We start from the raw sequence: 56508 nt of genomic DNA, 5'->3' as shown, positions 1-56508 counted from the left end.
ACGGCTCGAGTTCCGCCGCCAGCTCGTCATGGACGCGGGCCTTGAGCAGTGTGCCGTCGCCGGTGTGCTCCTCGGAGAGCACCTCGCCGTCGGAGTGCACCCGGGCGACGAGCGCACCGCGGGTGTACGGCACCAGGGCCTCGATCTCGACGGCGGGCCGCGGGAGCTCGTCGTCGATCATCGTCAGCAGCTCCTGGATGCCGCGCCCGGTGCGGGCGGACACCGCGATGGAGTGCTTCTCGCGGCGCAGCAGGGACTGCAGCACCACGGGGTCGGCCGCGTCGGCCTTGTTGATCACCACGATCTCGGGCACGTCCAGCGCGCCGACGTCGCGGAAGACCTCGCGGACCGCGGCGAGCTGCTCGTCCGGGTTCGGGTGCGAGCCGTCCACCACGTGCACGATGAGGTCGGCGTCGGCGACCTCCTCCATGGTGGAGCGGAAGGCCTCGACCAGGTGGTGCGGGAGGTGCCGCACAAAACCGACGGTGTCGGCCAGCGTGTAGAGCCGGCCGCTCGGGGTCTCCGCCCGGCGCACGGTCGGGTCCAGGGTGGCGAACAGCGCGTTCTCCACCAGGACGCCCGCACCGGTGAGCCGGTTGAGCAGCGAGGACTTGCCGGCGTTGGTGTAACCGGCGATCGCCACCGAGGGCACCTTGTGGCGCTTGCGCTCCTGGCGCTTGAGGTCGCGGCTGGTCTTCATCTCCGCGATCTCCCGGCGCATCTTGGCCATCTTCTCGCGGATGCGCCGCCGGTCGGTCTCGATCTTGGTCTCACCGGGACCACGGGTGGCCATACCGCCGCCCGAGGAGCCGGAGCCACCGCCACCCATCTGCCGGGACAGCGACTGACCCCAGCCGCGCAGGCGCGGCAGCATGTACTGCATCTGCGCGAGCGAGACCTGGGCCTTGCCCTCACGGCTCTTGGCGTGCTGGGCGAAGATGTCGAGGATCAGCGCGGTCCGGTCGACCACCTTGACCTTGACGACGTCTTCCAGGTGGATGAGCTGGCCGGGGCTGAGCTCACCGTCGCAGACCACGGTGTCGGCGCCGCTCTCCATCACGATGTCGCGCAGCTCCTGCGCCTTGCCGGAGCCGATGTAGGTGGCCGGGTCCGGCTTGTCGCGGCGCTGGATGACACCGTCGAGGACGAGGGCGCCCGCGGTCTCGGCGAGGGCGGCGAGCTCCGCGAGGGAGTTCTCCGCGTCGCGGACGGTGCCGTCCGTCCAGACACCGACGAGCACGACGCGCTCCAGGCGGAGCTGTCGGTACTCGACCTCGGTGATGTCCTCCAGCTCGGTGGACAGACCCGCCACACGGCGCAGAGAGGCTCGTTCGGAACGGTCGAACTGCTCGCCGTCACGCTCCCCGTCGATCTCGTGACTCCAGGCGACGTCCTCTTCCATCAGGGCGTCGGCCCGAAGGCTCTCGGGGAGGCGCTGGCGGCTGCTTGCAGAGCTCGAAGAGGAGGAAGAGGAGGTCATTGGATCCTTTGCTCGGAGAGGAATCGATGTGCGCGGCGCTCACGCCCCGCACACAGGCCACAACGTTCGGCGGGGCCGGGAGATTCCCCGGGCCGGGCCGCGGCGTCGTCGCCGTACGTAGATGGTCGCACGCCGGTCGCCGCCCGGTCACGCGACTTTCGCGGGCCCGGGTGCGGGCCCGGAGCGGTGTGCGCTGTGCGGGGCGGCTTGTTCGTTGCCGTGGGACGGACCGTGGGAGTGGCCGTGGGACGGACCGTGGGAGTGGCCGTGGGACTGACCGTGCGGGCCGGCCTGGGGTCCCGGCCTGGCGGGCGCCGGCTTCCAGTCGGGGTGGCCCGGCATGGGCGGGGTGGTGGGCCCGTACAGCCAGGCCCGCAGGAAGGGACCGAGGTCGCGGCCCGCGGTGTCGGAAGCCAGCTCGATGAAGTCGGCGGTCGAGGCGACGCCGTCGCGGTGCCGGGTGACCCAGGCGCGCTCCAGTTCCTGGAACACCTCGGCGCCGATCTCCTGGCGGAGCGCGTAGAGCGCCAGCGCCCCGCTGAAGTAGACGTTGCCGCGGAAGATGCTGAGCTTGGCCTGCGCTCCGGGGTTGCCGGGCACGAGCGGGTGGGCGGGCGGACCGCCGGCACGGCGCAGCTCGCCGTCGAGCTCGTAGGCGGCTCTGGCGAGCTTGTCCAGGGTGTACTCGTGGTACTTCTCGGCGCCGTAGCGCCACTGGTACCAGGTGGCGTGACCCTCGTTCAGCCACAGGTCGGACCAGGTCGCGGGGCTCACGCTGTCGCCGAACCACTGATGCGCCAGCTCGTGCACCATCACCGGCGTGGCGTCCGCCTCGCGGGCCAGCAGGACCCGGCGCTCGAAGAGCGAGAGGGTCTGCGTCTCCAGCTCGAACCCGGTGATCGTGTTGGCGCTGAGGATGCCGTACGTCTCGAAGGGGAACGGGCCGACCTGCTGCTCCATCCACGCGATCTGGTCGGCGGTCAGGGCCAGCCGCTTCTCCAGCACCGCCCGTTCAGGATCGGCGGCGTCCAGGACGTCGCGCAGCGGCAGGCCGCCGGGCCCCGTGCGGTGCAGGACGGCGCTGTGCCCGATGGAGACCTGGGCGAGCTCGGTGGCCATGGGGTGGGCCGTGCGGTAGGTCCACGTGGTGGTGGCCCCCCGGGTGAGGGAGGGCTCGGGCAGGCCGTTGGCGACGACCGTGAGGTCCTTGGGGGCGGTGACGTGGAAGGCGAACCGCGCCTTGTCCGAGGGGTGGTCGTTGCACGGGAAGACCGTGTGGGCGGCACTGGCCTGGTTGGCCATGACCAGCCCGTCCTTGGTGGGGATCCAGCCGCTGTCGTCCTTGGTGGTGGGATCACTGGTGTGGACGACGGTGATCTGCATGCGTCCGCCCACGGGGACCGGGACGGCCGGGGTGACGACCAGTTCCTCGCGCTCGGTGGTGAACCGGGCGGGCTGGTCGTTGACCTCGACCGAGCTCACGGTGCCGCGGGCGAAGTCGAGGTGGAAGCTCTCCAGGGTGTCGGTGGCGAGCGCGTCGATCCGGGTGACGGCACTCAGCGGCCGGTTGTTGCCGTGGTAGGTGAACGAGATGTCGTAGTCGTGGACGTCGTACCCGGGGTTGCCGAGCTCGGGGTAGAGCCGGTCGCCGATACCGGCGGGGGTCGTGTCGCCGCCGGGCAGTCCCGCCGCAGTGAGCGCGATCACCGCGGCCGCGGTGAGGGCGCCGCGGCGCGCAAAGGATCCGATCATGGGACATCGGTATCAGCGCACCGTGGCCCGCAGGCGGCGGCGCGTCAGCACCCCACCCGATCGGGTACTCCTCAGACCTGTGGAGTGGCCACCGCGCCCTGGGCGCGGTACACGTCGTAGACCCCGGGCACGGCGCGCATCGCGCGCATCAGGACGGACAGCGACCCGGGGTCGGGCAGTTCCACGGTGTACGTGTGGCGCACCCTGTGCTCCTGCGGGGGCTCCACCGCGGCGTAGACGATGGCGACGCCCTGCCCGGCGATGACCTCGGTCAGGTCGGCGAGCAGTCGCGGACGGCCCAGTGCCTCGGCGTACAGCGTGGCCCGGTGGCCGGCGCCGGGGGCGTCGTGGCGCCAGCGGACGGCGACCGGGGCGCGGCCGGAGGCCGCCATGCGGGCGCTGACCGGGCACCCGGCGCGGTGAACGGCCACCGTGCCGCCGCGGATGACGAAGCCGGTGATCCCGTCGGGCGGCACGGGTGTGCAGCAGCGGGCCATGCGCACGGTGCCGCCGGGCGGATCGGTGTCGACGGCCTCCGCGAGAGGGTCGGCCGTACGGCGCGTGGCGGTTCCGGCGGCGCGGACGGCGGGTGTGGCCGGCTGCTCCTCGGCGCCGGCCGCCGGGTGGGCCTCCAGCCACCGGCTGATGGCGATGCGGGCGGCGGGGGTGCGGGCGTGCTCCAGCCAGTCCGGCGACGGCCCCGAGACTTCACCACCGGTGCTGTGGGCCATGAGCAGTTGCAGGGAGTCACCGTCCTTGAGGGCGGTGCGCAGCGGCGCGAGGCGGCCGTTGACCCGCGCGCCGACGACGGCGTGGGCGGCCTCACCGTGCAGGGCGTAGGCCGCGTCGGTGCACGTGGCGCCGTCCGGCAGGCCGACCGTGCCGCCGTCGGCGGAGAAGACGGTGATCTCCCGGTCCTGGGCGAGCTCGTCGCGCAGGGTGCTCCAGAAGAAGTCCGGGTCGGGGGCGTCGCGTTGCCAGTCGAGCAGCCGGGCGAGCCAGCCCGGCCTGGTCGGGTCGACGCGCTCGCCGTCGGCACCCTCGGCGGTCTCGCCGGCCGTGTACGGATTGCCGAGCGCGATGACACCGGCCTCGGCCGCCAGGTGCATCTGCCGGGTGCGGATGAGGACTTCGGCGATGCGGCCGTCGGTGTCCCGGACGGCGGTGTGCAGTGACTGGTAGAGGTTGAACTTCGGGGCCGCGATGAAGTCCTTGAACTCCGCGACGACCGGGGTGAAGCAGGTGTGCAGCTCACCGAGGACGGCGTAGCAGTCGGCGTCCTCGGCGACCTGGATCAGCACGCGGCCGAAGTCGCTGCCGCCGGGCTGCGCGCCGCCCCGCTTGCGCGCCACGCGGTGCACCGACACCACGTGCCGCGGCCTGACGTCGACCTCGGCGCCGATGCCCGCGTCCCGCAGCACCCGGCGCACGTCCTCGGCGACGGCGGACAACGGGTCGGGCAGGGCGGCGTGTTCGACGATCAGATCGGTGGTGCGGCTGTACTCCTCGGGGTGCAGGATGGCGAAGACCAGGTCCTCCAGCTCGGTCTTCAGCGCTTGGACGCCGAGGCGTTCGGCGAGCGGGATGAGCACGTCCCGGGTGACCTTGGCGATGCGCGCCTGCTTCTCGGGGCGCATGACGCCGAGGGTGCGCATGTTGTGCAGTCGGTCGGCGAGCTTGATCGACATCACACGGACGTCGTTGCCGGTGGCGACCAGCATCTTGCGGAAGGTCTCGGGCTCGGCCGCGGCCCCGTAGTCGACCTTCTCCAGCTTGGTGACCCCGTCGACCAGGAAGCGCACCTCCGCGCCGAACTCCTCGCCCACCTGGTCCAGCGTCACATCGGTGTCCTCGACCGTGTCGTGGAGCAGGGAGGCCGTCAAGGTCGTGGTCTCCGCGCCGAGTTCGGCCAGGATGAGGGTCACCGCGAGCGGGTGCGTGATGTACGGCTCACCGCTCTTGCGCGTTTGGCCGCGGTGCGAGGACTCGGCGAGCTCGTACGCCTTGCGCAGGATGGCGAGGTCCGCACGGGGATGTCGCAGGCGGTGCACCTTGGCGATGTGCTCGATCGCGTCCGGCACGCGCCCCCGGCCGCCGGGACCGAGCAGGGCCGCACGCCCCAGCCGGCGCAGGTCCGCCGTCCGCGGGATGCGCCTGCGCCCCTCGGAGTTCGGGACGGCTTCCACTGCGTTGTCTGGGCTCATACGGGCACCTCCGGCAGCGTCGACCGGCGGCGGGATGGCTTCCGTGCCGGTGCTTGATGCTACCGAGCCCATCACGTGCCGCTGCCACGCTCTCGCCCAGCGTGATCGGCATCACCCGTTCGAGCGAATGAACACCCCGGAGGACGGGTAGGCTTATGCGCTTTCGCGCAGCCAGGCCGGGTCGATCACGCCCGTGGCGACGATGACGGCCGGTCCGGTCATCTCGACCGTGCCGTCCGGGTGTTCGGTGACGGACAGTCGCCCGCCGGGCACGTCCACGGTGTAGGTCTGCGGACGGCCCGTCACGGCCGGGTCGAGCCCGTCGCGGCGGGCCGCGGCGACCATGACGGCGCAGGCGCCCGTGCCGCAGGACCGGGTCTCGCCCGAGCCGCGCTCATGGACCCGCATGGCGACGTGCCCGGGGCCGCGGTCGACCACGAACTCGACGTTCACGCCGTCCGGGTAGGCCGCGGCGGGCTCCCAGACCGGGGACGTCAGCAGGTCGCCGGCCTCGGCGAGGTCGTCGACAAACGCGACGGCGTGCGGATTGCCCATGTTCACGTTGCGGGCCGGCCAGCGGCGCTCGCCGACGGAGACCTCGACCTCGCCCTCGGGCAGCACGACACGTCCCATGTCCACGGTGACGTCGCCGTTCTTGGCGAGGTGCGCCTGCCGCACACCGGCGCGGGTGGCGATCGCGAGGTCACCGGCCTCGGCGAGACCGGCGCGCTCCAGGTAGCGGGCGAAGACCCGGACGCCGTTGCCGCACATCTCGGCGACGGTGCCGTCGCCGTTGCGGTAGTCCATGAACCACTCGGCCTCCGCGGCCATCGCCGCGGCCTCGGGGTGCTTCGCGGAGCGGACCACCCGCAGCACGCCGTCCGCGCCGATCCCGGCCCGGCGGTCGCAGAGCCGGGCGACCATCGCGGCGGTCAGGTCCAGTTCCCCGTCGTGGTCGGGGATGATCACGAAGTCGTTCTCCGTGCCGTGCCCCTTGAGGAACGGCAGGCCCTGCGGTGCGGCGGTGGTCATGCCCCGATCCTACGGGTCAGCGCAGGCGGGCGACGCGCCAGAAGGCCAGCAGCGCCAGCACGATGATCACGGCCGCGTACAGGGCGAGGTAGCGCCAGTCGGGACGCCGTTCCGAGCCGCGGGCGGGCAGGCCCGGCCACGTGTAACCGACCTTGCGGGCGGCCATCAGGCCCCAGCCGGCCGCGCAGCAGCCCAGCAGGAAGCCGAGCATGGCGACGACGGCGCCGCCGTCCCCGGTCTCGAAGGCGAGCGGGAAGGCGAACATCAGCGAGCCGAGCGCGCCCAGAGCGACGATCGGGGCGATCTGCCACACGCGCAGACGGCGCTCGGGGCGCAGCTCGCGGAAGGACTGCTCCTCCTCCGCGAGGGTCTGCGCGTCGAGCGGGTCCTCCAGGGGTCCGTCGACCACGAGGCGGTCGTGTTCCGCGTCCGCGGCACCCTCCGCCTGCTCCGGTTGCGGTCCGTTGCGAGGGCCGGCTTCCATCGCCACGCGCCCTCCAAAGAGTCCGACATCGTAGCCCGATGCTCGATGATGGCACGCTCGAAGTGGCGTCAAGTGCCGCTGGGGCGTCCCGATGCCATCACGTGATCAGGCTGTGACCGCTGGGCCGGGCCGGGCCGAACAGGGCGAGGGCCTGGCCCACCAGTTCCTCTCCGCGACCGCCGAGCCAGTGCACCCGGCGGTCGCGGCGGAACCACGAATCCTGACGGCGCGCGAAGCGTTTGGTGGCGCGCACGGTCTCGTCGCGCGCCTCCTGCTCGGTGCAGGCGCCCAGGAAAGCGGCGAGGATCTGCTGGTAGCCGAGCGCCCGGGAGGCGGTCCGCCCCTCACGCAGGCCTGCCGCCTCCAACGCCCGCACCTCGCCGACCAGCCCGGCGTCCCACATCCGGTCGACGCGCAGCGCGATCCGCTCGTCGAGCTCGGGGCGCGGCACGTCCACTCCGATCTGGACCGTGTCGTAGACCGACCCCTTGGAGTGCGCGTCGGGCAGGTTCGCCGTGAAGGGGCGGCCGGTGATCTCCACGACCTCCAGGGCGCGCACCACACGCCGCCCGTTGCTGGGCAGGATCGCCCGCGCCGCCTCGGGGTCGACGGCGGCCAGACGCGCGTGCAGCGGACCGGAGCCCTGCTCCTCCAGCTCGGCCTCCAGGCGGGCCCGCACGTCGGGGTCGGTGCCGGGGAAGTCCAGGGCGTCGATCGCGGCGCGCACGTAGAGACCGGAACCGCCGACGAGGACCGCGCTGCGCCCGGCGGCCAGCAGGCGGTCGATCTCGGCCCGGGCCAGGCGCTGGTACTCGGCGACGCTGGCGGCCTGGGTGACGTCCCAGATGTCCAGGAGGTGGTGCGGGACGCCGTGCCGCTCCTCCTCGGCGAGCTTGGCGGTGCCGATGTCCATGCCGCGGTACAACTGCATGGAGTCGGCGTTGATCACCTCACCGTCCAGGGCCCGGGCCAGGGCGACACCGAGGTCGGACTTGCCGGCGGCCGTGGGGCCGACGACGGCGATCACGTGGGGGGCGTCGTTCTTCACGTGCACAGTTTCGCAAATCCCGGCGGGGCGGATTCACCCCCGGACGAGTAGCATCATCAAACAGAAAAGGTCATTTCGGGCCATTCCACGCAGGGGACGGTGAGCCATGAGCCTCATGGACACGTTGAAGGCCAAGGCCGAACAGGCCAAGGCCAAGGCCGGGGATTTCGTGGAACGCCACGGCGACGCGATCGAGTCGAAGCTCGACAAGGTCGCGCACACGGTCGACGAGAAGACCAAGCACAAGTACAGCAGCAAGATCGACTCGGGCGTGGACAAGACCAAGGGCGCCCTGGGTCAGATGAAGGACAAGCGGGACTAGCCCTGTCGTCACGTGGGCTCCGGCCGCCCGGAGGGCGGGCTCCGCGGGTCCCCCGGCTCCCGGCTGCAGCTGGGGGAGGGAATGCGACGACAGGCCTAGGACCAGACCGACACGAAGTAGCCCACGCCGTAGGGCGCCTCGTCGTACAGCAGGGCGCCGCCCAGTGCGGCCTGCTCTGCCGCGCCGGCCAGCACCTGCCACGGGGCCCGTCCCGCGGCCCGCAGCTCACCCGCCAGCCCGGCGTCCAGCCCGGCCAGCGCGGCCGTGTCCGCGGTGCCCAGCGCCCGTGCGACGGAGGCGTCGAAGGCCTCCGCGCGGTCGTCCAGGTAGCCGGGGGCCTTGAGGGTGCGGCAGTTGCTGCCGTCGCCCATGACCAGCAGCGCCACCCGGTCCGCCAGCTCCGCCAGACCTCGGCCCAGCTCCAGCATGCGCCCGGCCGGCGCGTCCTCGGGCACCGCGCAGCCGTGCAGGGGCGCGGCCAGGCGCGCGTCCTCCAGCAGCGCGGCGGCGACCGTCAGCGCCGGGGCCAGCGGCTCGGGGTCCGAGCCGTCGCCCAGGCGCACCGCGCGGTTCACCCCGTACGGGCGCAGCGACCCGGTGCCACCGCCCTCCCAGACGTGGGAGCTCTCCCCCGTACCGACCGCGCCGACCACGACCAGCAGGTCGGGGCGGGCGGCCGAGACCACGGCCAGCGCGTCGGCACAGGCCGCGCGCAGGGTGTCCAGCTCGGCGGACGCGCCCGAGGCGACCTCGGGCACGAGCAGCGGCGGGCAGGGGCATACGGCGGCGGCGACCAGCATGATCGGAAGCCTAACGCGCGCCGGCTCAGTACCCCTCGGGCACACGGTCGCGGGGCGTGGGCGCCACCGAGGCGTCCTTGCTGTCGGCGATGAGCTCGGCCACCGTGAAACGGCAGATGTAGGTCGTGGTCATGCCCTCGTTGACCTGCAGCAGGCCGTCCCCGGTGCGGTACGTCCAGGTGCGCCGCACGCTCAGCGGCTTCCTGGGCCGGAAGGCCTGCGCCGTGCGCTCCAGGGCGCGCAGCGCGTCCTCACGGCTCCCGTCGGCGTGGCCGAGCAGGTCGAACTCCCAGCGCCTGTTGTCGCCGCTGCCGACGGTCTCCTCGACGAACAGACCCCAACGGCTCATGCCGTCCCCCCTCGGATCGCTGTGGTGTGCTCCCGCCGGGCCCCCGCCCGGTCAGTGGGTGGCGCAGCCCGGTGCGGCCGCGGGCATCGGCGCCGGGACGCCGATCGTCGGCAGCCCGAGCAGGACGCCCGCGGGCTTGGCGGCCGCGGCCGCGCTGCGCCGCTCCCAGGCGTCGCCCGCCGGGGTGCGGCGGACGGCGAGGGCGGGGCGCTCCGCGAGCAGGTGGTGCGGCGCGGCGTAGGTGATCTCCGCGGTCACCATGTCGCCGGGGCGCACGGGCTCGGCCGGCGGCGCGAAGTGCACCAGGCGGTTGTCGCCGGCGCGGCCGGACAGACGGTGCGTGGCGTCGTCCTTGCGGCCCTCGCCCTCGGCGACCAGGATCTCCAGGGTCCGGCCGACCTGCTTCTTGTTCTCCTCCCAGGAGATCTCCTCCTGGAGCGCGACCAGGCGCTCGTACCGCTCCTGCACCACGGCCTTGGGCACCTGGCCGTCCATCTCGGCGGCGGGCGTGCCGGGGCGCTTGGAGTACTGGAAGGTGAAGGCCTGGGCGAACCGGGCCTCGCGCACCACGTGCAGCGTCTGCTCGAAGTCCTCGTCGGTCTCGCCGGGGAAGCCCACGATGATGTCGGTGGAGATGGCGGCGTCCGGCATGGCGGCGCGCACCTTCTCGATGATGCCGAGGTAGCGGTCCTGCCGGTACGAGCGGCGCATGGCGCGCAGCACGGTGTCGGAGCCGGACTGCAGCGGCATGTGCAACTGGTGCATCACGTTCGGGGTCTCGGCCATGGCCGCGATCACGTCGTCGGTGAAGTCGCGCGGGTGCGGCGAGGTGAAGCGGACCCGCTCCAGCCCGTCGATCCCGCCGGTGGCGCGCAGCAGCTTGCTGAAGGCCTCGCGGTCGCCGATGTCGGAGCCGTACGCGTTGACGTTCTGGCCGAGCAGCGTCACCTCGACGACGCCCTCGGCGACCAGCGCCTCGACCTCGGCAAGGATGTCGCCGGGGCGGCGGTCCTTCTCCTTGCCGCGCAGCGCGGGGACGATGCAGAAGGTGCAGGTGTTGTTGCAGCCCACCGAGATGGACACCCAGGCCGCGTACGCGGACTCCCGCCGGGTCGGCAGGGTGGAGGGGAAGGTCTCCAGCGACTCGGCGATCTCGACCTGGGCCTCCTCGGCGACCCGGGCGCGCTCCAGCAGCACCGGCAGGCTGCCGATGTTGTGGGTGCCGAAGACGACGTCGACCCAGGGGGCCTTCTTCACGATCGTGTCGCGGTCCTTCTGCGCCAGGCAGCCGCCGACGGCGATCTGCATGCCCGGGCGGGCCGCCTTCTGCGGGGCGAGGCGGCCGAGGTTGCCGTACAACCGGTTGTCGGCGTTCTCGCGCACCGCGCAGGTGTTGAAGACCACGACGTCCGCGGACACCGTGCCGTCGGCGTCCTTGGGCGCGCGAACGTAGCCGGCCGCCTCCAGGAGGCCGGCCAGCCGTTCGGAGTCGTGGACGTTCATCTGGCACCCGTAGGTGCGGATCTCGTAGCTCTTCACACCCTGCTCTTCACGCTGCACCCATCCAGGGTAAGGGGGCGCCGGAACCGCTCGTGCTCACGTTCCCCCCCGGGACGGGCACGAGCCGGTGGGTGTTCCCGTCCGGGACGACCGTGCCGGCGGTCGGCGGCGGGAAGTGCGTGCCCAGGAGCAGCGTGTCCGTGCCGGCCAGCCGGCCGAGCAGTGCGCGGCGGCTGCGGACGGACAGCGCGGGGTCGGTGTCGGTGGGGCTGGTGAGGTCCGGCCGCGCGACCTGGACGGGGTGGTGCACACTGTCGGCGCCGATCACGGCGGTCCGGTCGGCGCCGCGCACCTCGACGGCCACCTGTCCCGGGGTGTGGCCCGGCACCGGCAGCAGCCGGATCCCCGGGGCGGGCTCGGCGGGGCCGTCGCCCACGTCCACCAGGTCGAGCAGCCCGGCGTCGCGCACCGGGAGCACCGAGTCGCGGAGGACCTGCCGGTGGGCCGCGTCCGTGGCCGGGCCGGCCCAGTGGTCCCACTCGGCGCGCGGGACGACGTGGCGGGCGTGGGGGAAGGTGGGGACCCATCTGCCGCCGTCGTCGCGGGTGTTCCAGCCGACGTGGTCGGTGTGCAGGTGGGTGAGGATCACCAGGTCCACCTCCTCGGGCGGGAACCCCGCGCCGGCCAGGCGCAGCAGGTAGTCGGTGTCCAGCCGGTCCCAGGCCGGGTCGTCGCGCGGTTTCCCGTTGCCGATGCCCGTGTCCACCAGGACGCTCAGCCCGTCCGCCCGCCAGGCGAACGTGTGGCTGTGCAGCCGCAGCGTGCCGTCCTGCCGGACGAAGTCGGGTAGCAGCCAGGCCACGGCGGCCATGACGGCCGGAGTGGCCCCCGGCAGGAGCACCGCGCCGGTCCGCGGCGGCAGGGCGGTCTCGTCGACCCGGCGGACGACGAGGCCGCCGAGGTCCCAGGCGGCCGAGGGGTGCATCCGGTGCCTCCGGTACGACGTGCGGGACGCGGTCGTCCTTCCGAGCGTAGCGACGCCCCGGGCACCGCGCGCCCGGCGGCGGGCGCTGGCCAGGGCGGGAGGGGGCTGGCAGTATCGCCCGGATGGAGGTCCCCCGTATCGGCAGGCGCCGGGTCGTGCAGGCGGTGCTGGCGGCTGCCGCGGCGACGGCGCTGCTGGTGTGGTGGCTGCTGCCCGCGGAGGGCCCGTCGTACCCGACCGGGGCCGTGTCCTTCTCGACCGGGTCGCGCAGCGGCGTCTACGAGACCTACGGCAAGCGGCTCCAGCCCTACCTGCGCACCGACCTGCCGGGCGTGCGGGTACGCCTCGTGCCCTCCGAGGGGTCGGTGGACAACGTGCGGCGGGTGGCCACCGGGAAGGCGGACTTCGCGATAGCGGCGGCCGACGCGGTCGCGGACTACCGGGGCGAGGGGGCCGGACGCCTGCGGGCGTGCGCACGGCTGTACGACGACTACATGCAGCTCGTGGTGCCCGCCGACTCCAAGGTGCGGTCGGCGAAGGACCTGCGGGGGCTGCGCGTCGGGGTGGGGCAGCCCAGTTCCGGGGTGAACCTCATAGCGCGGCGGCTGCTCACCGCGGCGGGCCTGGGGCACGAGGGGGACGTGCGCCGGAAGGCGGTCGGCATCGACACGGCGCCCCAGCTGCTGCGCGAGGGCAAGCTGGACGCGTTCTTCTGGTCGGGCGGCCTGCCGACGAAGGCCGTGACGGATCTGGCGGAGAGGTCCGACGTCAAGCTGGTCCAGCTCGGCGACCTCGTGACCGCCCTGCACTCCGGGGACGACGAGTCCGGCTACTACCGGCAGGCCGTGATGCCCGCGGACGCCTATCCGATGATCCAGGGCGGGCGGGCGGTGCAGACCATCGCCGTGGCCAATCTGCTCATCACCACGGACCGGCAGGACACCGGGCTGGTGGAACGGCTCACCAGGACGGTCATCGACAGCCGCGACCGGATCGGCCAGGAGGTGCACGCCGCACAGCTGGTGGATCTGCGGACAGCCGTCTTCACCGACCCGCTGCCGCTGCACGCGGGAGCCGAGCGCTACTACCGCTCCGTGAAGCCATAGGCCCGGTTGGCGGCGTTCCGTCCGACATGTGATCATCTCCCTTCCCCGGGGCCGATGTTCATCCCTGTCGCCGCCCCATAACCTGTAGCCGACCACGGACCGATGGGGGCACAGGCATGAGCACTGAGGGTATTCCGGAGACCCTCATCGACGGCCGCTACGAACTGCGCCGGCAGCTCGGGCGCGGCGGCATGGGCGTGGTCTGGGAGGCGTACGACAACCGGCTCGGCCGTCAGGTCGCCGTCAAGGAGCTGCTGTTCCGCGGGGCGCTGGACCCGGAGACGCAGGCGCAGTGGGTGGAGCGGGCGCGCCGGGAGGCGCAGGCGATCGCCCGGATCGGGCACGAGCACGTGGTCGCCGTGCACGATGTGATCGAGGCCGAGGGCCAGGTCTGGATCGTCATGGAGCAGGTCAATCCGCACTCCCTGGCCGACCAGTTGCGCGAGCGGGGCCGGCTGCCGGCCCTGCAGGCGGCACGGATCGGGCTGGAGGTGCTGCGCGGTCTGCGCGCGGTGCACGCGGCCGGTGTGCTGCACCGGGACGTGAAGCCGCACAACATCCTCTTCCGGCGCGACGGCCGGGCCGTCCTGATGGACTTCGGCATCGCCACCTTCGAGGGCGCGGCGCAGGTGACGCGGCTGCACGAGACCGTGGGCACCCCGCAGTACCTCGCCCCGGAGGTCGCCAACCGGCAGCCCCCGACGCCCGCTTCCGACCTGTGGTCGCTGGGCGTCACGCTGTACGAGATGGTGGAGGGCCGGCCGCCGTTCCGGGGGCCGACGCCGTACGAGGTGCTGGAGGCCGTGCGCACCTCGGAGCCGCCGCCGATGGCGCACGGCGGGCCGCTGCGCCCGCTGGTCGACGGGCTGCTGGTGAAGGACCCCGACGCGCGGATGACGGCGCAGCGCGCCGAGCAGTTGCTGCAGCACGTGGCGCAGGAGACCCCGCAGTTCCCCCTGCCCGTCCATGCCGACTACGACCCGCAGGCCACCGAGTCGGCGGTACACGTCCCGGAGCAGCTCACGGACCCGTCCGCGGCGGAGAGCGCCGCGCCGGCGCCGCGGCCCGGCGGCGGGCGCCTCGCGTGGCGGCGCTGGCGCGCGCTGCTGGCGGGCGGCGTGGGACTGGTGGTGCTCGCGGCCGCCGGCTGGTTCGCCACCGACGGGCTGCGGGACGACAACGGGCTGCGGCTGGCCGGTTCCCCGACGTACCAGGCGGCCCGTGAGCGCGGCTATCTGCTCGTCGGCGTCAAGAAGGACCAGCCGGGGCTGAGCCAGGTCTCGTCGACCGCCAAGGCCGGCTACGAGGGCTTCGACATCGACCTGGCCTGGGCGATCGCCCGTCATCTGGGTTTCCAGCGGGTCCAGTTCACCGTCGTGGACACGCAGTCCCGCGAGTACCGCCTGAAGGCGGGCCAGGTCGACCTGATAGTGGCGAGCTATTCGATCACGGCCGCGCGCAAGGAGCAGGTCGACTTCGCGGGCCCGTACTACCAGGCGGCACAGGACTTCCTGGTGCGCACCGACTCGCCCATCCACGGCGCGCAGGACCTGTTCGGCCACACAGTGTGCACGGTCACGGACTCCACTCCCGCCGAGCGCCTGGGGAAGCAGTTCCCGCTGATAAAGACCGACCAGCAGGCCTCGTACGGTATCTGCGTCGACGAGTTGCTGAAGGGGCAGGTCGACGCCGTCTCCACCGACGACATCATCCTGGCCGGCTACCGGGCCCAGCACCCCACGCGGCTGCGGCTGCTGGGCGTGCCCTTCGGGATCGAGGAATACGGTGTGGGCATCCAGAAGAACGAGCCCGCGCTGAAGCACGCCATATGCGACGCGATACGGGACGAGATCACCTCGGGCGCCTGGCGGGCGTCGTACATCAAGCACCTCAAGCCGCTCACCCCGCAGCAGCTCGCGGACCAGCGGCCGCCCGAGGAGATGGAGGAGTGCGCCTGACGGCGCCGGTGCCCCCCGGGCGGCCCCGCGGGCCTCAGCGCAGCGCGAAGGTCGTGACGACGGCGGCGTGGTCGGAGGGCCACGCGTTGGACGCGACGTCGGGCTCGGGACGGGGGTCGCCGGTGACGAGCGTCGTGGAGTCCAGGACCTCCAGCCCGCTGCCCGCGTAGAGCACGAAGTCGATCCGGTCCTGCGGTTCGGGCGCGGGGTTCACCGGCGACCAGGTGGTGCCCGGGTCGCGCACCGGGTCGGGGTGGGCGTCGCGGTAGGAGTCGCGCAGTCCGGCCGCCTCGGCCTCCAGGGTGACCGGCCAGGGCACCTCGCGACCGCCGTGGAGCGGGGCCGCCTCGGCGGTCCAGTCCAGGTGGGAGGGGACGTTGAAGTCCCCGATCAGCAGCACCGGCGTGGTGTCGCGGGCGGCGAGGTCGCCGGCCATGTCGCTCAGGATGCGCCGGATCTCGCCGAGGCGGCCCGAGGACTCCTCGCGCTCGGCCAGCGCCTCGACCGGCAGCCGGTCGTTCAGGGCGTCGTACGGGCCGTAGGGCGTGTAGTTCAGGTGCGCGCTCCACACCGTGACCTCGCGGTCCGCGTCGAGGCGCACGGTCGCGCCGAGACCGCCGTAGAACGGGGTCGCGGGCAGGCCGTGGCGGGAGACGATCGGGTAGCGGCTGATCACGCCGAGGTTGTCGCCGGCCTGGTGGTAGTCCCAGCCGAGTGCCTCCGCCAGCTCCTTGGCGGAGTGGGTGAGGGTCTCCTGGAGGCCGACGACGTCGGCGTCCGCGTCCAGCAGGACGCGCAGTTGCCTGTCGCGGCGGTCGTCGACCATGGTGCCGCCGCGCCACAGGTTCCACGTCATGACGCGCACCCGGCGCACCAGGGGCTCGCCGGCCGCGACGACCGGGACCCGGGCGGTGACGACGGCGGTGCGCCCGATGTCGTCGGTGGCGGTGACGCTGACCGCGGCCTCGCCGGGCGCGTCGGGTGTGCCGGTGACCGTGCCGTCGGCGCGGACCTCGGCCCACTCCGGGCCGGCGCTCTTCGCGTACGTCACGGGGGCGCCGCGCAGCAGCCCGGCCACGGTGGCCCGGAAGGGCTCGCCGACCCGGGCGGCGCGGGTGGTGAAGGCGGGTACCAGGAAGGACGGTTCGCGGCGCACCAGGTCCCGCAGCACCGTGATGCCGACCTGCTCCAGGCTGCCCAGCACCAGGCGTCCGGGGCCGGGCGCGATCGGCGCCAGCGAGGGCACGGCGAGCACCCGGCAGCCGGCGGCCTCCGCGGAGGCGACGCCGGTCGGGGTGTCCTCGACGGCGACGCAGGAGGCCGGGTCGGCGCCCAGGGCGCGGGCCGCGGCGAGGTAGGGGTCGGGGGCGGGCTTGGTGCGCTCGGTGTCGTCGGCGGTGAAGGAGACCGCGAAGCGGTCCCGGCCGAGAACGTCGAGGACGATGTCGACGACCTCACGGGGGGAGGCCGACACGAGAGCGATGGGGACGGCGTGCCGGGCCAGTTCGTCGAGCAGTTCGATCGCGCCGGGGCGCGGGACGGTACGGTCCCGGACCCGGGTCGCGAACTCGCGGTGCAGGACGGCGGCCAGCTCCTCGGCGCGGGTCGCCGTCCCGGTCGTGCTCACCAGATGTGCGGCGGTGTGCTCGACGGCGCGGCCGAGGACCTCGGTCACGTCGGCGTCGCCGAGCACGTGCCCCAACCCGGCGGCCACTTGCTCGACCGCCTGCCACCACAGCTCCTCGGTGTCGACGAGCGTGCCGTCCATGTCGAACAGAACGGCGTTGAGCGGGTGGGTCGGTGGGTGGGTCACGGAACTCTCTTTCAACGGGGTGTGGGGGGATGGGCGGTGCTGTCGGCGGTGCGGTCGGGGTCAGGCGGCCCGCGCGGCCACCAGGACGGGGCGGTCGGGCAGGGACAGGGAGACGGGCGCGCCGGGCGGCAGCACGGCGGCCTCGGTGCTGGGCAGGTCGGCCTTGACGTCGGTGCCGTCGGGCAGCCGGACGGTCACCCGGGTCACCGCGCCGAGGAAGGCGGTCGCCACGACGTGCGCGTCGCCGGTGGGGTCGGCGGACACGGTCACCGCCTCGGGACGCACCAGCACGTCGACCTCGCGGCCGCCGGAACCGTGGGAACCGTCGGCGGTGCCGCTCTCGGCGGGCAGACGGCGGCCCAGGACCTCGACGTACCCGTCGTCGGCCAGGTGGCCCGGAATCCGGCTGTTGGTGCCGACGAACTCGGCGACGAAGGCGGTCGCCGGGCGGTCGTACAGCTCGGCGGGGGCGGCGCACTGCTCCAGGCGGCCGGCGTTCATGACGGCGACGCGGTCGGCCATGGACAGCGCCTCCTCCTGGTCGTGCGTCACGAACAGCGTGGTGATGCCGAGTTCCAGCTGCAGGCGGCGGATCTCCTCCCGGAGGTTGGTGCGCACCTTGGCGTCCAGGGCGCTCAGCGGCTCGTCCAGCAGCAGCACGCGCGGCCGCAGCGCCAGGGCGCGGGCGAGCGCCACGCGCTGCTGCTGGCCGCCGGAGAGCTGGTGCGGGAAGCGGTCGGCGTGGCTCGGCAGGCCGACGAGCTCCAGCAGTTCGGCGGCGCGCCTGCGGCGCTCGGCGGTGCCGACCTTGCGCATGCGCAGCCCGAAGGCGACGTTGTCGACGGCGCTCAGGTGCGGGAAGAGGCTGTAGGACTGGAAGACCATGCCGGCGTCGCGGCGGTGCGCCGGGGTCGAGGTGACGTCCTTGCCGTCGACGAGGACCTGGCCGGAGTCGGGGTGCTCGAAGCCCGCGAGCATGCGCAGCGCGGTGGTCTTGCCGCAACCGGACGGGCCCAGCAGGGCGAGCAGTTCGCCGGGCTGCACGGTCAGGTCCAGCCCGTCCAGCGCGGTGGTCGCGCCGAAGGACCGGCGCAGCGCCCGGAACTCGACGGTGGCGCCGCCCGCGGTGCGCGGGGCGGCGTCGGTGGGCGGGGCGGGGACGGTGTCGGTCATGGTGTCGGTCACTCCTGGGAGGCGGTACGTGTCGAGGAACGGCGTCCGCTGAACGCGGTCAGTGCCAGCAGCAGCGCCCAGGTGACGAGCAGGCTGAGCACCGATACGGCGACGGACAACTGGGCCTGCGAACCGCTGGCGGTGACGATCCACACGGCGAAGGGCTGGAAGCCGAGCAGCGAGGCGACGGTGAACTCGCCGAGCACGAGGGCGAGGGTCAGGAACGAGGCGTTCAGCAGCGCCCCGCGCAGGTTCGGGAGCACCGCGTTGACCAGGGCGCGCGGCCAGCTCGCTCCGCAGGAACGGGCGGCCTCCACCAGGGTGCGGACGTCGACCGCCCGCAGGCCGGCGTCGAGTGCCCGGTAGACGAAGGGCAGCGCCATCACGACGTCCGTGAGGACCAGCACCACGGGGAAGTCCGGGTTCTGGACGGCCACGAACGTCTGGAACAGGGGCGTGCTGGACAGGTACTCCGGGCCCCAACCCAGCACGGTGCGGACACCGGCCACCAGGGCGATCGGCGGCACGACCAGCGGCAGCGAGCAGACCACCTCGACCACTGGGCGCAACCGCGGCGCCGACAGCCGCAGCGCCACCATGGCGGGGACCATGAGCAGCAGCACGACCAGGACGGTGGCGGCGGCCAGCTCCAGGGAGAGCAGCAGGCTGGTGGTGAAGCCCTCGGCCGCGAAGATCTGCCCGTAGGCGTCGAGGGTGAAGCCCTGGCCGGGGACGTCCACGGTGAAGATCGCCGAGGCGGCCAGCGGCATCAGGAAGTAGATCGCGGCGAAGGCGAGGACGACTCCCCGCCAGGGCCGCAGTCGTGCGGTGGTCACACGAGCCATCGCGCGCTCCGTCGTTGCAGGGGCAGGTAGATCGCCATGACCAGGCCGGCGACGACGACCATGTCGAGACTGAGCGCCAGGCCGACGTTCTCCTGGCCGACCAGTACGTTTCCGGAGATGGCGTCGGCGATCTGCAGGGGAACCAGCGGCACCGAGCTGCCGACCATGGCGGCCGCGGTGGCGTACGCGGCGAAGGCGCTGCCGAAGAGCAGCACGAAACCGCCGAGGAGCGAGGGGGCCAGCACCGGCAGCGCCACGTGCCGCCAGTACTGCACGCCGGTGGCGCCGTTGTTCTGGGCCGCCTCACGCCACTGGACCCGCAGACCGTCCAGCGCGGGGGTCACGGTGAGCACCATCAGCGGGATGAGGAAGTACAGGTAGACGATCACCAGGCCCCAGAAGCTGTAGAGGTTCCAGCCCTTGTCGGCGAGGCCCAGCCGGCGGGTGAGGATGCCCGAGTTGCCGAGGGTGGCGACGAAGGCGAAGGCGAGCGGCACGCCGCCGAAGTTGGCGAGCACGCCGGAGGCGGTCAGAACGGCCTCGCGCAGCGCGCGGAAGCGCGAGGTGACCACGGCCTGCGCGAGCAGCAGCCCGCACACGGTACCGATCGCCGCGGAGAGCGCGGACAGCTTGACGCTGCCCCACAGGGCGGTCAGGTAGGCACCCTGCAGCGAGTGCGTCAGGTTCGCCGTGGTGTACGAGGAGGCCCCGGTGGCGGGGTCCTTGACCGTGAAGGCGCCGTTCAGCATGGCCAGGGCGGGGGCCCCGAAACTGATCGCCACGAAGACGAGCAGCGGGGCCACCGCGAGCCAGCCGGCGGGGCGCCGCCGCGCCGGGGTCTTCTCCCCGGCGTCGGCGGGCGCGACGGTGGCTGTCATGAGGTCGGTCATCCGGTGACGGCCTTGGCCCAGCCCTGGGCGAGGACGTCCTTGGCCTTGGCCTGCTGGTCCTCGGTCGGGAAGGACGGGGTGCCGGTGACCGGGGGGAGCGCGGCGGCGGCGGCCTTGTCGAGGGTGCCGGCCGTCTCCATGGCGGACATCAGGACGGGGCGGGCGAAGCCCTTGAGCCACAGGTTCTGGCCCTCGGCGCTGTAGAGGTACTCCTGCCACAGGCGTGCGGCCGCGGGGTGCGGGGCGTCCTTGTTGATCGCCTGGGAGTAGTACTGGGCGTACTTGCCGTCCTCGGGGACGGAGACCTTCCAGTCCAGGCCCTTGCTGGCGAACTCCTTGGCGTAGCCGGCGTTCAGGTAGTCCCAGTCGATGGAGATGGGCGTCTCGCCCTTCTCGACGGTGGCCGGGGTGGACTCGACCGGCGTGTAGTTGCCGTTCTTCTTCAGCTTGGCGAAGAAGTCCAGGCCGGCCTGGATGTCGTCGAAGGAGCCGCCGTTGGCCAGGGCCGCCGCGTACACGCCGCCGAAGGCGGAGCCGGACTTGGTCGGGTTGCCGTTCAGGGCCACCTGGCCCTTGTACTCGGGCTTGAGCAGGTCGGCGAAGGTCGTCGGGCAGGCCTTGACCCGCTTGGCGTCGCAGCCGATGGAGACGTAGCCGCCGTAGTCGTTGTACCAGCGGGCCTGCGCGTCCTTCTGGGCGGCCGGGATGTCGTCGAAGGAGGCGACCTTGTAGGAGGCGAACAGGCCCTGCTGCGCGCCGCTGACCGCGAAGGAGCTGCCGAGGTCCAGGACGTCGGGGGCGCGGTCCTGGCCCTTGCGGGAGGTGACGGCGTTGATCTCGTCCTGGCTGGCCGCGTCCGGGGTCTCGTCGTTGATCTTGATCCCGTACTTCTTGGTGAAGCCGTCGATCAGCTCGCCGTAGTTGGCCCAGTCGCGGGGCAGGGCGATCGCGTTGAGGGTGCCCTCCTTCTTGGCGGCGGCCACAAGGGCGTCCATGCCGCCGAACTCCTCGGCGGAGGTCGCGGTGGCGGCGCTCTTGCCGTCGGCGGAGGTCTGGGTGGAGGGGGCGGAGCCACAGGCGCTGAGGGCCAGCGCGGTCAGAGCAAGACCGGCGGCGACGGACGCCGCCTTCGGGAGGGACGCGGGCACGGATGTCTCCTGGGTAGGGGTGTCGGGTCCTGGGCGACCAGGACCGGCATCACTTGTTTGAACAAGTTGCCCCCAGTAGGCCCGGCATCCATGTCCTTTCCGTGAACGGGGCGAGAACCCCGGACAGCGGCCGGAGAACAGTACGCCGCTGATGACAACGGATCTGCGCTGCCGGCAAGTTGACCCATACCCCTGCGACGGCCCCGGTCCGGCTCGTCTACGCTGACCCATGTTGTGCGCAGACAACGAATGAACGGAAGGGGACGCGGTGACGGCGCGGCACGAAGAGATCGCCGAGGAACTGCGGCGGGCCATCGACGACGAGCAGTACACAGTCGGTGCCCTGTTGCCCCCGGAGACCGAACTGGCCGCCCGCTACGGCGTCTCGCGCGGCACGGTGCGGCAGGCGATCGCGGCGCTCACCACCGAGGGCCTGATCGGCTCCCGGCAGGGGGCCCGCCGGGTCGTCCTGGCCAGCCGGCGCAGCCAGAGCTTCGCGGAACTGCGCAGCTTCGCCCAGTGGGCCCGCGCCATGGGCCGCGCGGCCTCCGGCGAGGTGGTCTCCTCCGAGACCCGGCCGGCCGACACCGAGGACGCCGCGCGGCTGCACCTGCGCCCGGGCACCGAGGTGCTGTACGTGCTGCGCGTGCGCGGTCTGGACGGCGAGCGCGTCCTGGTCGAGCGCACGGTGTACGCGGACTGGATCGCCCCCGCGGTGCGGCGCATCGAGCCGGGCTGCGAGTCGGTGACCCAGCGGCTGTACGACGACACCGGCCTGGTCTTCGCCTACGGCGAGCACCTGATCGACGCCGTCGCGGCGGGCACCAGGGACGCGGAACTGCTCGGCCTGCGGCGCGGCAGCCCGCTGCTGCGGGTTCGGCGGGTCACGACGACGCAGAAGGGCCGCCCGGTCGAGTGGTCGGACGACCGCTACCGCTCGGACGCCGTCAACTTCAGCATCCACAACTCCATAGGCTCCAATCCGCTGGCCCGGCAGGCCGGTCCGGGCCTCAGGGAGCCGTTCGCGGCACGGTGAGCGTCACGCGCAGTCCGTGCGGCTCGTTCGGGGCGTAGGAGATGCCGCCGCCGCCCTGGGTCAGCAGGACCCGCGCGATGGACAGGCCCAGACCCGAGCCGTCCACGTTCTGGTGGAGCGGACTGCGCCAGAACCGGTCGCCGATGCGGGCGAGTTCGTCCGCGCTCAGGCCCGGGCCGCCGTCGGCGACGGTGACCTCGACCCGGCCGGGCCGGACGGCGACGGCGGTGCCGACGCGGACCCGTTCACCGCGTGGGGTGAACTTCAGGGCGTTGTCGATGACGGCGTCCAGGGCGCTGGACAGCGCGATCCGGTCCGCCCACCCGGTGGCCGCCGCGACGCCGTCGTAGGACAGCTCCACGCCCTCGCGGTCGGCGACCGGCCGCCAGGCCTCCACGCGTTCGGCGGTGAGGGCGGCGACGTCGGCGAGGGCGAGGTGGGCCTCGGCGTGCTCGGCGGTGGCCAGCCCGAGCAGGTCGTCCAGCACCGAGGCCAGGCGCTTGCCCTCCTCCTGGACCGAGGCGATCTCCTCGTGGCCCTCGGGGAGTTCCAGCCCCAGCAGCTCGATCCGCAGCAGCAGCGCCGACAGCGGGTTGCGCAACTGGTGCGAGGCGTCGGCGACGAAGGCCCGCTGCTGGTCCAGCACTTCCTCGACGTTGTCGGCCATCTCGTTGAAGGAGCGGGCCAGCCGGCGCAGTTCGGGCGGCCCGCCGGCGGCCGCGACACGGGACTTCATGCGCCCGGTGGCGATGTCGTGGGTAACCCGGTCCAGCACCCGGACCGGGCGCAGCACCCAGCCGGTGAGCCGGAAGGCGGCCATCACGGCGACCGCCATGGCGGCGAGTTCCCCGGCCGCCAGCAGCAGCCAGCCGCGCAGGATGCGCGAGCGCATCGCGCCGGTCGGCGAGTCGGTGAGCACCACCGCGACGACGTCGCCGTCCCGCACCACCGGGGAGGCGACCGGCAGCCGGCGGTGCTGCCAGGGCCAGATCTGCCGCGGGTCGTGGCTGCGGCGCCCGGCCAGCGCCTCGCGGTACGCGGTCCTGGCCTCGCCGCCCTCCGGCAGCCGCCAGCCGGCCGGCGCCGAGGCGATCGGCCGTCCGTCGCGGCCGAAGACGCCGGCCCGGATGCCGTAGACCTGCTGGTACTGCAGCAGGTCGGCCTTGAGGGTGCCCTCCCGCTCGCCGCCGGTGTCGGTGTTGACGTACTGGGCGAGCGCGGCGAAGCGCGCGGTGTCGTCGATGCGGTCGACGACGACCCGCTGCTGCTGGGCGGCGGCCAGGCTCGCGGCGAGCGGGAAGCCGAGCGCCAGCAGCACACCCGCCATGAGGACGATGAGCAGGGGGAGCAGCCGGGTGCGCACCGCGCGCGCCCCTAGGAGGACGGCACGACGAGCCGGTAGCCGACCCCGCGCACGGTCTCGATCAGGGAGGGCAGGCGCAGCTTGGAGCGCAGCGACGCCACGTGCACCTCGAGGGTGCGCCCGGTCCCCTCCCAGCTCGTCCGCCACACCTCGCTGATGATCTGCTCGCGGCGGAACACCACACCGGGCCGCTGCGCGAGCAGCGCCAGCAGGTCGAACTCCTTGCGGGTGAGCGCCACCGGCTCCTCGTCGACGGTCACCTTGCGGGTGGCCGGCTCCAGGCAGACCGGCCCGAGCCGGATCGGCCCTCCGTCCGCGACGGCCTCGCCGCCCTCGCCCTCGACACCGGGCCCCTCCTGCGCCTTGCGGCGGCAGACGGCGTGGATGCGGGCGAGCAGCTCTCCGGTGTCGTACGGCTTCACCACGTAGTCGTCGGCGCCGAGGTTGAGCCCGTGGATGCGGGAGCGCACGTCGGCGCGGGCCGTGACCATGATCACGGGTATGGCGGTGCGCAGCCGGATCCTGCTGCACACCTCGAAGCCGTCCTGGTCGGGCAGGCCGAGGTCGAGCAGCACCACGTCGTAGGCCGGACCGTGGTCCGGCAGGAGCGCGTGCAGCGCCTCCTCGCCGCTGCGGGCGTGGGTGACCTGCAGCCCGTGCTTGGCCAGCACGGCGGACAGCGCGGCGGCGACCCGGTGGTCGTCCTCCACGAGCAGCAGCCTCATCCGTTCACCTCCCGCCGTCGGGCCTTCGCGTTCCGGCCATGATGACCCATCCCCCCGCATCCACGCGGATCGGCGACGCGCGCGTCAAGCCGCTCCGGGCGCCGCGGCCCGACTGTTACGGAGCCGGTACGCTCCACCGGCCGGCGCGCTCACCCAGAGTGCAGGAATTGTGCCCTTCGGTAATCGGATCGTGATGCTCAAGTTCCCCTCAGATCGGGTGACTCGGTTCCCCCGATGTCAATAGGGTCGATCTTCAAGGTCTGGTCAACCGATGAGTCAACCGACGAGGATGGAGCACACGCCGATGACGGAGGTTCCGGTGACCGAGGACGCCAGGCCCACGGCCGACGCCCTGGTCGTGCTGGAGGGCGTGAACAAGCACTTCGGCGCTCTGCACGTGCTCCAGGACATCAACCTGACCATCGGACGCGGTGAGGTGGTGGTGGTCATCGGCCCGTCCGGGTCGGGCAAGTCGACCCTGTGCCGCGCCGTCAACCGGCTGGAGACCATCGACGCGGGCCGCATCACGATCGACGGCCGGCCACTGCCCGCGGAGGGCAAGGAACTCGCCCGGCTGCGCGCCGACGTCGGCATGGTGTTCCAGTCCTTCAACCTCTTCGCCCACAAGACCGTGCTCGAGAACGTGACACTCGGGCAGATCAAGGTCCGCAAGGCCGACAAGAAGGCCGCCGAGGAACGCGCCCGCACCCTGCTGGACCGGGTGGGCGTGGCCAGCCAGGCGGACAAGTACCCGGCCCAGCTCTCCGGCGGCCAGCAGCAGCGCGTCGCCATCGCCCGCGCGCTGGCGATGGAGCCGAAGGTGATGCTCTTCGACGAGCCGACCTCCGCGCTCGACCCGGAGATGATCAACGAGGTGCTGGAGGTCATGCAGCAGCTCGCGCGCGACGGCATGACGATGGTCGTCGTCACCCACGAGATGGGCTTCGCGCGGTCCGCCGCCAACCGGGTGGTCTTCATGGCCGACGGCCGGATCGTCGAAGAGGCGACGCCGGACCAGTTCTTCAGCAATCCCCGGAGCGACCGGGCCAAGGACTTCCTTTCGAAGATCCTCCACCACTGAGGTTTGCCGACCTAAGGATGATGACGATGAGGTTCCGTACCACTGCCGCCGCCGGACTCGCCGTCCTGGCGCTGACCGCGACCGCCACCGCGTGCGGCAAGGAGGGCTCGCCCTCCTCCAGCGCGCCCACGGGCGGCTCCAGCAGCGCCGCCGCCGCCGAACTGCCCTCGTACACCGTCAAGTCCGGTGTGGACCTGGCCGGCTCCAAGACCTGGGACCGGATCAAGAAGGACGGCAAGCTCGTCATCGGCGTCAAGGCCGACCAGCCGAACCTGGGTTACCAGGACCCGGGCAGCAAGAAGTACTCCGGCTTCGACATCGAGATCGCCAAGATGGTCGCCGCCGACCTCGGCTTCGACGAAAACAAGATCGAGTTCAAGACGATCCAGTCGGCCAACCGCGAGACCGCCATCTCCGGCGGCCAGGTCGACTACTACGTCGGCACCTACACGATCAACGACGAGCGCAAGAAGCAGATCTCCTTCGCCGGCCCGTACTTCGTCGCGGGCCAGGACCTCCTGGTCAAGAAGGGCGGCGGCATCAAGAGCACCGACGACCTCAAGGGCAAGAAGGTCTGCTCGGCCACCGGCTCCACCTCCATCCAGCGCATCAAGGACGGCGGCTACGGCGCCAAGACCGTCGAGTACGACTCGTACTCGCTGTGCGTGCAGAACCTCGCCTCCGGCCAGGTCGACGCGGTCACCACCGACGACGCCATCCTCAAGGGCTACGCCGCGCAGGACCCGGCCAACCTGGAGGTCATCGGCAAGCCGTTCTCCGAGGAGCCCTACGGCGTCGGCCTGCTCAAGGACGACACCGTCCTGCAGAAGGCGATCACCGAGGCCCTGAAGAACCACGAGGACAACGGCGACTGGAAGAAGGCCTACGACGCCACGCTCGGCAAGTCCGGCGTGAGTGCCGAGATCCCGCAGCTCCAGTCCTGACCCTCCCCCCTGCGGACGGGACCCGGCCCTGACACGGGTCCCGTCCATCCCCCGGCACAGCCCGAGCGTGATGCGCCGGCGGCCCGGTGCGGCCGCCGGCGCACCCCTTTTCGGAGAATCGGTTTCGGAGAATCGATGAACGTACTGCTGGACAACTTCGCGCTCTTCCGCGAGGGGTTCCTCGGCACGGTCGAGCTGACCGCGCTCAGCGGGGCGATCGCCCTGGTGCTCGGGGTGATCATGGCCGCGTTCCGGGTGTCCCCCGTGCCGCCGCTGCGCTACTTCGGCGCCGTGTGGGTCACGCTGCTGCGGAACACCCCCCTGACCCTGCTCTTCTTCGTCGCGGCACTGGTGCTGCCCCGGCTGGGGCTGAACACCTGGAGCTTCTTCCAGCTCGCCGTGCTCGCCCTGAGCTGCTACACCTCGGCCTTCATCTGCGAGGCGGTGCGCTCGGGCATGAACACGGTGCCGCTGGGCCAGGCCGAGGCCGCCCGCAGCCTCGGGATGACCTTCACGCAGACCCTGCGGCTGATCATCCTGCCGCAGGCCACCCGCACGGTCCTGCCGCCGCTGGGCAGCCTGCTCATCGCGCTGGCCAAGAACTCCGCGATCGCCGGCGGCTTCAGCGTCTTCGAGCTGTTCAGCGTCCAGAAGACGCTCGGCGAGAAGGGCTACAACATCTTCGTCATCTTCATCTGGGTGGCGATCGCGTACCTGATCATCACCTTCTTCATCAGCGCCGTCTTCCGGCTGCTCGAGACCCGGCTGGCGGTGGCCCGATGAGCGCGAACGTCCTCTTCGACGCCCCCGGCCCGCGGGCCAGGATCCGCAACCGTGCCATCGGCGCGGTCGCCGCGCTGGCCATCCTCGCGCTGCTGTGGTTCGTCTACCGGCGGCTCGACGACTCGGGGCAGTTCGCCTCGTACCTGTGGGAGCCGTTCCAGTACGCCGACATCCAGCAGCGGATCCTCGACGGCCTGCTCGCCACCTTGAAGGCCTTCGCGCTGGCCGTGGTGCTCTCCCTGCTGCTGGGCGCGCTGCTGGCCACCGGCCGGCTCTCCGACCACGCGCCCGTGCGCTGGGTGGCCACCGTCGTCGTGGAGTTCTTCCGCGCGATGCCGCTGCTCATCATGATCTTCGCGCTGTACGTGGGCGTCTTCACCTCCGCCCCGCTGTGGGCCCTGGTGATCGGCCTGACCCTCTACAACGGCTCCGTGCAGGCCGAGATCTTCCGGGCCGGCATCAACGCCGTGCCCAAGGGGCAGCGCGAGGCGGCGTACGCCATCGGCCTGCGCAAGACGCAGGTCATGGTCTCCGTGCTGATCCCGCAGGCGGTGCGGGCGATGCTGCCCTCGATCATCAGCCAGGTGGTGGTCACCCTCAAGGACACCTCGCTGGGCTACATCATCACCTACGAGGAACTGCTCTACACCGGCAACCTCATCGCCAAGAACAGCGCCGGCTTCCCCTTCATCCCGATGATCATCGTGATCGGGCCGATCTACATCGCGATGTGCCTGGCCCTCAGCGCGCTCGCCAACTGGATCGAACGGCGGGGCCGCCGCAGCCGCAAGGGTGCCCCGCCCAAGGCCGGTGACATCAAGGCCGTGGAGGCCGCGGCGGAGTGACGGTGCGCCAGGCGCACCCCCCTCGGCCAGGTGTCGTCACTTGACGCACGCACCCGCAGTGGGTTGCATACGCAATGTGACTGCACATCTTCCCGGGACCGCACCGTGGACCCGGTGATCATCGCGGGGGCGGGTCCGACCGGACTCGCCCTCGCTCTCTCCCTGGCGCGGCACGGCGTGCCGAGCATCGTTCTCGACGAATACGACCACGCGCCCTCACCGTCCCCGGAGCGCACCGCCGTCCTGACCCCGGAGACCGCATCCCTGGTCGCCCGGCTCGGCCACACCCGCGTGTACGAGGACGGCGCGACGTGGACGGCCTGGCGGACGCTGCGGCGCCGCCAGGAGACGGTCCGCGTCGAGTTCGGCACCGAGGGGCACAGCGGTCAGGGCCCCTCTCCCCTGCACATCACCCAGGAGCGGCTGGAGCACGGCCTGCGCGCCGCGATCGGCGCCCAGGCCCTGGCCCGGCTCGTGCCCGGGGCGCACGTGGACGCCGTGGAACAGGACGACTCCGGGGTGAGCGTGCGTACCCGGGGCGCCAACGGCACCTGGTGGCGCGGCAGTCACCTGGTCGGCTGCGACGGGCCGCGCTCCACGGTGCGCAAGCTGCTCGGGGTGCGCTTCCCCGGCCGCACCGCCGTCGACCGGCACGCGGTCGCCGCGCTGAAGGTCGCACTCCCGGACGAGGGCGTGGCCCTGCTGCACCGCGAACCCCCGGGACCGGGCGCGGGGCCGGAGGTGACGGCGCGTCCGCTGCCGGACGGCGTGTGGCGGCTCGACTGGCTGCTGCCCGCCCGCGGCGCGGACCTCACCTCGGACGAGTTGGTGTCCCGCGTCCGGGGCACCCTCACGGCCTGGTGCGGAAGCGTTCCGCCGTACGAACTGCTGGGCTCCGCCGAGTACCCGGTGCACCAGCGGCTCGCCCGGCGCTGGCGCGCGGGACGGGTCTTCCTCGCGGGCGACGCGGCCCACCTGACGGGCGCGCTCGGCGCGCAGAGCGTCGAGGAGGGCCTGCGGGACGCGGACAACCTCGGCTGGAAGCTGTCGCTGGCCTGGCACCACGGGGCCTCCGACACCCTGCTCGACAGCTACCAGGCCGAACGGCGGGGCGCCGTCGGTGCCCGGCTGCGCGCCACCGACCAGGTGCTGCCGCTGCTGCGGGCCAACGGCGTCTGGCACACCGTCCGCCGCTCGGTGCTGTCCGGCTCCGCCCGGCGGTACGCCGAACTCCTCACCGACAGCCACATCGGCCGCGGTCCCCTGGGGGCCTCGCCGGTCTACGCCCGGTCCCCGCTCGCCCTGCCGGCGCCGCGCGGCTCCGCCCCGCCCTCCGCCGGCGGCCCCGCCGACGCGCCGTCCCCGCTGGTCGCCGCCTGCGCCACACCGCCCGGCGGCGCCGTGACCGACGTCCCCGTCACGGCCCTCGACGGCACCCAGGGACATCTGTACGAGCACCTGGGGCGGGACCTGCTGGTCGTCCTCGTCGCCCCCGGGACCGGTGTGTGGGAGAGCCGGCACTGGCTCACCGCGGGCCTGATGCCTCGACTCGCCAAGGCGGTCTCCGCTCTCCCCCAGCGCGCCGAACTCCTGGTCACGGACGCCTATCCGGGCTCCACGGCGCACAGCGTGCTCCTGATCCGCCCCGACGGCCACCTCGTCGCCGTGATGACCGGCTGCCGTCCGACCGAGCTGTACGCCTACGCCGACCTCGCCCGCGGCGGCCCCCCGTCACCGGTCGAGGACCCCGTCCCGCACTGAGCGGCGGTCACCGATTCGCCGGTTCTCCGGTTCGCCCGTTCAGCGGGCGAACTCGGTGGCACGGGACTCGCGGACCACGGTGATCCGGATCTGCCCGGGGTAGGTGAGTTCCTCCTCGACCTGTTTGGCGACGTCGCGGGCGATGACCTGGGCCTGGATGTCGTCGACGTCGTCGGGGCGTACCATCACCCGGACCTCGCGGCCGGCCTGCATGGCGAAGACCTTGACGACACCTGGCTGGGCCGCGGCGATCTCCTCCAGGCGCTTGAGGCGGCGGACGTAGTTCTCCAGGGACTCGCGACGGGCGCCGGGGCGGCCGCCGGAGATGGCGTCGGCGGCCTGGGTGAGGACGGCTTCGACGGTGCGCGGGTCGACCTCGTTGTGGTGGGCCTCGATGGCATGGACGACGTCCTCCGACTCGCCGTGCCGGCGCGCGAGGTCCGCGCCGATGAGGGCGTGGCTGCCCTCGACCTCGTGCGTGAGGGCCTTGCCGATGTCGTGCAGCAGGGAGCCGCGCTTGACCGGGGCGGGCTCGACGCCGAGTTCGGCGGCCATCATGCCGGCGATGTGCGCGGACTCCAGGAGGTGGCCGAGCACGTTCTGCCCGTACGAGGTCCGGTAGCGCAGCCGCCCGAGCAGGGTGACCAGCTCCGGGTGCATGTCGGTGATGCCGACCTCGGTCAGCGCGTCCTCCCCGTGCCGGACGCACAGCTGCTCGACCTCGGCGACCTTGCGCTCGTAGACCTCCTCGATACGGTGCGGGTGGATGCGGCCGTCGGTGACCAGTGCGTCCAGCGCGAGGCGGGCGACCTCACGGCGCACCGGGTCGAAGCAGGAGAGCAGCACCGCCTCGGGAGTGTCGTCGATGATCAGATTGACGCCGGTGATCGCCTCGAAGGCCCGGATGTTGCGCCCCTCGCGGCCGATGATGCGGCCCTTCATGTCGTCCCCGGGCAGCTGCAGCACGGAGACCACGGACTCGGCGGTCTGCTCGGTCGCCACCCGCTGGATCGCGGCGGCCACGATGCGCCGGGCCCGCTCCTCCCCGCGGTCGCGGGCGGCGCGCTCGATGTCCCGTACCGTCAGGGCGGCCTCGCGTTTGGCCTGCTGTTCCACAGAGCGGATCAGGTCGCCGCGGGCCTCGGCCGAGGTGTAGAGGGCGACCCGCTCCAGGACGGCACGCCGCTCGTCCTCCAGCCGGTTCACCTCGGCGCGGCGGCGGTCCAGCTCGTCGCGCTCGTCGGCCAATTCACGGCGCCGCCGGTGCAGTTGCTCGGACTCGGCGTCGATGCGGGCCTCGCGGTCGATGAGCCGCTGTTCGCGACGCTCCAAGTCGGCCCGGATCTCCCGGACTTCCTCCTTGGCGGCGGCCCGGATCTCCCGGGCCTCGCGCTCGGCGGCCGTGCGGAGCCGCTCGCGCTCCGCGCGCAGCCGCAACAGCAGCGCGAACGAGATGACAGCGGAAACGACGACGACCGTGACGGAGACGGCCACGACAGTGAGTACGGATCCGGTCCCCAGCGCGATGCCCATGGCACCAACTCCCGTGTCTGCGAGGCCACGATCCCTCACCTCACCAGTTGTGAGGCTAGGTCGACTCAGAGGCACGGTCAAGGAACCTCAACGATGGTTCAGTCCGGCAGGTAGTACTCCAGCGCCTCCGGGTCGTCACCCTCCTCCTCCAGGGCGCGGCGCACCACCCTCAGGGCGAGTCCCTCCGCGTACCCCTTGCGGGCGAGCATGCCGGCGAGCCGGCGGATACGCTTCTCCCGGTCCAGACCGCGGGTGGCCCGCAGCTTGCGGTCGACGAGGGCGCGGGCCGTGGACTCCTCCTGTTCGGGGTCGAGTTGCTCGACGGCATGGCCGATCGCCTCGGCGTCCACACCCCGGGTGCGCAGCTCCTGGGCGAGGGCGCGCCGCGCAAGACCCCGGCCGCGGTGCCGGGACTCCACCCATGCGTGGGCGAAGGCCTGGTCGTCGATGAGCCCCACGTCCTCGAACCGCTCCAGTACCTCCTCGGCCGCCTCCTCCGGGATGTCCCGGCGGCGCATGGCGTCCGCGAGTTGCTTGCGCGTGCGCGGGGTCCCCGTGAGCAGGCGCAGGCAGAGCGCCCGCGCCTGCTCCACGGGGTCAAGTGGCGGCTCTTGCTCGGCCCTCGACGAGAAAGAGCCGCCACGATCCTTGTGCCCGGATGCCACCGTCAGGCCTTGGCTGCCGCCGTGGCCTTGGTCGCCTTGGCGGTCTTGGCCGCCGGGGCGGCCGCCGTCGCGGCTGCGGCCGCCGGAGCCGCGGCGTCACCCTCGGCCGGCGCGGCGGGACCGGCGGCGTCCGCCCCGGGCTGCTCGCCCGGAGCCTCGGGCCGGACGCCGATGCCGAGCTTCTCCTTGATCTTCTTCTCGATCTCGTCGGCGAGGTCGGGGTTGTCGCGCAGGAAGTTGCGCGCGTTCTCCTTGCCCTGGCCGAGCTGGTCGCCCTCGTAGGTGTACCAGGCACCGGACTTGCGGATGAAGCCGTGGTCCACGCCCATGTCGATCAGGCCGCCCTCACGGCTGATGCCCTGGCCGTAGAGGATGTCGAACTCGGCCTGCTTGAAGGGCGGCGCGACCTTGTTCTTGACGACCTTGACCCGGGTGCGGTTGCCGACCGCGTCGGTGCCGTCCTTCAGGGTCTCGATGCGGCGGATGTCCAGACGCACGGAGGCGTAGAACTTCAGCGCGCGGCCACCGGTGGTGGTCTCCGGCGAGCCGAACATGACGCCGACCTTCTCGCGGAGCTGGTTGATGAAGATCGCAGTGGTCTTGGACTGGCTGAGCGCACCGGTGATCTTGCGCAGCGCCTGGCTCATCAGACGGGCCTGGAGACCCACGTGCGAGTCACCCATCTCGCCCTCGATCTCGGCCCGCGGCACGAGGGCCGCCACGGAGTCGATCACGATGAGGTCCAGCGCGCCGGAGCGGATCAGCATGTCGGTGATCTCGAGGGCCTGCTCGCCGTTGTCCGGCTGGGAGAGCAGCAGCGAGTCCACGTCCACGCCGAGGCGCTTGGCGTAGTCGGGGTCGAGGGCGTGCTCGGCGTCCACGAAGGCGACCTTGCCGCCGGCGCGCTGGGCGTTGGCCACCGCGTGCAGCGTCAGGGTCGTCTTGCCGGAGGACTCCGGGCCGTAGACCTCGACCACGCGGCCGCGCGGCAGGCCGCCGACGCCGAGCGCGACGTCCAGGGCGGTGGACCCCGTCGAGATGACCTCGATGGGCTCGTTCGGCCGGTCGCCGAGCCGCATGACGGCACCCTTGCCGAACTGCCGTTCAATCTGTGCGAGCGCGGCGTCGAGCGCCTTCTCGCGATCGGTTCCTGCCATGGGTTCCACCCTGGGTGTCTGAGTCGTTCGCTTCACGTCCAAGACGCTACTGCCTGCCACTGACAATGCGTCCCGGCGTCGCTCGGGCCTGTGGATAACTCCGCGGAAATCGGCCCGCCACACTCATGAGAATGGATGTTCGATTTGCGTGTCAAGCGACACGCACGGCTCAGGCGCCACCGTCGCCACGGCCACCGTCCCGGTCGCCCGCGGCGCCGTCCGTCCCCCGCCACGGCATCCGCGGCCATCGGATCCGCCGCGGCTGCGGCTCATGGGCCCGCGGGTCGGTCACCGCGTACCGCTTCACGTACGCACCGAGGAAACCCTGCAGGGTCGCCGTCGCCGGGATCGCCACCAGCGCCCCGACCGCGCCGAGCAGCGCGGTGCCCACGATGACCGAGCCGAAGGCCACCGCCGGGTGGATGTCGACGGTGCGCGCGGTGATCCGCGGCTGCACCAGGTAGTTCTCGAACTGCTGGTAGACCACGACGAACCCGAGCACCCACACCGCGTCCCACGGATCCTGCGTGAACGCGATGAGCATCGGGAGCGCCCCGGCCAGGTAGGTGCCGACCGTCGGCACGAACTGCGAGACCACGCCGACCCACACCGCCAGCGCCGGGGCGTACGGGATGCCGAGGACCTGGAAGAGCACGTAGTGGGCGACCGCGGAGATCAGCGCCATCAGCGCCCGCGAGTAGAGGTAGCCGCCCGTCTTGGCGACGGCTATCTCCCAGGCGCGCAGCACCTCCGCCTGCCGGGCCGGCGGCAGCACCGAGCACACCGCCCGCCGCAGCCGGGGGCCGTCGGCGGCGAAGTAGAAGGTGAACAGGGTGATCGTCAGCACCTGGAAGACCCCGCCCAGGACGGTCGCCGAGAGCCCCCAGACGTTGCCCGCCTGCTTCTGCACGTAATTGCGCAGCCAGTCGGAGTGCAGGACGTTCTGCTGCAGCTTGCCGACGGACAGGTCGGTGCCGAAGGTGTGGTTGACCCACAGCACCACGTCGTCGACGTACTCCGGCAGATTCCGGCCGATCGAGGTGATCTGGTCCACCAGCAGCGACCCCAGCAGCACCACGAAGACGCCGCCCAGGGTCAGGACCGCCAGGAAGACCAGCCCGGTCGCCAGCCCCCGGCGCATGCCGCGGGCGGCCATCCAGTCCACCGCCGGCTCCATCGCCAGGGCGGCGAAGAAGGCCAGCAGGATGTTCACCAGCAGCCCGATGACCTGGTGGAAGGCCCACTCCGCCAGTTGGAGCGCGGCCAGCAGCGCCACCGCCAGCACCATGGCCCGCGGCAGCCACCGGGGCATCCTCGGCATCCCGCCCCCGCCCCCGTCCCCGGCGCCCTCCCCCGGACCCCCGGGCAGTCCGGCGGGTATTCGGCTCGTCGTCTCGTCGCTTCCTGCCACGGGCACAGTCTCCCGCAGTGGTCAGCGCCGCGAGGCCGGTACGTCCATCGCGGCACACACCGCGCGCCAGATGTCCTTCGCCGCCCAGCCCGCCTCCAGCGCCTGGTACACGGTCCGGCCACCCAGCTCGGACATGACATGGTCACGCGCGAACGAGTCGGCGTAGGCATCACCGAAGTGCGCGTACATCCGCTCCCAGAACACCGTCAGCTTCATGCCGCCAGTATCGCGTGTCGCGCGGACGGACCACAGACGGGCCGGATGACGGCCGCGGCCGTCAGCTCACCTCGGTTCCCGCGGGGCCGGCGCCGGGGCCCGGATCGAGGCCCTGGCCGAGGTAGTAGGGGTTCTCCACGACCATGCCGCCGAGCCACACCCTGGGGTGCGCCTTGACCATGGGGATGATCAGGTCCCCGCCGAAGAGTTCGAGGTCGTACATGCACAGGCCCACCTGCGGACAGGCCCGCAGCCAGGAGGTGGCGCGCGTCTCGTGCTCGACCAACTCGCGGACGAAGTCCGGCCGCACCAGGGGATGCGCCCAGCTCATGTCCGCGGCGATCCGCAGCAGCCCGGGACGGCGGTTCCCGCTCCCGTCGCCGGCGCCGTCCCCGTCGAAGGCCCCCTCGGAAGCTCCGCCGAAGGCTCCGTCGAAGACCCCGTTCCGCTGGTGGACGTCCCGCGGGTCCCTGACCAGGAGGCGGTCGGCCGCCGGGCCGAGGGGCGGCACCTCGGCGGCCAGCGCGTCGCGGTACGCCCGGCCCTCGTCCGGCGCGGCCAGCAGCGTGCAGGCGTGCCCCTTGCGGAGCCCGTCCGCGAGGAAGGGGGTGACGAGCCGGTCGCGTTCCGCGCGCCCCCGGTAGAAGGCGCACAGGTGGTCGCCCCGGCGCAGGGGCACGCCGCCCACGGTGGCGACGGTCACGGAGGCCGTCCCGGCGGAGGCGTGCTGCTCCATGGAGTGCTCCTCGTCACGGACCGCCGCCGTCCAGGACCTTCCACAACCGCGTCGCGACGTGCAGGTTGAGCCTGCTGTCGACGTCCGTGAGGTCGTTCCCGCCGACGTCGCGGATGCGCTGCAGCCGGTACCGCAGCGTGCTGCGGTGGATGTCCAGGGCGGCGGCCGTCGCGTCGTAGTTGCCCCCGCACTCGAAGTACTGCGCGAGGGTGCGGGCCAGGTCGCAGTGGTGCGCGGCGTCGTAGTCCAGGAGCGGGCCGAGCCATTCCCGGACGAAGTGGCCGACCTCCTGGTAGTCGCCGTCGCCCGTTCCGAGGATGCGGTAGAAGCCCAGGTCGTCGAAGGTCGTGGCACCGTTCGGGGACTGGGAGCGGCAGCGCACCTCCAGGGCCCTGAGCGCCTGCTGGAAGGAGCGCGGGAGGTCGCGCGGGGCGTCGCAGCGGCCTCCCACACCGATCGCGCCCCTGGCGGTGCCCAGTTCGCGGGAGACCGCCTGGTGGAGCGCGTCCGCGGGGGGTCGGCCCCGGAGGACGAGGACGGCCATGCCCGACCGCCGCGCCGGCAGGCATCGCAGCCGCAGTCCGGCTGCGGCGCGGCCGACCGCCTGGACGAAGGCGTCGTCGGCCGCCCGGCCCTCCCACTGGACGACGGCCGGATAGTGCGGGCCGTGCAGGTCGTGCCCGATCGCGGCGGCGCGGGCGTACGCGCTCTCGTCGTCGGTCCCCGCGACCAGGTCGTCCACGAGCTCGCGGCGCAGCCGCAGCTCCACCTCGGCGAGGCTGTGCAGGTGGGCCAGTTCCAGGGAGAGCGCGGTGCACGCGTGGTCGAGGGTGAACTCGTCCTGTTCGTCGCGGCGGTCCTCCGCGGCGACCAGGGCCATGGCCCCCAGGACCTCGCCGCGGTGCTGGACCACGGCGATGAGACGGTCGCCGACGCGCAGCGGCCGCAGCCTGCGGGCGGCCTCCTGCAGCAGCAGCTCGCGCCGGGCGGCGTCGGGCTTGGGGTACGGATCGGGGCGGCCAGGACCGGCCCAGGCCCGCAGGTTGCCGAAGCGGTCCTCGATGGCCACGGGGCAGCCGGTGAGCCGGTGGACGGCCGCGGCGATGCCCGCCACGCCGCTGCCGCTCGCCGTCGCCTCGCTGAGCACCTCGTGGACGGTCCGCTGGTAGGTGAGCTCGGCGACGGACGCGGCGAGCTGTGCGTTCACGCTCTCCCGTTCCTCGTTGAGCCGCCGCAGCTCCTCGGCGTGCTCGCGTTCGCGGCGCCGGGCCGCGGCGTTCGCCAGGGCGGCCGAGGTCTGCTGGGCGAGCACGTGGATCAGGAAGCGCTCGTCGTCGGTGGGCGTCGTGGGCGCGCTGACCACGAGGTGCCCGATGCCGCCGCCCCGGGTGTGCAGGGCGAAGGCCCATCCCCAGGCACGCCCGGGCACGAGGACGGGCCCTTCCCTGCCGTCCAGCTGCCGCAGGCGGTCGCCGAGTCCCGGCAGGGCGCGCCGGCCGGCCGAGGGGACGTCGGCGCCGGACCCGTCGGCGGTGAGGTGGCCGGCCTCCGCGCGGCAGGGGCCGAGTGCCGCGACGGACGTCAGGGCCAGCCGCATGATGTCGGCCTCGTCCCGGCCGTCGTTCATGATCATCGAGAGGACGAAGAGACTGTAGAGATTCGCCAGGTGCTCCTGGTCCCAGTTCCTGGCGCGGGCCGTGCGGGCCGTACCGGCCGTGCGGACCCGGTCGGCCTCGCTCATGGAAGCGCTCATGGTGAGCCGGCTCCTCTTCGACGAACCACTCCTCCACGCCCCATCACCGCTCCTGGCCGAGTCATGCACGATTTGCCCATTTCCGTACCTAATCGACACCTTGTGCTGCCAGGACGAGAAACACCGCGGATTTGGTCCCGGCAGGCGCAGGCAGCCGACCGGTTCCGGCCGGGACGCTGGAGCCGATGCCGGCGCCGGGGCCCTCCATCGCGCCGCCTTGTGCCTACAGGTCTCCCGCAGGGCGGCCACCGGCCCCCGGTGCCGGTTCGCAGCGCAGCGCAGCGCGCGGACGGGCGGGAAGCCCTCGACGTGAAGGAGCACCCCATGGCCAAGGCAGTCGGGATCGACCTCGGGACCACCAACTCGGTGATCGCCGCTTGGGAGGGCGGGGAGGCGACGGTGATCCCCAACTCCGAGGGCAACCGCACGACCCCGTCGGTGGTCGCGTTCACCGACACCGGTGAACGCCTGGTCGGCCAGCTCGCCCGGCGGCAGGCGATCCTCAACCCCAAGGGCACCATCTACTCGGCCAAGCGCTTCATCGGCCGCCGCTACGACGAGATCCCGGAGGAGGCGAAGGCCGTCGGCTTCGACGTCGTGCCCGACGAGCACGGCAACGCGCGCTTCAAGATCCGCGACAAGCTCTACGCGCCGGAGGAGATCAGCGCCCTGGTGCTGCGCAAGCTCGCCGACGACGCCGGGAAGCAGTTGGGAGAGCGCGTGACGGAGGCGGTCATCACGGTGCCCGCCTACTTCAACGACGCCCAGCGCACCGCCACCAAGGACGCCGGCCGCATCGCGGGTCTGGAGGTCCTGCGCATCATCAACGAGCCGACCGCGGCGGCGCTCGCCTACGGCCTGGACAAGAAGGAGCACGAGACGGTGCTCGTGTTCGACCTGGGCGGCGGCACCTTCGACGTGAGCCTGCTCGACGTCGGGGACGGCGTGGTCGAGGTGCGGTCCACCGCGGGCGACAGCCATCTGGGCGGCGACGACTTCGACCGCCGCCTGGTGGACTACCTCGCGGACCGGTTCCAGAAGGAGAACGGCATCGACCTGCGCAAGGACCCGCAGGCACTGCAGCGCCTCTTCGAGGCCGCGGAGAAGGCCAAGACGGAGCTGAGCTCGGTGACGCAGACGCAGGTGAGCCTGCCGTTCATCACCGCCGACGCGTCCGGCCCCAAGCACCTGACCGAGACGGTCATGCGCTCCACCTTCGAGCAGATCACCGCGGACCTCGTCGAACGCACCATGGGGCCGGTCAAGCAGGCGATGGCCGACGCCAAGATCGGCGAGAACGACATCGACGAGGTCATCCTCGTCGGCGGCTCCACGCGCATCCCCGCCGTCCAGCAGCTGGTCCGCCGGCTGACCGGCGGCAAGGAACCCAACATGAGCGTCAACCCCGACGAGGTCGTGGCCCTGGGCGCCGCGATCCAGGCCGGCGTGCTCAAGGGCGAGGTCAAGGACGTCCTGCTGCTGGACGTGACCCCGCTCTCGCTCGGCGTGGAGACCCGCGGTGGCGTGATGACCAAGATCATCGACCGGAACACCACGGTCCCGGTGCGCCGCGCCGAGACGTTCTCGACCGCGGAGGACAACCAGCCGGCGGTGGACGTGGTGGTGCTGCAGGGCGAGCGCGAGTCCGCGGCCGACAACCGCGTGCTCGGCCGCTTCCAGCTCAAGGACATCCGGCCCGCACCGCGTGGGGAGCCGCAGGTCGAGGTCACCTTCGACGTCGACGCCAACGGCATCCTGAACGTCACCGCCCGCGACAAGGACACCGGCGCCGAGCAGGGCATCACCATCAGCGAGGGGTCCAACCTCGAACAGGGCGAGATCGAGCGGATGGTGCGGGAGGCCGAGCAGCACCGCGGCGAGGACAAGGCGCTGCGCGAGGGCGTGGACGCCCGCAACGAGCTGGACGCGGTCGCCTACCAGGTGGAGCGCCGGCTCGACGAACTGGGCGAGGCCGCCCCGGCGCACGAGAAGGCGCGGGCGGAGATGCTCGTGGCCGACGCCAGGGAAGCCGTCAAGCAGGAGGCGGCGCTGGACCGCGTCCGGTCGCTGACCTCGGACCTCCAGCAGATCCACGCCTCACTGGCCGCGGCCCGGCCCTCCGCGGGCCCCGGGGCGCAGGAGCCGGCCGCCGGGGCTGGCACGGGGCAGGAGAGCCACGTCGGCGGCGCGGGCGCGGACGACGACGTGATCGACGCCGAGTTCGACAAGGGCTGATGTGCGCTCATGTCCACCGAACAGGAACCGACGACGCCCCGGCCCGAACCCGTCGACGTGCCGGCCGAGGTCCCCGGGCAGGCCCCGCAGGAGGTGACGGGGGCGGCCGCCGCGGGGGCCGCCCCCGGGCCGGACGAACACGCCGCCGCGCTCGAGGAGTTGCAGGACCGCTGGCGTCGTGCCCTCGCCGACCTGGACAACGTCCGCAAGCGCCAGGCCAGGGAGCTGGAGCGCGAACGGCTCACCGAACGCACCCGTACGGCGGCCGCCTGGCTGCCGGTGCTCGACAACCTCGAACTGGCCCTCGTCCACTCCGGGTCGGAGGACGCCTCCGCCGTGCTGGAGGGCGTCAAGGCGGTGCGCGACCAGGCCGTTGAGGTGCTGCGCGGTCTCGGGTACCCCCGCCACGAGGAGACCGCGGTGCCCTTCGACCCGGCCCGCCACGAGGTCGTCGGAGTGGTCGACGACCCGGCGGCGGAGCCGAACTCCGTGGTCCAGGTGGTGCGTCCCGGCTACGGCGAGGGCGGGTCGCAACTGCGCCCGGCATCCGTCGTGGTCGCCAGGCGTCAGGAGTGACGTGCGATGGCACGGGACTACTACCAGGTGCTCGGGGTGGCGCGTGACGCGACCTCCGAGGAGATCCAGCAGGCGTTCCGCTCCCAGGCCCGCAAGTTCCACCCCGACATCAACAAGGACCCGGGGGCGGAGGAGCGCTTCAAGGAGCTCAACGACGCGTACGGCGTGCTGTCCGACCCCGCCACGCGGCGCCGCTACGACCGCTTCGGCGAGGATTTCCGCCGCGTTCCCGAGGACTACGACGAACGCGTGGCCGCCGGTGCCGGGGCGCGGGCCCGCGCGGGCGGTGGCCGGCCCGGATGGCCCGGCGGAGGCGGAGGCGGAGTCGACGGCGGCCGGGTCCGCTTCGTCTCGGACTCTGCCGAGGGGTTCGAAGGGGTGGACTTCGAGGACCTGTTCGGCGGGATGTTCGGCCGCGGCGCCACCCGCGGCCCGGTGCCCGGCGCCGACCAGGAGGCCGAGATCCGGCTCAGCGTCGAGGAGGCCTTCCACGGCGGGAAGCGCGGCATCACCCTCGGCGGGCCTGCCGGGCAGCGCACGTACGACGTCACGATCCCCCGCGGGGTGACCGACGGGCAGCGCATCCGGCTGGCCGGCCAGGGCGGTCGCGGCAGCCGCGACGCGCCGCCGGGCGATCTGTACCTGCGCGTGCGGCTCCGGCCCGATCCGCGGTTCCGCCTGGAGGGCCGGGACATCCACGTCGTCCTGCCGGTCACGCCCTCGGAGGCGGCGCTCGGCGCGACGGTGCCGGTCCCCACGCCCGGGGGCACCGCCAAGGTGACCGTCCCGGGCGGCTCGTCCAGCGGGCGCAGGCTCCGTCTGCGCGGCGAGGGCATGCCCAATCCCCGCGGCGCCGCGGGCGATCTGTACGCGGAGGTCCGGGTCATGGTGCCGACCGATGTCACCGACCGGGAGCGCCGGCTCTACGAGGAGCTGGCCGACGTCTCGTCCTTCGACCCGAGGAAGCAAGGATGACCAGCGATCCGCGGCCCCGAGCCGCCGTCCGGCAACCGGCTCCTGGCGTCCGGGAGGGCGCCCCCGCGCACCGGCAGGGCCTGAACGTCGTCGTCCGCGGAACGGCCATGGTGCCGGTCCGCCGGCTCGACCTGGAGCTCGTCGCGCGGCGTTCCGGCCTCCACCCCGATCTCGTGCGCAGGTTCGTCGCCCTCGGGCTGGTCGACGCGGACCGGGACGCAGAGGGCCGGCTGTGGTTCGCGCCGACCGTCCCGGCGAAGCTGGCCCGCGTCCAGCGGCTGCGGGCCGGACTGCCGCTCAACTACGCCTCGTTGGGCGTGGTGCTCGATCTGCTCGACCGGATCGCCGAACTCGAGGCCGCCCTGAGGAGGGCGAACGCCGGCTCCAGGAGTGATGAATCGTGGATATGAACCGGCTCACCCAGAAGTCCCAGGAGGCGCTGCAGGAGGCCCAGACGATCGCCGGCCGGCTGCACCAGACCGAGGTCGACGGCGAGCACCTGCTGCTCGCCCTCCTCGACCAGCCGGACGGTCTCGTACCCCGGCTGTTCGAGCAGAGCGGTGCGCAGGTCGGGGCGCTGCGCAAGGAGCTGTCCGAGGAACTCGCACGCCGGCCCAAGGTGACCGGCCCGGGCGCCACTCCGGGCCAGGTGTACATCACCCAGCGGCTGGCCGGGCTGCTGGACACCGCGGAGCAGGAGGCAAGGCGGCTCAAGGACGAGTACGTCTCCGTGGAGCACCTGGTGCTGGCGCTGGCCGACGAGGGCTCCCGCACCGCCTCGGGCCGGCTGCTCAAGGAGAACGGCGTCACCAAGGACGGGTTCCTCACGGCGCTGACCCGGATCCGCGGCAACCAGCGGGTCACCTCGGCCACCCCCGAGGCCTCCTACGAGGCGCTGGAGAAGTACGGCCGCGACCTGGTCGCCGAGGCGCGCGGCGGCAGGATGGACCCGGTCATCGGCAGGGACGCGGAGATCCGCAGGGTCATCCAGATCCTCAGCCGCAAGACGAAGAACAACCCCGTGCTGATCGGTGATCCCGGTGTGGGCAAGACGGCCATCGTGGAGGGGCTGGCGCAGCGGATCGTCCGCGGTGACGTCCCCGACGGCCTGCGCGACAAGACGATCTTCTCGCTCGACATGAGCCTGCTGGTGGCGGGCGCCAAGTACCGCGGCGAGTTCGAGGAGCGGCTGCAGGCCGTGCTGAGCGAGGTCAAGGGCGGCGAGGGCCGCATCCTGCTGTTCGTCGACGAACTGCACACGGTGGTGGGCGCGGGCGGCGGGTCCGAGGGCGCCATGGACGCCGGGAACATGCTCAAGCCGATGCTGGCGCGCGGCGAACTGCACATGATCGGCGCCACCACGCTGGAGGAGTACCGCAAGTACGTCGAGTCCGACGCGGCCCTGGAACGCCGGTTCCAGCAGGTGGTCGTGGACGAGCCGAGCGTGGAGGACACCGTGTCCATCCTGCGCGGGCTGCGCGAGCGCCTGGAGGTCTTCCACGGCGTGAAGATCCAGGACACCGCGCTGGTCGCGGCGGCGACGCTGAGCCACCGCTACATCTCCGACCGATTCCTGCCGGACAAGGCCATCGACCTGGTCGACGAGGCGTGCGCGCGGCTGCGGACCGAGATCGACTCCATGCCGGCCGAACTGGACGAGATCACACGGCGGGTGACGCGTCTGGAGATCGAGGACGCGGCCCTCGGCAAGGAGACCGACCCGGCCAGTGCCAAGCGCCTGGAGGAACTGCGCCGCGAACTGTCCGACCTGCGCGCCCAGGCGGACGCGATGCAGGCCCAGTGGGAGGCCGAGCGCCAGGCCATCCGGCGGGTGCAGCAACTGCGGCAGGAGCTGGAGCAGGTCCGCCAGGAGGCCGAGGAGGCCGAACGCGCCTACGACCTCAACCGCGCGGCGGAACTGCGCTACGGCAGGCTCACCGATCTCGAACGGCGGCTGGCCGCCGAGGAGGAGGCGCTCGCCGCCAAGCAGGGCGAGAACCGGCTGCTGCACGAGGTCGTCACCGAGGACGAGATCGCCGAGATCGTCGCCGCCTGGACCGGCATCCCGGTGGCCCGGCTCCAGGAGGGCGAGCGGGAGAAGCTGCTGCGCCTGGACGAGATCCTCACCGAGCGTGTGATCGGTCAGGACGAGGCCGTCCGGCTGGTCACCGACGCCATCATCCGGGCCCGGTCCGGCATCCGCGACCCGCGGCGCCCCATCGGCTCGTTCATCTTCCTCGGCCCCACGGGCGTCGGGAAGACCGAGCTGGCCAAGGCGCTGGCCGCGACACTCTTCGACACCGAGGAGAACATCGTCCGGCTCGACATGAGCGAGTACCAGGAGCGGCACACCGTCAGCCGGCTGGTCGGCGCCCCTCCGGGGTACGTCGGTTACGAGGAGGGCGGCCAGCTCACCGAGGCCGTGCGCCGCAAGCCGTACTCGGTGGTCCTCTTCGACGAGATCGAGAAGGCCCACCCCGATGTGTTCAACACCCTGCTCCAGGTGCTCGACGACGGCCGGATCACCGACGCGCAGGGCCGCACCGTCGACTTCCGCAACACGATCGTCATCATGACCTCCAACATCGGCTCGGCCCACCTGCTCGACGGCGTCACCCCTGACGGCGAGGTCAAGCCCGATGCCCGGGCCCTGGTGATGGGCGAGCTGCAGAGCCACTTCCGGCCCGAGTTCCTCAACCGCGTCGACGACATCGTGCTGTTCAAGCCGCTCGGCCTGAAGCAGATCGAGCGCATCGTCGAGCTGCAGATCGACGACCTTCGCCGGCGGCTGGCGGAGCGGCAGATCGGCGTCGAACTCAGCGACGCCGCCCGCGAGCTGATCGCCGAGCAGGGCTTCGACCCCGTCTACGGCGCCCGGCCGCTGCGCCGGTACATCTCCCACGAGGTGGAGACGCTGGTGGGCCGGGCCCTGATCCGCGGCGATGTGCAGGACGGCGCGACGATCGGGGTGGACGCCCGCGACGGCGAACTGGTGGTGACCTACGGCGACCGGGCGCGGACGACCGCCCAGGACCGGCTGGCCTCGTGAGCGGGAGGCGGGAGCGACCATGTCCGTGGCGTCCGTGAACCGGAGCACCACCATCGCCTGCGGCACCTGCGGGCGCACGAACCGCGTGCCGGTGGCGGCGCGGGGGCGGCCCCGCTGCGGCGACTGCCGAGCCGCGCTGCCGTGGATCGTCGACGCGGGCGACGACGACTTCGCCGGGATCACCGGGAGCACCGGGGAGACCGCCCCGGTGGTGCTGGTGGACCTGTGGGCCACCTGGTGCGGTCCCTGCCGCGTGGTGAGCCCCGCGCTGGAACGGGTCGCCCGGCAGCTCGCCGGAAGGCTCAAGCTCGTCAAGGTCGACATCGACCGCGCTCCGGCGATCGCGCAGCGCTTCCAGGTCATGGCGGTGCCGACACTGGTCCTGCTCGGCCAGGGCAAGGAGATCGCCCGGCGGGCGGGCGCGGCACCCGACCACGAACTGCGCCGGTGGGTGGAGGAGAGCATCGCGGACCGCGGCTGACGCCGCCCGTGGGCACCCCTCGGGCGCGGCCCGCTGCTGCTGGAGACGACCCTGCCCGGGGTGTTCGCCGCCGGGGACGTCCGCAGCGGCTCCGTCAAGAGGGTGGCCGCCGCGGCCGGCGAGGGGGCGATGGCGATCCGCCTCGCGCACGAGCACCGCGCCCAGGAGGGCAATCTCGTCCGCTCCACGGGCCACGGGGAAGGGCAGCCGGTGCCGGGCCCGCCGGCGTCCTGGCGCTGACACCCCCGGCTCCGGCCCGCCGGCGACGGGCTCGCGCCCACCTCCCGGACGTCCTGCCATAAGGTGCCGGTCATGAGCCATCCGACCCCGTGGGAACCCAAGAGCCCCTTGGAGCAGCGGGCCTCGCACGAGGACCGCGACCGGATATCCGACGTCCTGCGGGTCGCCGCCGGTGACGGCCGGCTGAGCCTCGAGGAACTGGAGGAGCGGCTGGAGGCCTGCTACGCGGCCCGCACCTACGCCGACCTCGCCCCGCTGGTCGCCGACCTCCCCGGCCAGGACCTGGTGCGGCAGCCGCCGCGGCCGCCCCGGCCGAAGGACGTCGTGCGGACCAGGCGGGTGGGCGGGAACCTCCGCTGCGAGGGGGCCTGGCTGGTGCCGAAGAGGCTGGAGGCGGAGGTGCGCGGCGGCAATGTGGTCCTCGACTTCACCTCCGCCACGGTCACCGAACCGGTCACCGAGGTCGACGTGGCGCTGCGCGGCGGCAATCTGCGGCTGATCGTCCCGGCGGGCCACGAGGTGGATGCCGCCGGGGTCGAGATCCGCGGCGGCTCCGTCGTCCACCGCCGCGCGGGCGACCGGGACCAGGATGCCCCGGTCGTGCACCGGATCATGGTCACCGGCCGCATCGTGGGCGGCAGCGTGGTGATCGTCCCGCCCCGCCCCCCGCGCCGTCCGGGCCGCTTCCGCAGGATGCTGGGCCGCGCCTAGCCAGGAGCCCGCACCGCCGCCGTCTCCGGACCGCCGGCCGCGGCACCCGCCCCTGGCAGCGACGCGGATCTCGTCTGCTGCGCGTGCAGCTTCGTCGTTCCGCTCGGGGCGGTGTCTCCCGCGCGCCGCTCGCCGGAACGACCTGGTGAGCGGCCCCTCGCTCCCGGCCACGCCGACAGCGTCCGGGCCCGCGCGACGCCGGCGCTGCGGCCCCGCCCGCGACCCCGCCGTACGGCTGCCCAGGGCCCTGGGCTCCGTCCACCCCGCCGACCTGACCGTCGACGACGCGGCGGTGCCCGCACGGCCCTCCCCCGCCCGGGAGGCCATGGCAGCCATTCACCGCGAAGCAGGCGCACCGCCCGGTGACAGACGCGCTGCCCCGCCGCGCTGCCGGTACCCGGGCGCCTTCCGGGAGCGGATCCCGCCCGACAGCGGTCCGCCCGCCGCGCCGCGCCTGTTCGGCCTCCCTCGAAACGCGCCCTGCGCGTGATCCGGGGGTTCCTGACGGGGATGGGGCCCCGGTGACCGCCCGCGATCGTTCCGGCGGCCGGGGAGCGTTCGGGCGTACATTCGACATATGCGACAGCCAACCTCCGGCGCGCGACTGCCGGCCCGAGAAGCGGGGCTCCGGGTCCTCTGACGCCATGGGACCGCGATGAGCAGCACCTTCTGGCGCCGTTTCCGGTGGCACCCGCCGCAGGGGACCTCTTCACCGGGCCCGCCGACCGCGAGGTCCTGGTGGATGATGCTGGCACACGGCCCCGGGCCGCTCGTGGTGGCACTGGTGATGATCGCGGGCATCCTCATAGCCGGTTTCGTCGTCCCGACCTCGCAGCATCTCGCCTCGCTGATGGCCGTCGTCCCCGCGACGACGGCGGCGCTGGCGGGACCCCGGCTGACCACGGTGATCGCGGCACTGTCCTGTGTCGCCGCCTTCGCGCTGGACGCCCACGACGACCTCCTGCACACCTCGATCCCCGCCGTCCACCTTGCGGAGATCGGCCTGATCTCCGCGTTCGTCATCGCCTCGCGCAGCATCCGCGACCGCAGCGTGCGGGAGCTGACCGAGGTGCGGATCGTCTCCGACACCATCCAGCGCGTGCTGCTGCGGCCGCTGCCCCCGCACCTGGGGCATCTGCGGATCCGCGCCACGTACCACGCCTCGCACCCGCACGCGCAGATCGGCGGCGACCTCTACGCGGTGTCCAAGTGCGCGGCCGGGGTGCGCCTCCTCATCGGCGACGTCAGGGGCAAGGGCCTGCCGGCGGTCGAGGACGCGGAGGCGCTGCTGGGCGCCTTCCGTGCCGGCGCCCGCAGGATCCGGTCGCTGCAGGAGCTGATGGCCGAGCTGGAGTTCAGCGTGCGCAGTCACTTCGAGGAGGCGGGCCTGTCGGACGCCGACGCGGTGGAGCGCTTCATCACGGCCCTGATCATGGAGGTGCCGGACGAGGGCGACACGGTCCATGTGGTCAACTGCGGCCATCCACCGCCCTACCTCGCCCTCGGGCCGGACACCCTGCTGCTGGCGCCCACGGCGCCGTCTCCCCCACTGGGCCTGGGCAGCCTGAGCCCCGGCGACTACCCGGTGGACAGGTTCCCGTTCTCCCGCCGGGCGACGCTGCTGCTCTACACCGACGGCGCGATCGAGGCCCGCAACTCCGACGGCCAGTTCTACGACCTCGGGGCGCATGTCGCCACCTGGCCGCGCTCCCAGCCGGAGGACCTGCTCCGGCACGTACTGGACGGCCTCTCCCGCCACGTCGGCGGCGGCCCCATGGAACTCGAGGACGACATCGCGCTGATCGCCGTCCAGTACGGCGACGACCTGCCCGCCCCCGCGGCGGCGCCGGTCGCCGAGGCCCTGTCCGAGGGCCGCGCGTCCTTCAGCCGTCCTGACGCCCGGGCGGTTCCTCGGCGGGGAACAGGACCGGGCTGATCAGGTGCCGGGTCCGGCCCGGGGCCGGGCCGTGTCCCAGGCGCGGGAGGAGGACGGCACGCATCTCCTCGATCATCGCGGCGCGTTCGTCCTCGGTGAGCCAGACGGCGTGCTGGCGGTACCCGACCGCGTCGGCGGCCGGGTCGGCGCCGTCCCGGTCGAGGTAGGCGTTGAACTCGGCGAGCAAAGTCGCCATGGCCACCGCGAAGATCCGCCGGTGGTCGTCACGGCCGACGGACGCGGCCGTTCTCGCGTCCACCACTGCGCGGGCGCGGTGCAGCCGGTAACGGCGCTCGACGGCGCCGCGCACCCGCTGCTCGCCCTCGACCTCCAGCAGGCCGCCGTCGGCCAGGAGGCCCACATGCCGGTAGACGGTGGCCTTGGAGACGTCCGGGAGCAGACCGCACAACTGGGTCGTGGTGAGCGTCCGGCCGCCCGACAGGGCGTGCACGATGCGGAGCCGCACCGGGTGCAGGAGCAGATCGACCGGTTCCATGGACACACGATCTCACGTCCGATACCTTTCTCAAAGTTGAGAATGATGGTGAGGGCAACGGGGAGGGAGACAACCCGCATGGCACAACGAGCGCACGGGACGGCGGCCGGCCCGAAGGAACCGGCCGGTCCTGAGACCGCCGTCGTCCGGCAGCCGCCGCTGGGACGGTTCCACGAGGTCGCCGGACGCCGGCTGCTGCTGCACCGCTCCGGCAGCGGAGGCCCGGCCGTGGTGCTGCTGGCCGGCGCCGGCATGGTCGGCCTGGACTACCTCAACCTCCACGACCGCGTCGCCGAGTCGACCACATGCGTCCTCTACGACCGCGCGGGCACGGGATGGAGCGCGCCCGCCCCCCTGCCCCGCACGGCGACCGAGGTCTCCGGCGAACTGCACGACCTGCTGCGGACGGCGGGGGTGCCGGGCCCCTACCTGCTGGTCGGCCACTCCCTCGGAGCCGCGTACGCACGCCGTTTCGCGCAGCGGTTCCCCGGCGAGACGGCGGGCCTGCTCCTGCTGGACCCGTTCCACGAGGACATGTACGCAAAGGCGCCGCCCGAGGTCCGCGAGAAGCTGGAGCGCATGAAGGGGGCGGAGCTGCCGGAGGCGACGCAGGAACAGATCGACCGCTCGCGCGAGGTGCTCGCCCGGCACTTCGCGGCCTGGCCGCCGGGTGTCCGTGAAGCCCTCGCCGAGTACCACCTCACCGCGTGGCGGACCGGGTGGGTGGAGGACGGGAATCTGCACACCGTGGTCGCCGACGAGCTCCGACGGGCGCAGGAGCTCCCCGACGTTCCGCTGACCGTCCTCTCGGCCATGGGCGTCGACCCGACGCAAGCGGCCCTGTGGTCCGAGCAGACGGTGCGGGACATGAACGCCGCCAAGCTCGGCCTGCACGCGGGGCTCGCCGCGTCGGTGCCGCGCGGCACCCATCGTGTCGTCGACGACGCGGGGCACGGATGGCTCCACGAGGAACGCCCGGACGCCGTGCTCGACGCCCTCGGGGAGCTCCTGCGCCACGCCTCCGGCTGAGCCCGCACGGCCGCCCGCGTCGCCCTCGGTCGCACGCGGCAGCTGCGGGCGCCCGGGCAGCCGCTCGCCGGGACCGTTCCGGGCGTAGCGCGAACCGTCCTGGCCGGAAGGACGGGCCGCAGCCCCCGGCACGTGCCAGGATGACCGCGTGAGTGCCTTCTCGTCCCTGCGGGCATCGGGGCAGACACCGCGCAGTCCGGGCACGTCCGCGCCGCTGCTGCGGTTCCTGCGGACCGAGACGGCCAGCGCGGCCTACCTGCTCGCCGCCACGATCCTCGCCCTGGTGTGGGCGAACGCGGCGCCCGGGAACTACGCCTCGGTCTGGCACACTCATCTGTCGCTGACCTTGGGGTCCCACGGGGTGTCCCTTGACCTGCGGGAGTGGGTCAACAGCGGCCTGATGACGCTGTTCTTCTTCATCGTGGGCCTGGAGGCCCGGCGCGAGTTCGACCTCGGCGAGTTCCGCGAACGCATGCGGATCACGCTGCCGACGGCGGCGGGGCTGGCCGGGATGCTGGTACCGCTCGCCATCTACCTCGCCTTCACGCACGGCACGTACGGCGCGGGCGGCTGGGGCACCGTGATCTCCACGGACACCGCCTTCGCCCTGGGGATGTACGCCCTGGTGGGACGGCGGCTGCCGGTCGCGACACGGGCCTTCGTGCTGACCACCTCCGTGGTCGACGACTTCGTCGCGCTCGCCGTCATCGCGGTCGCCTACACCAGCGGGGTGTCCTGGCCGGCGCTGTTCGCCGCGATCGGGCTCTTCGTCGCGGGCACCCTGATCGGCAACTACGTGGTGCGCGTCTGCGGCGAGTGGCGCGGCGTCGGATACGCGCTGACCGGCGTCGCCGTCTGGTTCGCGATGCTGGAGTCGGGTGTGGACCCGGTCGTGACCGGCCTGGCGCTCGGCCTCATGGCGTGCGACTACCCGGCCCGCGGCGACGACCTGCGCCGGGCCAGCCTGCTCTACCTGCGCTTCCGCGAGCAGCCGACGCCGGACCTGGAACGCTCGGCGCGCCGCGGTCTGGCGATGTCGGTGTCACTCAACGCGCGGCTTCAGGAGCTCTTCCACCCCTGGACCAGCTACGTGATCGTCCCGGTGTTCGCCCTGGCCAACGCGGGCATCACCGTGAACTCCGCCCAGCTGTCCGCGGCCTTCACCTCCACCATCACCGTGGGCATCGTCGTCGCCTATGTGCTCGGCAAACCGCTCGGCATGGTGGGCGGTTCCGCGCTGACGACGTGGCTGAGCCGGGGACGGCTGCGCCCCCCGGTCGGCTGGGGCGCGGTGACGGTCGGCGGGACCATCTCCGGCATCGGCTTCACGATCGCGCTGCTCATCGCCAACCGGGCCTTCGAAGGTCGGCAGCTGGCCGAGGCAAAGATCGGCATCCTCTGCGCCGTGCTCCTCGCCTTCGTCCTGACCTGGCTCGTCACCCTCGTACTGGCCCGGCTGCCCCGGGCCCGGCGGCGACGGGCGCTGCTCGGCAAGGCGGAGCAGCTGGAGGACCTGGCCGAACCCGTGGACCCCGAGCGGGACCACATCCGCGGTCCCCATGACGCCCTGGTCACCGTGGTCGAGTACGGGGACTTCGAATGCCCCTACTGCGGGGAGGCGGAGCCGGTCATCCGCGACCTGCTCGCGGACTTCGGCGACGTCCGGTACGTCTGGCGCCATCTGCCGCTCTCCGACGTGCACCCGAACGCCGTGCTGGCCGCGCGCGCCACGGAGGCAGCCGCGGTCCAGGAGCGCTTCTGGGAGATGCACGACCAGCTCTTCGCCCACCCCCAGTCCCTGGACGGCCAGGGCCTGGTCCGTCTCGCCGGCGCGATCGAACTCGACATGGAGCGCTTCCGCCGCGACCTGGACGCGCGCGCCGTCGCACTGCGGGTCGCGGAGGACGCCGAGTCAGCCGACCTCAGCAACGTCTCGGGGACGCCCACGTTCTTCATCAACGGCCGCCGCCACTACGGCGCGTACGACATCGAGACGCTGTCGGCCGCGGTGCACACCGCCCTGGAGCGCGCCAAGACGCTCCGGCACTACTGAGGCCGTCCGGGACCGGTCCCCGGGTGGTCCGCCTCGAACGGGTCGGCGGGCGCACCCTTGGGGGCCTCCGCCTCCAGTTCCCGCCTGGCGGCGCGCAGTTCCTCGCGGACCTCGGCGCCGACCGTCGGGTACTGCGGGTCGATCTCCATCAGCGTGTGCGCGAGCACGGCCGCCGCGCAGATCCGCGCGAACCACTTGCGGTCCGCGGGCACGACGTACCAGGGCGCCCAGGTGGTGCTGGTGGCCGACAGCATCTCGGAGAACGCCTCCTGGTACTCGTCCCAGTGGCGCCGCTCCCTGACGTCGGCCGCGGAGAACTTCCAGTTCTTCTCCGGCAGGTCGATCCGCTTCAGGAAACGGGCGCGCTGCTCCTCCTTGGAGAGGTTCAGGAAGACCTTGACCACCTTGAAGCCGTTGTCGGTGAGATAGCGCTCCCAGTCGTTGATCTCCCGGTAGCGGCGCTTCCACAGCGCCTTTCCGTGCGGGGCGCCGGGCAGCCGCTGGCGGTCGAGGACCTGCGGGTGCACCCGGACGACGAGGACCTCCTCGTAGTGCGAGCGGTTGAAGATCGCGATGTCCCCGCGGGCGGGCAGCCTGCGGGCGTAGCGCCACAGGTAGTCGTGGTCCAGTTCCTCGGCGGAGGGCACCTTGAAGCTGCTGACCTTCACCCCCTGCGGATTGACGCCGCTCATGACGTGGCGGATCGTCCCGTCCTTGCCGCCGGCGTCCAGCGCCTGGAGGCACAGCAGGACTCCGTAGGTGTCCTGGGCGGCCAGCCGTGCCTGGTACTCGGCGAGCAGTGCGACGCCCGTCTTCAGCAGTTCCACGCCCTCCGGTTTGGTCAGGTGGGCCTTGTAGCGCGGGTCGAAGTCCTCGGCCAGGTCCACCGCCGACCCCGGCTTCACGCGCAGCGGCTCGATGAACTCCGCAATGCGCCGGGCACTCCTGTCGGCCATCGCGGCCACCCTTCCCTTTCCGCTGTCTTCCGCTCCCTGTCACCCCTGTCACCCTGTCCCGTGTTCCCCCTGTCGACAGGTTGCCCGCGGCGGGCGCGGCGGGCGTCACGGGGAGTACCGCCACGCTCCGCCGGTGCACCGGCCGCGTCAACCGCACCACGGCCGTTCGCCTGACCCGCCCGGCTCCGGTCAGACGGCCGGTGCCGGGCGTACGGCAGCGGTCCCGGGCGCGGTGCGGGTCTCCGCCCAGGAGCGCAGCGCGACGCTGCTGGCGTGGTCCCGGTGCCGCAGCCCCGTCAGGTCCAGCTCGACCGGACGGTGCGCGGGCAGTGCCTCCAAGGCGTCGAGCATCTTCGGCAGGCGCAGGAAGGTGGCGTTCCCGGTGAGCCGCACGGTGATGGCGCCCTGGCCGCGATCGGTGACGGCCACGTGCACCTGCGAGATCTCCCACGCCGTCTTGGCGACGGCGAGCCCCAGGCCGATGAGGACGCCCTCGAACATATTGACCGTCACGATGGCCGTGACCGTCACCGCAAGGACGACGGCCTCGCCCCGGTGCGCGGGCCACAGCGCCCTCAACTGGGCGACCGGCAGCAGCTTAACGCCCGCGTGCACCAGGACACCGGCCAGAGCGGCGAGCGGGATGTACCCCAGGACGGCCGGCAGCAGCGCGGCGAACAGCAGCAGCCACACCCCGTGCAGCACGCGGGAGGCCTTCGTGCGGGCCCCGGCGTGCACATTGGCCGAGCTGCGCACGATGACGGCCGTCATAGGGAGCGCCCCCAGCAGCCCGCACACGGTGTTGCCCGCGCCCTGGGCCATGAGCTCCTTGTTGTAGCGGGTGCGCGGACCGTCGTGCAGCCGGTCCACCGCGGCCGCGCTGAACAGGCTCTCCGCGGAGGCGATCAGCGTGAACGCCACGACGGTGCCGAGCACTTCGAGCGAGGCGAGGCCGCCGAGCGTCTCGGCGCCCGGCAGCCGCAGCGCGTCCAGCACTCCCCGCACCTGGACGGTCTTCAGCGGCAGGTGCAGCAGCGCCCCGGCCGCCGTGGCGCCGGCGACCGCCACGAGCGCCCCCGGCACCACTCGGGCCCTGGCCGGCAGCCGCTGCCACAGCACGATGACCGCGATCGTCCCCACCCCCACGGCCAGGGCCGACAGCGCCCGCGGTTCGGTCGCCACGTGGGCGACCAGGCCGGGCAGACCGGTGACCTTGCCGGGGCCGGAGCCGGGCGCCTCGTGGTCGGCCATCGCGTACAGCTGACCGAGGATGATGATCAGGCCGATGCCGCCGAGCATCCCCTCGACCACCGACACCGAGATGGCCCGGAACCACCGGCCCAGGCCCGCCGCGCCCAGGACGAGTTGCAGCACGCCGGTGGCGAGGACGACGACGCCGAGCGCCGCCACGCCGTGCTCCCGCACGGCCTCGTACACGAGCACGGTCAGGCCCGCGGCCGGACCGCTGACCTGGAGGCTGCTGCCCGGCAGCAGGCCGGTCACCAGGCCGCCGACGATGCCGGTGACCAGGCCGAGTTCGGCGGGGACGCCGGAGGCGACGGCGACGCCCACGCACAACGGCAGGGCGACGAGGAAGACGACGAGCGAGGCCGTGAGATCAGTGCGCAGGACGCGGGTGACGGACTGGACTGCAGGAGGCATGGCGGACACCTTCGTTGCGGAAAGCGGACAGGGGGCACCCGGCGCACGGAGGCCGGGCGGACCGGGGACGGGACACGTCCCCCGCGCAGGGGCGAGCGGCCCCTGCCCTGTCAGCAGCGCGGAACGGGCGGCGCCGAGGGGGCGTTCGGCGGTTGGGCGGCGGCAGTGGCGGCACGGCACGCGCCACCCTCCGGCGCGGCGGCCGGGGCACGGTCGTCGTGCGTCAGGGCCGTCGCGAGGTCGCGCACCGCGTGCCCGTACCGGGAGTGCGGGGCGGCGACCCGGCAGGAGTCGGGGCCGCCCCCGTGGTGCCCACTGTCGGCCGGGACGGCCAGCGGCTGGAGGGGAGCGCACGCGGGCGCGGCGCACCGGCCGGTCCCGGGAGAGGCCGCGTGCGCGCCGGCGGGCGTGAGGGCGGCGTGAACGAGCGCGAGCAGGGCGACCAGGACCGCCGCGCACCACGTGCCACGCCGCGTGGGGCGGCGGGTGCAGGCGTCAGGCCGCATGGGGACCCCCTTGTGTTCTTCCTACGAGGGAACCTCCCGGCCCCGCGAAACCCGGGCCGCCCGGGGCGCGGGTCCGCGCGTTTCACCCGCAATGGTGAACGCCGCGGTCACCGCCCGGCGTCCCCCAGAGGCTGCTCCGCCCAGATCGTCTTGCCGGTGTCCGTGTAGCGGCTCCCCCAGCGGCTGGAGAGCTGCGCGATCAGGAACAGGCCGCGCCCTCCCTCGTCGGACAGCCGCGCCCTGCGCAGCCGCGGCTGGGTCTGGCTGGCGTCGGACACCTCGCAGACCAGGTTTTCGTCACGGATCAGGCGCAGCGCCACGGGGGCGCCGCCGTAGCGGATGGCGTTGGTGACGAGCTCGCTGGTGATCAGCTCGGTGGGGAACGCCAGGTAGGTCAGGTCCCAGTGCTCCAGCTGTGCTTCCACCGCCGTGCGGGCCTCGGCGACCACCGCGGGATCGGCGGGGAACCGCCAGGTGGCCACGGCGTCGGGGGGCAGCGGCCGCATGCGGGCGACGAGCAGGGTCACGTCGTCGTCCGGCGGCCCGGGGAGCAGGTCGTCCAGCAGCGTGCGGCCCGTGCGGGTGGGCGTGGCGCCCTCCGCCGCGTCGGCGGAGAGAACGGCGCGCATGCGGGTCAGGCGCTCCGCCGGGGTGCCGTCGGGCTGCGACAGCAACGGCAGGTTGTAGAAGGCGAGCATGCTGCCCGGCGGGATCTCGAACCCCACCGGCTCGAAGGGCAGGCTGTCCACCCCGAGTGGCGGCCCGGGCTTGACGTCGACGACCTCGGCGGGGGCGCCTGGGGCGGCGAAGACCGGCGGCGGGTGCCCGGCGCTGGCCATGTCGCAGCGGCCCGCCACGGGGTCGTACACGCAGTACAGGCAGGTCGCCCCGGTCGCCGTGGGCGGGGCGTCCCCGGGGCCGTCCTCGGGCGGCAATTCCACGTCGCCGAGCCGGACCACCAGGTCGTCCAGGTGGGCGAGGAGTTCACCGGGCGGCAGGTCGAGGTCGCCCAGCGTCTGCACCGCGGTGCGGAGCCGGCCCATGGTGGCCGCGGCGTTGAGGCCGTGGCCGGTCACGTCGCCGATGACGAACGCCAGCCGCGAGGAGGACAGCGGGATGACGTCGAACCAGGCGCCGCCGACACCCTCCGTACTGCCGGCCGGGACGTAGCTCCCGGCGGTCCGCGCCGCGCGGGTCTCGGTCACGGCCGGCGGCAGCAGGCTGCGCTGCAGCGCTTCCACGGTGCGGTGCTCACGGGTGTAGCGGCGGGCGTTGTCCAGGCCGAGGGCGGTCCGCGAGGCGATCTCCTCCGCGAGGGCGGCGTCCCCTTGTCCGAAAGGGGCGACGGCGCGCGTGCGCCACAGCATCAGGGTGCCCAGCACCAGGCCGCGGGCGCTCAGCGGCACCACGAGGAACGACTCGGCGGCCTCCGGCAGCAGCACCTGGGCCTCTTCCGAGCGGAGTCCCGGGCCGTCCCGCCACTGGTCCAGGTGCGGCAGGAGTCCGGCCGTGCCCCGGCGGACGTGCTCCGCCGCCACGCCGGGCACCTCGAACGTGGCACCGAGCGGGTGGACGTCGGGCGGCCAGCGCCCGTCGGAGGAGGCCACGGCGACCCGCTGGAATCCGGCCCCCGGCCCCGCCTCGCCGGGTTCCTGGCCGATCAGCACACCCTGTGTGAGGTCCACGGCCGCCAGGCTGGCGAACCCCCGCGAGACCAGGACGTCCGCGAGCTCCCGGGCGACGGTGGGGACGGCCAGGCTGCGGCCGATCCGTTCGGCGGCGGCCTGCAGCAGCGACATGCGCTCACGCGCCGCGTGTTCCTGCGTGACGTCGGTGAAGACCATCGCGACACCGATGGGGCGGCCTGTGGACGCGTGCAGCCGGAAGGCGGAGAACGACAGCGCCCGCTCCCGCTCCGGCGCGCTCCGCAGCCGGGCGCTGTGCACCCAGTCGACCATCGGATCGCCCGTCTCCACCACGCGCCGCAGCTGTGCGCGCACCGCCTCGGCGTCCGGGGGGATCAGTTCGTCCTCGACTCCGTGGGCGAACGCCGCGGTGCCGGCGCCGACCGGCGCATGGCCCAGGGTGTGCGGGGCGAGGTTGAGGCGGGTCGTGGTCAGATCCATGCCGTGGATCGCCAGACCCACCCGCTGCTGCCGGAACAGGGCCCTGACCAGCGCCTGGTCCTCCTGGCGGCGGATGGCGAGCGACAGGGGCGTGATGGCCACCATGAGTCCCCCGCCGCCGGGCGCCCGCATGCGCCGCGTCTCCATGCAGACCATGACCGTCGTACCGTCCGCGCGGCGCAGCTCCACATCGCCGTGCGACCCCGCCAGGGGCCACAGGCCGGCGTCGGCCAGCAGGTCGGCGATCGGGCGGCCGCACACGGCCTCGGGCCTCAGACCGGTGAGTTCGCGCACCGCCTCGCTGCACATGACGACGCTGCCGTGCCCGTCGACCACGAGCACGGCGCCGCTGTCGTGCGGCGTGTCGAGATTGCGGAGGTCGGTGTGCGTGCTCACCCATGCGCCCGCTTTCCTGGACTTCCCTCCCATTCAAACCCCCGGGTGCCGCAGGGCGCAGCGCGGCGAGGTCGGCGGTGCCCGGGGGGGTGCCCCTATGGGTTTCGTCAAGGGAATCGGGCTGCGTTTCGGTGAGTGGCAAGGCAGCATGGCGTGATGCCTGACCTGCTGTGGGATGACGTC

The 56508-nt window shown here is 72.8% G+C and carries 47 protein-coding genes and 2 pseudogenes (1 of these 49 only partly in view); 20 read left to right on the top strand and 29 right to left on the bottom strand.

The genetic code is table 11. The annotated features are described in order from the left end of the window. From hflX to miaA, 6 genes are all read right to left on the bottom strand, one after another. Positions 1-1480, bottom strand: the 5' portion of a protein-coding gene (hflX, locus tag ACIP98_RS10400; RefSeq protein ID WP_319659174.1) for a GTPase HflX. Its footprint begins 23 nt before the window's first position; the window shows 1480 of its 1503 coding nt (coding positions 1-1480); it begins with the start codon at positions 1478-1480; its stop codon lies off the left edge, out of view. 147 nt (positions 1481-1627) lie between these two features. After that, positions 1628-3232 carry a M1 family aminopeptidase gene (locus tag ACIP98_RS10395; protein WP_401974911.1) on the bottom strand — a complete coding sequence of 535 codons (1605 nt, stop codon included), beginning with the start codon at positions 3230-3232 and terminating at the stop codon, positions 1628-1630. Between the two features lie 71 nt (positions 3233-3303). Then, the gene (locus tag ACIP98_RS10390) at positions 3304-5436 is read right to left on the bottom strand and encodes a RelA/SpoT family protein (RefSeq protein ID WP_401974908.1); all 2133 of its coding nucleotides are present in this window, start codon (positions 5434-5436) and stop codon (positions 3304-3306) included. A 153-nt stretch (positions 5437-5589) separates the two neighbouring features. Beyond that, the gene (dapF, locus tag ACIP98_RS10385; protein WP_319659177.1) at positions 5590-6468 is read right to left on the bottom strand and encodes a diaminopimelate epimerase; all 879 of its coding nucleotides are present in this window, start codon (positions 6466-6468) and stop codon (positions 5590-5592) included. Between the two features lie 16 nt (positions 6469-6484). After that, the gene (locus ACIP98_RS10380) at positions 6485-6952 is read right to left on the bottom strand and encodes a hypothetical protein (protein ID WP_319659253.1); all 468 of its coding nucleotides are present in this window, start codon (positions 6950-6952) and stop codon (positions 6485-6487) included. A gap of 97 nt (positions 6953-7049) precedes the next feature. Then, positions 7050-8000 carry a tRNA (adenosine(37)-N6)-dimethylallyltransferase MiaA gene (gene miaA / locus ACIP98_RS10375; protein ID WP_319659178.1) on the bottom strand — a complete coding sequence of 317 codons (951 nt, stop codon included), beginning with the start codon at positions 7998-8000 and terminating at the stop codon, positions 7050-7052. A gap of 106 nt (positions 8001-8106) precedes the next feature. Here miaA and ACIP98_RS10370 point away from each other — a divergent pair, with 106 nt between their 5' ends. Beyond that, entirely contained in the window at positions 8107-8322 is a 216-nt protein-coding gene (locus tag ACIP98_RS10370) for an antitoxin (RefSeq protein ID WP_319659179.1), read from the top strand. 95 nt (positions 8323-8417) lie between these two features. Here ACIP98_RS10370 and ACIP98_RS10365 read toward each other — a convergent pair whose 3' ends face one another. The 4 genes from ACIP98_RS10365 to ACIP98_RS10350 are packed head-to-tail and all read right to left on the bottom strand — an operon-like array spanning position 8418 to position 11956. Beyond that, the gene (locus ACIP98_RS10365) at positions 8418-9122 is read right to left on the bottom strand and encodes a class III extradiol dioxygenase subunit B-like domain-containing protein (protein ID WP_319659180.1); all 705 of its coding nucleotides are present in this window, start codon (positions 9120-9122) and stop codon (positions 8418-8420) included. Positions 9123-9147: 25 nt separating this feature from the next. Beyond that, positions 9148-9471, bottom strand: coding sequence for a hypothetical protein (locus tag ACIP98_RS10360; protein ID WP_319659181.1), 324 nt, complete (start codon positions 9469-9471; stop codon positions 9148-9150). A 51-nt stretch (positions 9472-9522) separates the two neighbouring features. Continuing rightward, the gene (gene miaB / locus ACIP98_RS10355) at positions 9523-11031 is read right to left on the bottom strand and encodes a tRNA (N6-isopentenyl adenosine(37)-C2)-methylthiotransferase MiaB (protein ID WP_319659182.1); all 1509 of its coding nucleotides are present in this window, start codon (positions 11029-11031) and stop codon (positions 9523-9525) included. Further along, the gene (locus tag ACIP98_RS10350) at positions 11021-11956 is read right to left on the bottom strand and encodes an MBL fold metallo-hydrolase (RefSeq protein ID WP_401974903.1); all 936 of its coding nucleotides are present in this window, start codon (positions 11954-11956) and stop codon (positions 11021-11023) included. The genes miaB and ACIP98_RS10350 overlap by 11 nt, the downstream gene beginning before the upstream one ends. A 122-nt stretch (positions 11957-12078) precedes the next feature. Between ACIP98_RS10350 and ACIP98_RS10345 the strand changes: the two genes are divergently transcribed. Both ACIP98_RS10345 and ACIP98_RS10340 read left to right on the top strand, forming a co-directional pair. After that, positions 12079-13062, top strand: coding sequence for a TAXI family TRAP transporter solute-binding subunit (locus tag ACIP98_RS10345; protein WP_401974901.1), 984 nt, complete (start codon positions 12079-12081; stop codon positions 13060-13062). Between the two features lie 116 nt (positions 13063-13178). After that, on the top strand, positions 13179-15020 hold the full coding sequence (locus ACIP98_RS10340; protein WP_319659185.1) for a serine/threonine-protein kinase: 1842 nt from the start codon (positions 13179-13181) through the stop codon (positions 15018-15020). Positions 15021-15054: 34 nt separating this feature from the next. Here ACIP98_RS10340 and ACIP98_RS10335 read toward each other — a convergent pair whose 3' ends face one another. The 5 genes from ACIP98_RS10335 to ACIP98_RS10315 are packed head-to-tail and all read right to left on the bottom strand — an operon-like array spanning position 15055 to position 20889. After that, a complete protein-coding gene (locus tag ACIP98_RS10335; RefSeq protein ID WP_401974898.1) occupies positions 15055-16833 on the bottom strand; it encodes an HAD-IA family hydrolase in 1779 nt (592 codons plus the stop codon). Between the two features lie 60 nt (positions 16834-16893). Further along, the gene (locus ACIP98_RS10330) at positions 16894-18006 is read right to left on the bottom strand and encodes an ABC transporter ATP-binding protein (protein ID WP_401974896.1); all 1113 of its coding nucleotides are present in this window, start codon (positions 18004-18006) and stop codon (positions 16894-16896) included. A gap of 8 nt (positions 18007-18014) precedes the next feature. Further along, positions 18015-18851, bottom strand: a complete 837-nt coding sequence (locus ACIP98_RS10325; protein WP_401974895.1) for an ABC transporter permease — start codon at positions 18849-18851, stop codon at positions 18015-18017. Further along, a complete protein-coding gene (locus ACIP98_RS10320; protein ID WP_319659189.1) occupies positions 18839-19729 on the bottom strand; it encodes an ABC transporter permease subunit in 891 nt (296 codons plus the stop codon). The genes ACIP98_RS10325 and ACIP98_RS10320 overlap by 13 nt, the downstream gene beginning before the upstream one ends. Before the next feature lie 8 nt (positions 19730-19737). Next, positions 19738-20889: an ABC transporter substrate-binding protein gene (locus ACIP98_RS10315; RefSeq protein ID WP_319659190.1), complete on the bottom strand. Its 1152-nt coding sequence runs from the start codon at positions 20887-20889 to the stop codon at positions 19738-19740. 268 nt (positions 20890-21157) lie between these two features. On the opposite strand from ACIP98_RS10315, the gene ACIP98_RS10310 reads away from it, so the two are divergent. Then, positions 21158-21925, top strand: a complete 768-nt coding sequence (locus ACIP98_RS10310; protein ID WP_319659191.1) for a GntR family transcriptional regulator — start codon at positions 21158-21160, stop codon at positions 21923-21925. On the opposite strand, the gene ACIP98_RS10305 is transcribed toward ACIP98_RS10310, so the two are convergent. Both ACIP98_RS10305 and ACIP98_RS10300 read right to left on the bottom strand, forming a co-directional pair. After that, positions 21900-23288, bottom strand: coding sequence for a HAMP domain-containing sensor histidine kinase (locus ACIP98_RS10305; protein WP_319659192.1), 1389 nt, complete (start codon positions 23286-23288; stop codon positions 21900-21902). The two genes, ACIP98_RS10310 and ACIP98_RS10305, sit on opposite strands and share 26 nt — an antisense overlap. Before the next feature lie 11 nt (positions 23289-23299). Then, positions 23300-24013, bottom strand: a complete 714-nt coding sequence (locus ACIP98_RS10300) for a response regulator transcription factor (protein ID WP_401974890.1) — start codon at positions 24011-24013, stop codon at positions 23300-23302. Positions 24014-24317: 304 nt separating this feature from the next. Between ACIP98_RS10300 and ACIP98_RS10295 the strand changes: the two genes are divergently transcribed. From ACIP98_RS10295 to ACIP98_RS10275, 5 genes are all read left to right on the top strand, one after another. Further along, complete coding sequence (locus tag ACIP98_RS10295) at positions 24318-25094, top strand: amino acid ABC transporter ATP-binding protein (RefSeq protein ID WP_319659194.1); 777 nt, start codon at positions 24318-24320, stop codon at positions 25092-25094. A gap of 26 nt (positions 25095-25120) precedes the next feature. Beyond that, complete coding sequence (locus ACIP98_RS10290; protein WP_319659195.1) at positions 25121-26038, top strand: glutamate ABC transporter substrate-binding protein; 918 nt, start codon at positions 25121-25123, stop codon at positions 26036-26038. Between the two features lie 135 nt (positions 26039-26173). Then, positions 26174-26821: an amino acid ABC transporter permease gene (locus ACIP98_RS10285; protein WP_401974886.1), complete on the top strand. Its 648-nt coding sequence runs from the start codon at positions 26174-26176 to the stop codon at positions 26819-26821. Further along, complete coding sequence (locus ACIP98_RS10280) at positions 26818-27666, top strand: amino acid ABC transporter permease (RefSeq protein WP_319659197.1); 849 nt, start codon at positions 26818-26820, stop codon at positions 27664-27666. The genes ACIP98_RS10285 and ACIP98_RS10280 overlap by 4 nt, the downstream gene beginning before the upstream one ends. A 105-nt stretch (positions 27667-27771) precedes the next feature. Continuing rightward, the gene (locus ACIP98_RS10275) at positions 27772-29427 is read left to right on the top strand and encodes an FAD-dependent monooxygenase (RefSeq protein ID WP_401974883.1); all 1656 of its coding nucleotides are present in this window, start codon (positions 27772-27774) and stop codon (positions 29425-29427) included. A gap of 39 nt (positions 29428-29466) precedes the next feature. Here ACIP98_RS10275 and rny read toward each other — a convergent pair whose 3' ends face one another. The 7 genes and pseudogenes from rny to ACIP98_RS10240 form a co-directional block, all read right to left on the bottom strand. Next, complete coding sequence (rny, locus tag ACIP98_RS10270) at positions 29467-30960, bottom strand: ribonuclease Y (protein ID WP_401974880.1); 1494 nt, start codon at positions 30958-30960, stop codon at positions 29467-29469. 98 nt (positions 30961-31058) lie between these two features. Beyond that, positions 31059-31679: pseudogene (gene recX, locus ACIP98_RS10265) on the bottom strand (recombination regulator RecX); the annotation flags it as partial. Further along, positions 31628-32782, bottom strand: a complete 1155-nt coding sequence (recA, locus tag ACIP98_RS10260; protein WP_319659200.1) for a recombinase RecA — start codon at positions 32780-32782, stop codon at positions 31628-31630. The gene recA and the pseudogene recX, both read right to left, overlap by 52 nt. Before the next feature lie 169 nt (positions 32783-32951). Continuing rightward, complete coding sequence (locus tag ACIP98_RS10255; protein WP_401974879.1) at positions 32952-34193, bottom strand: AI-2E family transporter; 1242 nt, start codon at positions 34191-34193, stop codon at positions 32952-32954. 21 nt (positions 34194-34214) lie between these two features. Next, the gene (locus tag ACIP98_RS10250; protein WP_319659201.1) at positions 34215-34409 is read right to left on the bottom strand and encodes a DUF3046 domain-containing protein; all 195 of its coding nucleotides are present in this window, start codon (positions 34407-34409) and stop codon (positions 34215-34217) included. A 61-nt stretch (positions 34410-34470) separates the two neighbouring features. After that, a complete protein-coding gene (locus tag ACIP98_RS10245; RefSeq protein ID WP_401974877.1) occupies positions 34471-35145 on the bottom strand; it encodes an MEDS domain-containing protein in 675 nt (224 codons plus the stop codon). Between the two features lie 13 nt (positions 35146-35158). Next, the gene (locus ACIP98_RS10240; protein ID WP_319659203.1) at positions 35159-36898 is read right to left on the bottom strand and encodes a helix-turn-helix domain-containing protein; all 1740 of its coding nucleotides are present in this window, start codon (positions 36896-36898) and stop codon (positions 35159-35161) included. Between the two features lie 324 nt (positions 36899-37222). On the opposite strand from ACIP98_RS10240, the gene dnaK reads away from it, so the two are divergent. The 9 genes and pseudogenes from dnaK to ACIP98_RS10195 all read left to right on the top strand — a co-directional run bounded on the left by dnaK (position 37223) and on the right by ACIP98_RS10195 (position 47101). Next, positions 37223-39133 (top strand): molecular chaperone DnaK, encoded by a 1911-nt coding sequence (dnaK, locus tag ACIP98_RS10235; protein ID WP_319659204.1) that lies wholly within the window; start codon positions 37223-37225, stop codon positions 39131-39133. A gap of 9 nt (positions 39134-39142) precedes the next feature. Then, positions 39143-39709 carry a nucleotide exchange factor GrpE gene (locus ACIP98_RS10230; protein ID WP_401974873.1) on the top strand — a complete coding sequence of 189 codons (567 nt, stop codon included), beginning with the start codon at positions 39143-39145 and terminating at the stop codon, positions 39707-39709. Between the two features lie 6 nt (positions 39710-39715). Further along, the gene (locus tag ACIP98_RS10225; RefSeq protein ID WP_401974871.1) at positions 39716-40684 is read left to right on the top strand and encodes a DnaJ C-terminal domain-containing protein; all 969 of its coding nucleotides are present in this window, start codon (positions 39716-39718) and stop codon (positions 40682-40684) included. Then, complete coding sequence (locus ACIP98_RS10220; RefSeq protein WP_319659207.1) at positions 40681-41094, top strand: chaperone modulator CbpM; 414 nt, start codon at positions 40681-40683, stop codon at positions 41092-41094. Before ACIP98_RS10225 ends, ACIP98_RS10220 begins: the two co-directional genes overlap by 4 nt. Next, positions 41085-43733: an ATP-dependent chaperone ClpB gene (gene clpB, locus ACIP98_RS10215; RefSeq protein ID WP_401974867.1), complete on the top strand. Its 2649-nt coding sequence runs from the start codon at positions 41085-41087 to the stop codon at positions 43731-43733. Before ACIP98_RS10220 ends, clpB begins: the two co-directional genes overlap by 10 nt. Positions 43734-43752: 19 nt before the next feature. After that, complete coding sequence (gene trxA, locus ACIP98_RS10210) at positions 43753-44214, top strand: thioredoxin (protein ID WP_401974866.1); 462 nt, start codon at positions 43753-43755, stop codon at positions 44212-44214. A gap of 9 nt (positions 44215-44223) precedes the next feature. Continuing rightward, positions 44224-44454: pseudogene (locus tag ACIP98_RS10205) on the top strand (cyclic nucleotide-binding protein); the annotation flags it as partial. Between the two features lie 72 nt (positions 44455-44526). Then, positions 44527-45165 carry a DUF1707 domain-containing protein gene (locus ACIP98_RS10200; RefSeq protein WP_319659210.1) on the top strand — a complete coding sequence of 213 codons (639 nt, stop codon included), beginning with the start codon at positions 44527-44529 and terminating at the stop codon, positions 45163-45165. 742 nt (positions 45166-45907) lie between these two features. Continuing rightward, positions 45908-47101: a PP2C family protein-serine/threonine phosphatase gene (locus tag ACIP98_RS10195; RefSeq protein WP_401974864.1), complete on the top strand. Its 1194-nt coding sequence runs from the start codon at positions 45908-45910 to the stop codon at positions 47099-47101. Here ACIP98_RS10195 and ACIP98_RS10190 read toward each other — a convergent pair. Next, positions 47049-47597, bottom strand: a complete 549-nt coding sequence (locus ACIP98_RS10190) for a helix-turn-helix domain-containing protein (protein ID WP_401974861.1) — start codon at positions 47595-47597, stop codon at positions 47049-47051. The two genes, ACIP98_RS10195 and ACIP98_RS10190, sit on opposite strands and share 53 nt — an antisense overlap. 78 nt (positions 47598-47675) lie before the next feature. Here ACIP98_RS10190 and ACIP98_RS10185 point away from each other — a divergent pair, with 78 nt between their 5' ends. Then, complete coding sequence (locus ACIP98_RS10185) at positions 47676-48626, top strand: alpha/beta fold hydrolase (protein ID WP_401974859.1); 951 nt, start codon at positions 47676-47678, stop codon at positions 48624-48626. 148 nt (positions 48627-48774) lie between these two features. Then, positions 48775-50679 carry a Na+/H+ antiporter NhaA gene (locus ACIP98_RS10180; RefSeq protein WP_401974857.1) on the top strand — a complete coding sequence of 635 codons (1905 nt, stop codon included), beginning with the start codon at positions 48775-48777 and terminating at the stop codon, positions 50677-50679. Here ACIP98_RS10180 and ACIP98_RS10175 read toward each other — a convergent pair. The 4 genes from ACIP98_RS10175 to ACIP98_RS10160 all read right to left on the bottom strand — a co-directional run bounded on the left by ACIP98_RS10175 (position 50673) and on the right by ACIP98_RS10160 (position 56325). Further along, complete coding sequence (locus ACIP98_RS10175) at positions 50673-51635, bottom strand: polyphosphate kinase 2 family protein (protein ID WP_401974854.1); 963 nt, start codon at positions 51633-51635, stop codon at positions 50673-50675. The genes ACIP98_RS10180 and ACIP98_RS10175 overlap by 7 nt on opposite strands. 189 nt (positions 51636-51824) lie before the next feature. Then, entirely contained in the window at positions 51825-53297 is a 1473-nt protein-coding gene (locus ACIP98_RS10170; protein ID WP_401974851.1) for a SulP family inorganic anion transporter, read from the bottom strand. A gap of 110 nt (positions 53298-53407) precedes the next feature. Next, positions 53408-53803, bottom strand: a complete 396-nt coding sequence (locus ACIP98_RS10165) for a hypothetical protein (RefSeq protein ID WP_319659216.1) — start codon at positions 53801-53803, stop codon at positions 53408-53410. Positions 53804-53910: 107 nt separating this feature from the next. Continuing rightward, a complete protein-coding gene (locus tag ACIP98_RS10160; protein ID WP_401974848.1) occupies positions 53911-56325 on the bottom strand; it encodes a SpoIIE family protein phosphatase in 2415 nt (804 codons plus the stop codon). Between the last annotated feature and the right edge of the window lie 183 nt (positions 56326-56508).

This window comes from Streptomyces sp. NPDC088354 (assembly GCF_044753585.1).
Lineage (GTDB): Bacteria > Actinomycetota > Actinomycetes > Streptomycetales > Streptomycetaceae > Actinacidiphila.
Note: the sequence above shows the minus strand (reverse complement) of the source record. Positions and strands in the feature narration are given on the sequence as shown.

Excerpts from the sequence above, each read along its gene's own strand:
- ACIP98_RS10360 (WP_319659181.1), bottom strand. The coding sequence starts at position 9,471 with ATGAGCCGTTGGGGTCTGTTCGTCGAGGAGACCGTCGGCAGCGGCGAC.
- rny (WP_401974880.1), bottom strand. The coding sequence starts at position 30,960 with ATGGGCATCGCGCTGGGGACCGGATCCGTACTCACTGTCGTGGCCGTC.
- dnaK (WP_319659204.1), top strand. The coding sequence starts at position 37,223 with ATGGCCAAGGCAGTCGGGATCGACCTCGGGACCACCAACTCGGTGATC.
- ACIP98_RS10170 (WP_401974851.1), bottom strand. The coding sequence starts at position 53,297 with ATGCCTCCTGCAGTCCAGTCCGTCACCCGCGTCCTGCGCACTGATCTC.
- ACIP98_RS10185 (WP_401974859.1), top strand. The coding sequence starts at position 47,676 with ATGGCACAACGAGCGCACGGGACGGCGGCCGGCCCGAAGGAACCGGCC.
- ACIP98_RS10345 (WP_401974901.1), top strand. The coding sequence starts at position 12,079 with ATGGAGGTCCCCCGTATCGGCAGGCGCCGGGTCGTGCAGGCGGTGCTG.
- ACIP98_RS10395 (WP_401974911.1), bottom strand. The coding sequence starts at position 3,232 with ATGATCGGATCCTTTGCGCGCCGCGGCGCCCTCACCGCGGCCGCGGTG.
- ACIP98_RS10295 (WP_319659194.1), top strand. The coding sequence starts at position 24,318 with ATGACGGAGGTTCCGGTGACCGAGGACGCCAGGCCCACGGCCGACGCC.
- ACIP98_RS10225 (WP_401974871.1), top strand. The coding sequence starts at position 39,716 with ATGGCACGGGACTACTACCAGGTGCTCGGGGTGGCGCGTGACGCGACC.
- ACIP98_RS10300 (WP_401974890.1), bottom strand. The coding sequence starts at position 24,013 with ATGAGGCTGCTGCTCGTGGAGGACGACCACCGGGTCGCCGCCGCGCTG.
- ACIP98_RS10245 (WP_401974877.1), bottom strand. The coding sequence starts at position 35,145 with ATGGAGCAGCACGCCTCCGCCGGGACGGCCTCCGTGACCGTCGCCACC.
- ACIP98_RS10330 (WP_401974896.1), bottom strand. The coding sequence starts at position 18,006 with ATGACCGACACCGTCCCCGCCCCGCCCACCGACGCCGCCCCGCGCACC.
- ACIP98_RS10285 (WP_401974886.1), top strand. The coding sequence starts at position 26,174 with ATGAACGTACTGCTGGACAACTTCGCGCTCTTCCGCGAGGGGTTCCTC.
- ACIP98_RS10325 (WP_401974895.1), bottom strand. The coding sequence starts at position 18,851 with ATGGCTCGTGTGACCACCGCACGACTGCGGCCCTGGCGGGGAGTCGTC.
- ACIP98_RS10280 (WP_319659197.1), top strand. The coding sequence starts at position 26,818 with ATGAGCGCGAACGTCCTCTTCGACGCCCCCGGCCCGCGGGCCAGGATC.
- ACIP98_RS10200 (WP_319659210.1), top strand. The coding sequence starts at position 44,527 with ATGAGCCATCCGACCCCGTGGGAACCCAAGAGCCCCTTGGAGCAGCGG.
- ACIP98_RS10370 (WP_319659179.1), top strand. The coding sequence starts at position 8,107 with ATGAGCCTCATGGACACGTTGAAGGCCAAGGCCGAACAGGCCAAGGCC.
- ACIP98_RS10195 (WP_401974864.1), top strand. The coding sequence starts at position 45,908 with ATGATGCTGGCACACGGCCCCGGGCCGCTCGTGGTGGCACTGGTGATG.
- ACIP98_RS10190 (WP_401974861.1), bottom strand. The coding sequence starts at position 47,597 with ATGGAACCGGTCGATCTGCTCCTGCACCCGGTGCGGCTCCGCATCGTG.
- ACIP98_RS10220 (WP_319659207.1), top strand. The coding sequence starts at position 40,681 with ATGACCAGCGATCCGCGGCCCCGAGCCGCCGTCCGGCAACCGGCTCCT.
- ACIP98_RS10365 (WP_319659180.1), bottom strand. The coding sequence starts at position 9,122 with ATGCTGGTCGCCGCCGCCGTATGCCCCTGCCCGCCGCTGCTCGTGCCC.
- ACIP98_RS10290 (WP_319659195.1), top strand. The coding sequence starts at position 25,121 with ATGAGGTTCCGTACCACTGCCGCCGCCGGACTCGCCGTCCTGGCGCTG.
- trxA (WP_401974866.1), top strand. The coding sequence starts at position 43,753 with ATGTCCGTGGCGTCCGTGAACCGGAGCACCACCATCGCCTGCGGCACC.
- dapF (WP_319659177.1), bottom strand. The coding sequence starts at position 6,468 with ATGACCACCGCCGCACCGCAGGGCCTGCCGTTCCTCAAGGGGCACGGC.
- ACIP98_RS10165 (WP_319659216.1), bottom strand. The coding sequence starts at position 53,803 with ATGCGGCCTGACGCCTGCACCCGCCGCCCCACGCGGCGTGGCACGTGG.
- ACIP98_RS10230 (WP_401974873.1), top strand. The coding sequence starts at position 39,143 with ATGTCCACCGAACAGGAACCGACGACGCCCCGGCCCGAACCCGTCGAC.
- ACIP98_RS10380 (WP_319659253.1), bottom strand. The coding sequence starts at position 6,952 with ATGGAAGCCGGCCCTCGCAACGGACCGCAACCGGAGCAGGCGGAGGGT.
- ACIP98_RS10175 (WP_401974854.1), bottom strand. The coding sequence starts at position 51,635 with ATGGCCGACAGGAGTGCCCGGCGCATTGCGGAGTTCATCGAGCCGCTG.
- ACIP98_RS10320 (WP_319659189.1), bottom strand. The coding sequence starts at position 19,729 with ATGACAGCCACCGTCGCGCCCGCCGACGCCGGGGAGAAGACCCCGGCG.
- ACIP98_RS10240 (WP_319659203.1), bottom strand. The coding sequence starts at position 36,898 with ATGAGCGCTTCCATGAGCGAGGCCGACCGGGTCCGCACGGCCGGTACG.
- recA (WP_319659200.1), bottom strand. The coding sequence starts at position 32,782 with ATGGCAGGAACCGATCGCGAGAAGGCGCTCGACGCCGCGCTCGCACAG.
- ACIP98_RS10250 (WP_319659201.1), bottom strand. The coding sequence starts at position 34,409 with ATGAAGCTGACGGTGTTCTGGGAGCGGATGTACGCGCACTTCGGTGAT.
- ACIP98_RS10390 (WP_401974908.1), bottom strand. The coding sequence starts at position 5,436 with ATGAGCCCAGACAACGCAGTGGAAGCCGTCCCGAACTCCGAGGGGCGC.
- ACIP98_RS10340 (WP_319659185.1), top strand. The coding sequence starts at position 13,179 with ATGAGCACTGAGGGTATTCCGGAGACCCTCATCGACGGCCGCTACGAA.
- ACIP98_RS10350 (WP_401974903.1), bottom strand. The coding sequence starts at position 11,956 with ATGCACCCCTCGGCCGCCTGGGACCTCGGCGGCCTCGTCGTCCGCCGG.